This window comes from Micromonospora sp. NPDC050200, assembly GCF_040656135.1.
In the GTDB taxonomy this organism is placed as follows: Bacteria; Actinomycetota; Actinomycetes; order Mycobacteriales; family Micromonosporaceae; genus Micromonospora.
Window position 1 is genome coordinate 1 of the sequence record NZ_JBFALG010000040.1, and the last position, 57671, is coordinate 57671.

The following is a 57671-nucleotide window of genomic DNA, read 5'->3' on the forward strand; positions in this document are numbered from 1 at the left end:
GGGCGAGCCTGCGGCGGCATCCGGGTCCGCGGCGCCGGCCGAGCCTGCGGGGGTGGCCGCGACCCTCGACGGACCCGGGTCCCGGCTCGCCGGGGACGCCGGGGCCGGTGGCCGGCCGGGGGACGGCGGATGCGGCGGAGGCGGCGGACCGGTGGTGGATGCGGAGTTGGCCACTCCGGGGCCGGGCCGCTGAACAGGCCGCGGGGCACGGGGATACGGTCGGGTCATGGCTGAACGCGTGGCCCGCCCCCGGGTCGGACACATCCAGTTCCTCAACTGTCTGCCCATCTACTGGGGGCTGATGCGCTCCGGCGCGCTGCTCGACGTCGACCTGCACAAGGACTCGCCGGACCGGCTGAGCGCCGCGCTGGTCGCCGGTGACCTGGACATCGGGCCCATCTCGCACGTGGAGTACCTGCGGCACGCCGACGAGCTGCTGCTCCTGCCCGACCTGGCGGTGGGCAGCGACGGGCCGGTGCTCTCGGTCAACGTGGTCTCCACGAAGCCGCTGAGCGAGCTGGACGGCGGCCGGGTCGCCCTCGGCTCCACCTCGCGTACCGGCGTGCTCCTCGCGCAGCTCCTGCTCGGCGAGCGGTACGGCGTCCGGCCCGAGTACTTCCGCTGCCCGCCGGACCTGACCCAGATGCTGCTGGAGGCCGACGCGGGCGTGCTCATCGGCGACGTGGCGTTGCGCGCGCTCTACGAGGCGCCGCGCCGTGGGCTGGAGGTCACCGACCTCGGCCAGGCCTGGCGGGAGTGGACCGGGCTGCCGATGGTCTTCGCCGTCTGGGCGGTACGCCGCGACTTCGCCGCCGCCCACCCCGGCATGGTCAAGGAGGTGCACGAGGCGTTCCTGCGCTCCCGTGACCTCTGCCTGGCCGAGCTGGACCAGGTGGCCGAGGCGGCCGCCCGCTGGGAGCCGTTCGACGCGGCGACGCTCGCCACGTACTTCCGTACCCTCGACTTCTCCCTCGGGGGGCGGCAGGTGGCCGGGCTGCGGGAGTTCGCCCGGCGGGCCGCGGCGATCGGCGAGGCCCCGGCGCTGCCGGACGGCGGTCCCGAGTTCTTCGCCGGCTGACCGGCGGACGCCGCTCGGCTCAGTTGGCCGGGCGGAGCACCGCCTCGGTGATCTTCTGGCAGTTCTTCATGCCGTACTCGTAGCCCATGCCGATCGGGTAGCGGACCATCACGCCCATCGTCCAGTTGTCGCCGATGGCCAGGCAGTTGATGTGCATCTCCTGCTCCCTGGTCCGGTCGATCCAGCCGTTCTTGATGGCGATGGTCTTCTGCTCGGCGGCCGGGAACGCCTTGCGGATGCCGAAGTCGCCCGCGCCGCGCACCAGCCGCATCTCGTTGAGCAGCCACTTGGTCCACTTCGGGCCCGCCGCGCGACCGTCGGCGATGCACGCGCCGAGCCGGGCGGTGTCCCGGGGGGAGAGGTTGGTCCGGCTCCAGCCGCCGTCGGCGGCCGGGCTGCTGTCGGTGGTGTCGCAGATGGAGATCAGCCGCTTGATCGACGCGGACCGGCCGACGCTGTTGTAGAACTGCTCGGCTCGGGTGTTGTCGCTGTCCCGGATGATCCGGGTGGCGTCGGCGAGCTTGGTGTTGCTCGGCGTCTGCCCGGACTCGGCGGCCTTGCGCAGGTAGTCGGCGACGATCCAGGACTTGATCAGCGAGGCGGTGGTGCTGGTCTCGTCCATGTTCTCCGAGCCGATGATCTTCCCGGTCCGGGTGTCCAGGACGCTCCAGGCGTACCAGCCCTTGATGTCCAGGTCGATCTGCTTGTCCTGGAACGGCAGCGGCTCCAGCGACGGCGTCGGGGACGGGGACGGGGACGGCTTCGGGCGGCTGCTGCGGTCGGTGGGCTCGCCGGTGGAGCGGTCCGGCGTGGTCGGCTCGCCCCAGTGCAACGCGGCGGCCGACGCCAGCGGCGAGCCGGGCAGCAGCCGCAGCGACACCAGCACCAGGCCGATCAGGATGGCGGCGAAGGCGGCGAGCTTCAATGGCCCCGCGTCCCGCCGGTCTCCGCGGCGGTTGCCGGCCATCAGAGCTTCCCGACCGGCTGCTGCGGCACCTTCAGCGCCGCGCCGGGCTGCGGCGTGACCAACTGGGTGGCGACGCTGGCGCAGACCTTCGCGCCGTACTCCAGCTTGCTGCTCTGCGGGTAGCGCAGCATCACCGCGAGGCTCCACTTTTCGGTGACGGCGAGGCAGCTGACGTGCCAGTTGCCGTCGTAGTTGAGGGGGGTCCAGCCGTTCTTGATGCTGACCGGGCCCTGCGCCTTGATCTCGGCGGGCAGGCCGTCGACGATGCCCCACTTGCCGCCGCCGGACCTGGCCTGCTGGTCCTTCACGCTGCCGCGGACCTTGCTCATCTCGTCCAGCACCCACTTGGTCCACTTCGGGCCGGCCGCCTTGCCGTCGGCGATGCAGTCGCCGAGCCGGACGGCGTCCCGGGGGGACATCCGGGTGAAGCTCCACCAGCCCTCGTACGTGGGCACATTGCCGCGCTTGGTGTCGGTGAGGCCGCAGATGCTGATCGCCCGCTTGATCACGGGGCCCGGCTGACCGCCCGCCGGCACCTTGTAGGAGCCCCCCGCCGCGGCGTAGACCTGGTTCGCGGCGGTGTCGTTGCTGTCCCGGATCGCCAGGCTCGCGGCTTTCTTGAGGGCCGCCGACGGCTCCTTGTCGCCGAGCTGGCGCAGGTAGTCGGAGACGATCCAGGCCTTGAGCATCGACTCGGTCGAGCTGGTCGAGGCCATGTTCTTCGAGCCGGAGATGTCGCCGGTCTGCCGGTCCATCAGGGCCCAGCCGAAGAACTCGCCCTTGAAGTTCACCGAGACCGGCCCGGCGGCCAGCGTCGGCGGCGGGGGCGGGGTGGGCGCGGGGGCGGGGACCTGCTCCACCGCGCCGCCACCGATGCCGCCGAGCCCGCCGCCGTCGCCGGCGAACTTCGCGTACGCGGTGGGCACCAGCAGGCCGGCGCCGAGCAGGACCGCCAGGACGGCGAGCACCATGATCACGCGAGATCGCATGAGTGGGTGAGCTCCAGATGTCAGGGCCGGGGGGCCGGCTGTTTCCGCATGGGTCGGCTCGATCGCCGAGGCCGGGGGATGGCCGTCGTCTTGGTGGCGATCGTCAGCAGCCGATCGGTGTGACCGGGGGGAAGTCTACGTCCGGACCGGCGACTCGCCAGAACCCGACGCCCGGCAACTTGCCGTTAAGCCGGGATAAACAGCCGGTATGCCGCGCTTGGGAGGATTCATCTTTGCCGAGTGACGCAAGTCATAACCGCAGCCAGGTCCAGGTGTCGACCGGGAGCGGCTGTCCCGTGACGCGGAACCCTCTCGGAATCCTGTTACACCCACTGGTGCCGGCGGGGGCGAGCTGTAACACTTGGGCCATGTATGGCAACGACTTCGCCGCCGAGGGGGACGCTCCCGGTGGTGACCTGCTCGGTCAGGTCGAGGCGGCCGAGGCGGCGCTGCGCGAGGCGGCGGCGCGCGGTCGGCGCGGCGCCCCGGAGCCCGGTGCGGACCTGGCGGCCTACTTCGCCGAGGTCGTCGACGCGGACCAGAAGATCGAGCCACGCGACTGGATGCCCGAGGCGTACCGCAAGACGCTGATCCGGCAGATCGCCCAGCACGCGCACTCCGAGATCATCGGCATGCAGCCCGAGGGGAACTGGATCAGCCGGGCCCCGTCGCTCAAGCGCAAGGCGATCCTGCTGGCCAAGGTGCAGGACGAGGCCGGCCACGGCCTCTACCTGTACGCCGCCGCGGAGACCCTGGGCGTGAGCCGGGACGAGCTGGTCCAGCTCCTCCTCGACGGGCGGCAGAAGTACAGCTCGATCTTCAACTACCCCACGCTGACCTGGGCCGACGTCGGCGCCATCGGCTGGCTGGTGGACGGCGCCGCGATCGTCAACCAGGTCCCGCTCTGCCGCTGTTCGTACGGGCCCTACGCCCGGGCGATGATCCGGGTCTGCAAGGAGGAGTCGTTCCACCAGCGGCAGGGCTACGAGATCCTGCACATGCTGGCGCACGGCACCCCGGCGCAGAAGGCGATGGCCCAGGACGCCGTCGACCGCTGGTGGTACCCGTCACTGGCGATGTTCGGCCCGCCGGACGGAGACTCGACCCACTCCGCGCAGTCGATGGCCTGGAAGATCAAGCGCTTCTCCAACGACGACCTGCGCCAGCGTTTCGTGGACATGTGCGTGCAGCAGGCCGAGATCCTCGGCCTCACCCTGCCCGACCCGGACCTGCGCTGGAACGACGAGCGGCAGTCGTACGACTACACCCAGCCGGACTACGACGAGCTGATGCGGGTGATCAAGGGCGAGGGCCCGTGCAACCGGCAGCGGATGGAACACCGCCGCCGCGCCCACGACGAGGGCGCCTGGGTACGCGAGGCCGCCGCGGCGTACGCCGCCAAGCGGGCGCAGGAGAAGGAGAAGGTGGCCGCGTGAGCGAGCGCAGCGAGCGAACCGAGCAGCTCAGCGTCAAGGAGCCTTCGCCTCTGTGGGAGGTCTTCGTCCGGGCCCGGCGCGGGCTGTCGCACACCCACGTCGGCAGCCTGCACGCCCCCGACGCCGAGCTGGCCCTGCACAACGCCCGGGATCTCTACACCCGCCGCCAGGAGGGGGTGTCGATCTGGGTGGTGCCGGCGAGCGCCATCACCGCGTCCAGCCCCGACGAGAAGGACGCCTTCTTCGACCCGGCCGCCGACAAGGTCTACCGCCACCCCACCTTCTACGAGGTGCCGGACGGGGTGGCACACCTGTGAACGGCCCCTTCGACTTCGTCCTCGCGCTCGCCGACGACGCGCTGGTCGCCGCGCAGCGGCTCGGCGAGTGGGCCACCCGCGCGCCGGAGATGGAGGAGGACGTCGCGCTGGCCAACATCGCCCTCGACCAGCTCGGTGCGGCCCGTCTGCTGCTGTCGTACGCGGGCGAGCTGGAGGGCGCCGGCCGGGACGAGGACGCGCTGGCGTACCTGCGCGACGACCGCGAGTTCCGCAACTGCCTCCTGGTGGAGCTGCCCAACGGCGACTTCGCGGTGACCATGGTGAAGCTGCTGCTGCTCTCGGCGTACCAGCTGCCGCTCTACACCGCGCTGGCCGGTTGCGCCGACGAGCGGCTGGCCGCGATCGGCGCCAAGGCGCGCAAGGAGTCCGCGTACCACCTGGACCACAGCTCGCTCTGGGTGAAGCGGCTCGGCGACGGCACCGAGGAGTCGCACCGGCGGGCCCAGGCCGCGCTGGAGCAGGTCTGGCCGTACCACCACGAGCTGTTCGCGGCGGACCGGGCGGCGCCGGTCGACCCGGCCACCCTGCGGGCCGACTTCGACACGTGCGTCTCCGCCGTGCTCGACGAGGCGACGCTGACCCGGCCGCAGACCGGCTGGGCGCCGGCCGGCGGGCGCGACGGCGTGCACACCGAGGACCTGTCGTACCTGCTCGCCGAGATGCAGGTGCTGCACCGGGCCCACCCCGGGGCGACCTGGTGAGTCCAAGGGAGGCCGTGGCGGCGGTGGTGGATCCGGAGATCCGGGTCATCACCATCGACGAGCTCGGCATCCTGCGGGCGGTCGACGAGGATCCGGCCACCGGTCGGGTCGTCGTCACCATCACCCCCACCTACACCGGCTGCCCGGCGATGGACGTGATCCGGGCGGACATCCGCCGGGCCCTCGCCGCCGCCGGCCACGCCGATTCCGAGGTCCGCACGGTCTACAGCCCGGCCTGGAGCACCGACTGGATCTCCGAGCGCGGGCGGGCCAAGCTGGCCGCCGCCGGCATCGCCCCGCCCGTCCCGGCCCGGACCGCGACCGTGGTGCCGCTGACCCTCGCCGTCCGCTGCCCGCGCTGCGGCTCCCCGGAGACCGAGCAGGTCAGCCGGTTCGGCTCCACCGCGTGCAAGGCCCTCTGGCGCTGCCGCTCCTGCTCCGAACCCTTCGACCACCTGAAGGCGCTGTGACTGTCACCATCACCCGACCGGTCCGTCGCCGACCGTCCTTCCACCCGCTGGACGTCGCCGCCGTCGACCGGCTCACCGACGATTCCGTGGCGATCACCTTCGTCGTGCCCGAGGAGCTGCGGGAGACCTTCGTGTTCTCCGCCGGCCAGCATCTCACCGTGCGCCGGGTGGGTGCGGACGGCGCGGACGTGCGGCGGTCGTACTCGATCTGCTCCACCCCCGACGATCTGGCCCGGCACGGCCGGTTGCGGATCGGCGTGCGGGAGATCCCCGACGGCGCGTTCTCCGCGTTCGCCTGCGGCGCGCTGCGCCGCGGCGACACCGTCGAGGTGCTGCCCCCGCTGGGGCACTTCACCACGGCGTTCGCGCCAGACCGGGTCCGGCACTACGGCGCGGTGGTCGCCGGTTCCGGCATCACCCCGGTGCTCTCGCTGGTCGCGACCGCGCTGGCCGTCGAGCCGGCCAGCACCTTCACCCTGGTGTACGGCAACCGCACGGCCAACACGGTGATGTTCGCCGAGGAGCTGGCCGACCTGAAGGACCGCTACCCGACCCGGCTGCACCTGGTGCACGTGCTCTCCCGCGAGCTGGGCGAGTCGCCGCTGTTGTCGGGGCGGATCGACGCCGAGCGGCTGGGCCGGCTGCTGGAGAGCATCGTGCCGGGCGACACCATCGAGGAGTGGTTCCTCTGCGGCCCGTACGGCCTGGTGGTGGCCGCCCGCGAGCTGCTGACCGGCCGTGGCCTGCCGGAGTCGGCGGTGCACACCGAGCTGTTCCACGTCGACGCCCCGCCGGAGCCGGTGCGCCGTCCCGGTGACGAGCCCGGCGCGGGGGCGGAGGTGACGATCCTGCTGGACGGCCGGTCGTCCCGCTTCACGATGGGGCGCGACGAGCGGGTGCTGGACGCGGCGCTCAAGGTCCGCGGCGAGCTGCCGTACGCCTGCAAGGGCGGCGTCTGCTCGACCTGCAAGGCGAAGGTCGTCGACGGGGCGGTCACGATGGCCCGCAACTACGCCCTGGAGCCCGACGAGATCGCCGCCGGGTACGTCCTCACCTGCCAGTCCAGCCCGACCACCGACCAGCTCACCGTCGACTACGACGCGTGACGTGTAGAACGCTTCGTTCTACACTTGCCCGATGGAGCAGATCGCGGTTCGAGAGCTGAACCAGCACACCAGCAGGGTCCTGGCCCGGGTGCGTGCCGGCGAGACGGTCGAGGTGACCGACCGGGGGAAGCCGATCGCCCGCCTCGTTCCGGTCGTGGCCGGGGATGCGCTCCTCGGCCGGCTGGTCACCGAGGGCCGCGCGACCGCGCCGACCTCGACGGGGCCGCTGCCGCTGCCGCCGATCCTCGGTGACCCCACGGTCGACGTCGCGGCTGCCCTTGCCGCTTCGCGGGAGGAAGAGCGCTGGTGATCTACCTGGACTCGGCGGCGGTCATCAAGCTTCTCCGCCGGGAGCAGGAGACCGACGAGCTGGTCACCTGGCTCAACGACCGGTCGGGCGTGTCGCTGGTCTCGTCGGCGCTCGTCGAGGTGGAGGTGCCGCGAGCCCTTCGTCGCGCCGCGCCGCAGGCGCTGGTCGGCGTCCCCACGGTGCTGGCCCGGCTGTACCGCGTCGAGATCGACGGCGCCGTCCGGGCGGCCGCGGGTGCCTATCCCGATCCGTTGTTGCGCAGCCTGGATGCCATCCACCTCGCCACGGCGCAGATACTGGCTGCCCAGGCCGGCGCGGACTTCGCTGCGTTCGTCACCTACGACCGTCGCCTCTTGACCGCGGCGAAGAGTGCCGGCCTTCCTGTCGCGAGCCCGGGCATGGCCTGAACGCGGTCGTGGGGCGCGCGTCACCGGAGGCGGAGTGGCGTGCCGGGGTCGAGAGGGGCGACGTAGGCTCGGGGGCGTGACGGTGAGCCGGGAGATCGACGACATCCTGCAGCGCGGCGCGGACGGCGGGCGGATCTCGCCCGAGGAGGCCCTGCTGCTCTACACCGAGGCGCCCTTCCACGCGCTCGGCGAGGCGGCGGACGCGGTACGCCGACGGCGCTACCCGGACAACATCGTCACGTACCTGATCGACCGCAACATCAACTACACCAACGTCTGCGTGACGGCGTGCAAGTTCTGCGCGTTCTACCGGGCCCCCAAGCACAAGGAGGGCTGGACCCACCCGACCGAGGAGATCCTGCGCCGGTGCGGCGAGGCGGTCGAGTTGGGCGCCACCCAGGTGATGCTCCAGGGTGGCCACCACCCGGACTACGGCGTCGAGTACTACGAGGAGCTCTTCTCCTCGGTCAAGCAGGCGTACCCGCAGCTCGCCATCCACTCGATCGGGCCGAGCGAGATCCTGCACATGGCGAAGGTCTCCGGCGTGAGCCTGGACGAGGCCATCGCCCGGATCAAGGCGGCCGGGCTGGACTCGATCGCCGGCGCCGGCGCGGAGATGCTGCCCGAGCGGCCGCGCAAGGCGATCGCGCCGCTCAAGGAGTCCGGCGAGCGCTGGCTGGAGGTCATGGAGCTGGCCCATCGGCAGGGCGTCGAGTCGACCGCGACGATGATGATGGGCACCGGCGAGACCAACGCCGAGCGGATCGAGCACCTGCGGATGATCCGCGACGTGCAGGACCGCACCCAGGGCTTCCGGGCGTTCATCCCGTGGACGTACCAGCCGGAGAACAACCACCTCAAGGGCCGTACCCAGGCGACCACCCTGGAGTACCTGCGGCTGGTCGCGGTCTCCCGGCTCTTCTTCGAGACCGTGCCGCACCTGCAGGCGTCCTGGCTGACCACCGGCAAGGATGTCGGCCAGCTCGCGCTGCACATGGGCGTGGACGACCTGGGCTCGATCATGCTGGAGGAGAACGTCATCTCCTCGGCCGGCGCGCGGCACCGCTCCAACCTGCACGAGCTGATCGGCATGATCCGCTCGGCGGGCCGGATCCCCGCGCAGCGGGACACCCTCTACCACCGCCTCGCGGTGCACCACACCGCGGCGGACGACCCGACCGACGAGCGGGTGGTCTCGCACTTCTCGTCGATCGCCATGCCGGGTGGCGGTGCCGGGAAGTCACTGCCGCTGGTCGACGCCCGCTGATTCGGCGAGCAGGTCGCCGCCCGGTCGGCGGTCGTGGTGACCGTTCGGTGGAAGGTCGCCTCGCGGCGGTCGTGGCAAAGGTGTTCAACCCCGGCAATCCACACCTGTCGCTGGGAGGATGCCGCGCGGCGTGGGTCGGCGCGGGGTGGCAGAGGGCATCGACGGCCGCTAACGTGCGGCGGCGTACCCTTCCGCTCTTCCCACGGGGGCAGTCACTCATGATCTTCCGTAACCGACCGCTGGCGCGGCTCGGCGCCGCCGCGTTGCTGGCTTGAGGCGGGTGACCGTCCCACCCCACGCCGCGTGACCGGTCCCGCCGCGCGCGGTGACCGGCCGGAAGTCCTGCCCAGGGCGGTCGGAAGGGCATCCGTGGCGGCCGTTCGGACGAGGGTTCCGGCGGGCATCCGGTACAAGGCCGATGATCCGGACAATCGCCTGGTGGTGGCCGGGCACAGCTCGGAAACGATCGGCGTGCGGGGATGGCGGGTCACGTCGGCGACCGCTAACGTGCGGCCGACGCACCTGCTGTCTTCCGGGATTCCGGGCGGCGGGAAGTGGGCAGCCCGGGGGCACGTCCTCCATCGGCCCGGGAGGGCCGTTCACATATAACGCAGGGCAGTGGGGGCGGGATGGGTGACCATCCCGCCCCCACTGTTTCCACCCGGGGCGGGCCGACCCAGCGGCCGCCGGCCGGAGCCCGGCTGGCAGAGTGGAGGGGTGAGCCGTACCCCGCAGGGCCAGCGCGCCAGCCTGGACAAGCAGCCGCACGAGGTCGCCGCGATGTTCGACGGCGTGGCGGCCCGCTACGACCTGACCAACACCGTCCTCTCCTTCGGGCAGGACCGGTTCTGGCGGCAGGCGACCCGGGCCGCGCTCGACCTGCGGCCGGGGGAGCGGGTGCTGGACGTGGGCGCGGGCACCGGCGTCTCGACCGAGGAGCTGGCCCAGTCCGGGGCGTACGCGGTGGGCGCCGACCTGTCGCTGGGGATGCTGCACGCCGGCAAGCGGACCCGGCCAGGGGTGCCGCTGCTGGCCGGTGACGCGTTGAAGCTGCCCTTCGCCGACGCCAGCTTCGACGCGGTGACCATCTCCTTCGCGCTGCGCAACGTCAACGACACCGACGCCGCCCTGCGCGAGCTGGCCCGGGTGACGAAGCCGGGCGGCCGGCTGGTGGTGTGCGAGTTCAGCACCCCGGTCAACCCCGCCTTCCGTACGGTCTACCTGTCGTACCTGATGCGGTCGCTGCCGGCGGTGGCCCGCGCGGTGTCCAGCAATCCCGACGCGTACGTCTACCTCGCCGAGTCGATCCGGGCCTGGCCGGAGCAGGCGGCGCTCGCCGCACGGGTCGGCGCGGCCGGTTGGGGCCGGGTGGCCTGGCGCAACCTGACCGGCGGCGTGGTGGCGCTGCACCGGGCGATCCGCGACTGAGCCGGCGGGGTCGGGCGCGATACGGTTACCGCGCCTTGTTTCGTGAATGTCCGCCTTTGGTCCACTTTGCCCCGTAGGCTCGCCCCCATGACGGGACCAGACCAGGTGGGCGAGGCCACCGACGACGACGCCGCCGAACTCATCGCGCAGCTCAAGGAGTTGGCCGGCGCGGATCCCGCGGACGTCCGCCAGGTTGTCGCCGAGGTGCTCGCCGCGCTGGACCGCGCCGCCGGCGGGGCGCTGCGCGACCACCTGCCCGAGGCGATCCGGGTCGACGCCGGTCTGGACCACGCCGCGCCGGCCCGTCCCTGACCTCGGTGTGGACGCCGTCCGGCGGGTTTTCGGCAAGTTAGGTACCCCTCATCCGGCAGGGGGGTAACTCCGGTCATAGACTCCAACCCGATCGGCTTGTGAAGCATTTCACGAGCATGCGGGAGGAGGCGCAGATGACCGCGGTGGAGAACGACGCCGACGTGATCGTCGTGGGCGCCGGTCCCGGCGGATCGGCGACCGCGTACCACCTGGCGCGGCACGGCGTGCGCGTACTGCTGCTGGAGAAGACCGAGTTCCCCCGGGAGAAGGTCTGCGGCGACGGGCTCACCCCGCGCGCCGTTCGGCAGCTCATCCGGATGGGCGTGGACACCTCGCCCGAGGCCGGCTGGCTGCACAACAGGGGCCTGCGGGTGATCGGCGGCGGGGTACGCCTCGAACTGGACTGGCCCGACCTGGCCAGCTTCCCCAACTACGGCCTGGTCCGCACCCGGCTGGACTTCGACGACCTGCTCGCCCGGCGCGCGGTCGCCGCCGGCGCCAAGCTGCGCACCGGCGTGAACGTGGTCGGTCCGGTGCTCGACGCCGACGACCGGGTGACCGGCGTGCAGGCCGAGGTCGGCCCGGACAAGGAGCCGGCCACCTTCCACGCGCCGCTGGTGGTCGCCGCGGACGGCGTCTCGGGCCGCTTCCCGCTCGCCCTCGGACTGGCCAAGCGAGAGGACCGGCCGATCGGCGTGGCCGTCCGGCGCTACTACCGCTCCCCGGCCAAGCACGACGACAACTACCTGGAGTCGTGGCTGGAGCTGCGCAGCAAGGACAGCGGCGACAACCTGCTGCCCGGCTACGGCTGGATCTTCGGCCTCGGTGACGGCCGGGTCAACGTCGGCCTGGGCGTGCTCAACTCCTCCTCGGCCTTCGGCAAGACCAACTACCGCCGGCTGCTCACCGACTGGCTGGCCAACACCCCCGAGGACTGGGGGATGACCGACGAGGCGAACGCCGAGGGGCCGATCCTCGGCGCGGCGCTGCCGATGGGCTTCAACCGGGTCCCGCACTACACGCGGGGCGTGTTGCTGGTCGGCGACTCCGGCGGCATGGTCAACCCGTTCAACGGCGAGGGCATCGCGTACGCGATGGAGTCGGGCGAGCTGGCCGCGGAGGTCGCGGTCCAGGCGCTGGCCCGACCGGCCGGCCCGGAACGGGAGCGCGCGCTGGCGGCGTACCCGACGGAGCTGAAGGCGCGGTTCGGCGGCTACTACCGGCTCGGCGGGATCTTCGTGAAGCTGATCGGCCGCCCGGAGATCATGCGGATCGCCACCAGGCACGGCATGCCGCACCCGACGCTGATGCGCTTCGTGCTCAAGCTGCTGGCCAACCTGACCGACCCGCGCGGCGGGGACGCGATGGACCGGGTCATCAACGCGATGACGAAGGCGGCGCCAGCCGTCTAGACCACCCGTCCGGGCTGGTGACGGCCCTGGACGGGGAGCGAGACCGACCCCCGCTGGCGGACCCGGCGAGGGACGTGAATAGTGTGATTTCCGCCAAGCACCAGGGGCAGGGGAAGGACGAGCAGGAGAAAAGATGTCGCTCTCGCCTTACGCACCGATCATCGGGCTGTTCGCCCTCGCCGCGGGGTTCTCGCTGTTCTCCGTGGCCGCCGCCCGCTTCGCCGGTCCCCGGCGCTTCAACAAGGCCAAGCTCGAGGCGTACGAGTGCGGCATCGAGCCGAGCCCCCAGCCGGTCGGCGGCGGCCGGTTCCCGATCAAGTTCTACCTGACGGCGATGCTCTTCATCGTCTTCGACATCGAGATCATCTTCCTCTACCCCTGGGCGGTCTCGTTCGACGCCCTGCCGATCTTCGGCTTCGTGGAGATGGTCCTGTTCATCGTCGCGGTCTTCGTCGCGTACGCCTACGTGTGGCGGCGCGGTGGCCTGGACTGGGACTGAGGGAGGTACGTCAGATGGGCATCGAGGAGAAGCTCCCCGCCGGCGTCCTGCTCACCTCCGTGGAGAAGCTGGTCAACTGGTCGCGGAAGTCGTCCGTCTGGGGCGCCACCTTCGGCCTGGCCTGCTGCGCCATCGAGATGATGGCCGCCGGTGGCCCGCACTACGACATGGGCCGCTGGGGCATGGAGGTCTTCCGGGCCTCGCCGCGCCAGGCCGACCTGATGATCGTGGCCGGCCGGGTGAGCCAGAAGATGGCTCCGGTGCTGCGGCAGATCTACGACCAGATGGCGGAGCCCCGCTGGGTGCTCTCCATGGGCGTCTGCGCCAGCAGCGGCGGCATGTTCAACAACTACGCGATCGTCCAGGGCGTCGACCACGTCGTGCCGGTGGACATGTACCTCCCCGGCTGCCCGCCCCGGCCCGAGATGCTCATCGACGCGATCCTCAAGCTCCGCGAGAAGATCATGTACGAGCCGCTGGGCGCGAACGGCCGCAAGATGCTCCAGGCCCGCCAGGAGCGCGGTGACGTGCCCGTCGTGCCGTACGGCTCGATGCCCTCGTCGTACCGCAACGACAAGGCCCGGCGTGCCGAGTGGACGCAGGCCGTCCGCGAGGGGCGCGAGGAGCAGTTGCGGATCGAGAACTGGATGAACGCCCAGCACCACCTCCAGCCGCACGGGGGCCCCAAGTGACCGCACCTGACAACAAGGCGAACGGCGGCGTGCCGGTGCCGACCACCCCGGCTGGCGCCACCAGCGGCGCACCGGCCGAGCACCCGCCGTCCAGCCCCGCCGGCCGTGGCATGTTCGGCATCCACGGCAGCGGTGACGTCTCCGGCTTCGGCGGCCTGGTCCGCCCGCGCCCGCCGATCGAGGAGACCCCCCGGCCGTACGGGGGCTACTTCGACGAGGTCCGCGACGCGCTGGAGGAGGCGTACCCGGGCTTCGGCGAGGCGATCGAGAAGGTCGTCGTCGACCGCGGCGAGTTGACCCTGCACGTCCGCCCGGAGCGGATCGCCGAGGTCTGCCAGGTGATGCGGGACGACCTGGCGCTCCGCTTCGAGCTCTGCTCCTCGGTCTCCGGTGTGGACTACCTGGGCGCCGACGACCGGCGGCTGCACGTGGTCTACCAGCTCACCTCGATGACCTACCGGCGTCGGGTCCGGCTGGAGGCCGCGGTCTCCGCCGAGCAGCCGCACCTGCCGAGCGTCACCGCTGTCTACCCGACCGCCGACTGGCAGGAGCGGGAGGCGTACGACATGTTCGGCATCGTCTTCGACGGCCACCCCAACCTCACCCGGATCCTCATGCCGGACGACTGGGAGGGGCACCCGCAGCGCAAGGACTACCCGCTCGGCGGCGTGCCCGTCGAGTACAAGGGCGCGGAAATTCCACCGCCGGACCGCAGGAGGTCCTACCAGTGACCACGTCCAACTACGCGACCGAGCGCGAGACCACCGAGGGCAGGGTCTTCACCGTCACCGGTGGGGACTGGGACCAGGTCGTCTCCGGCACCGACCCGATCAACGACGAGCGGATCGTCGTCAACATGGGTCCGCAGCACCCGTCCACGCACGGCGTGCTCCGGTTGATCCTGGAGCTGGAGGGCGAGACGGTCCGCGAGGCCCGCTCGGTCGTCGGCTACCTGCACACCGGCATCGAGAAGAACCTCGAATACCGCAACTGGGTCCAGGGCTCGACCTTCGTGACCCGGATGGACTACCTCGCCCCGCTGTTCAACGAGACGGCGTACGCGCTGGCGGTGGAGAAGCTGCTCGGCATCACCGACGAGGTGACCGAGCGGGCCAACACCATCCGGGTCCTGATGATGGAGCTCAACCGGATCTCCTCGCACCTGGTCTGGCTGGCCACCACCGGCATGGAGCTGGGCGCGATCTCGATCATGCTGTACGGCTTCCGCGAGCGGGAGTACATCCTCGACATCTTCGAGACCATCACCGGCCTGCGGATGAACCACGCGTACGTCCGCCCGGGCGGCGTGGCGCAGGACGTGCCGGACGAGGCGGTCGCCAAGATCCGCGACTTCCTGAAGATGATGCCGAAGAAGCTCAAGGAGTACGAGGACCTCCTCTCCGGACAGCCGATCTGGATCGAGCGGACGAAGAACGTCGCGGTGCTGGACGTGACCGGCTGCCTCGCGCTCGGCGTGACCGGCCCGGTGCTCCGCTCCGCCGGGCTGGCCTGGGACCTGCGCAAGACCATGCCGTACTGCGGGTACGAGACGTACGAGTTCGACGTCCCGACCCACCCGGACGGCGACGTCTGGGGTCGCTACCAGGTCCGGCTCGCCGAGATCCGGGAGTCGCTCAAGCTGGTCGAGCAGGCGCTGGACCGGTTGAAGCCGGGCCCGGTGATGGTGGCCGACCGCAAGATCGCCTGGCCGGCGCAGCTGGCCATCGGCGTGGACGGCATGGGCAACTCGCTGGAGCACGTCGCCAAGATCATGGGTCAGTCGATGGAGTCGCTGATCCACCACTTCAAGCTCGTCACCGAGGGCTTCCGGGTCCCGCCGGGCCAGGTGTACGTCGGCATCGAGTCGCCCCGCGGCGAGCTGGGCGTGCACGCGGTCTCCGACGGCGGCACCCGGCCCTACCGGGTGCACTACCGGGAGCCGAGCTTCGTCAACCTCCAGGCCCTCCCGGCGATGGCCGAGGGCGGCCTGATCGCCGACGTGATCGCCGGTGGCGCCTCGCTGGACCCCGTCATGGGGGGGTGTGACAGGTGAGCGCGAGGAGTGAGCTTGCGAGTCCCACAGTCGCGAACGGAAGGCGGCTCTGATGAGTGTTTTCACTGACGCGACGCGCGAGCGGGCGCGGGAGATCATCGCCCGCTACCCGGCCGACCGGTCCCGGTCGGCGTTGCTGCCGCTGCTGCACCTGGTGCAGTCCGAGGAGGGCTACGTCTCCCCGGCCGGCGTCGAGTTCTGCGCCGAGGTGCTCGGGCTGAACAAGGCCCAGGTCGGCGCCGTGGCGACCTTCTACACCATGTACAAGCGCAAGCCGACCGGCGACTACCTGGTCAGCGTCTGCACCAACACGATGTGCAACGTGCTCGGTGGCCAGGAGGTCTACGACACCCTCGCCGAGCACCTGGGCGTCGGGCACGACGAGACCACCGCCGACGGGAAGATCACCCTGGAGCACGCCGAGTGCCTCGCGGCCTGCGACTACGGCCCGGTGATGACCGTCAACTACGACTTCTTCGACGGCGTCGACCCGCAGGGCGCGCTCGGGGTGGTCGAGGAGCTGCGCGCCGGCGGCCGGCCGATGCCGACCCGGGGCGCCCGGCTCTGCACCCTGAAGGAGATGGCGGTGCAGCTCGCCGGCTTCGCCGACGAGCGCGAGGGCGCGGTCGCCGACGGCGGGCCGGGCGAGCCGACCCTGCGCGGCCTGCGCCTGGCCGAGCAGCACGGCATCTCGGTGCCCGGCTTCGACCCGAACACCCCGATCAAGAGCAAGGCGGCGGCCGACCAGGCCGCGGAGCAGGCGAAGGCCGCGAAGTCGGAGCCCGCCCCGAACGGCAACGGCGCCAAGGTCCCGGCGGACACCACCGCCCCGGCGCCGCGCGACGCGCAGGAGGCGGAGGCCGCCGGCGCGGCGGCCAACCCGCCGGCCGGCGACGGCAAGCCCGCTGGCGACGAGGCCGGCGCGCAGCAGCGCAACCTCAAGGAAGCGTCGTCGGGCGCCGCTGGCGCGAGCCCGGCGATCGCGAGCGAAACGGGGGGCCAGAAGTGACCACGCCTCGGCCGGAGACGTTGGCCAAGCTCACGCCGGTGCTGACCAAGCGCTGGCTGTCGCCGGACGCCTGGCGGATCGGCACCTACGAGAAGCTCGACGGCTACGCGGCGCTGCGCAAGGCGCTCAGGGCGCACCCGGACGACCTGATCCAGCTGATCAAGGACTCCGGCCTGCGCGGTCGCGGCGGCGCCGGCTTCCCCACCGGTCTCAAGTGGGGGTTCATCCCGCAGGGCGACGGCAAGCCGCACTACCTGGTGGTCAACGCCGACGAGGGCGAGCCGGGCACCTGCAAGGACCTGCCGCTGATGACGCACGACCCGCACTCGCTGGTCGAGGGCGTGATCATCGCGTCGTACGCGATCCGGGCCAACCGGGCCTACATCTACATCCGGGGCGAGGCGGTGCACGCCGCGCGGCGGCTGCGCAACGCCGTGCAGGAGGCGTACGCCAAGGGCTACCTCGGCCGGAACATCCAGGGCAGCGGCTTCGACCTCGACCTGGTGGTGCACTCCGGCGCCGGGGCGTACATCTGCGGTGAGGAGACCGCGCTGCTGGACTCGCTGGAGGGCTTCCGGGGCCAGCCCCGGCTGCGCCCGCCGTTCCCGGCGACCCACGGCCTGTACGCCAGCCCGACCGTGGTCAACAACGTCGGCACCATCGCCAGTGTGCCGTACATCGTGCTGGGCGGCGCGGACTGGTGGAAGACCATGGGCACGGAGAAGTCCTCCGGCCCGATGATCTACTCGCTCTCCGGCCGGATCGCCAACCCGGGCCAGTTCGAGTGCTCGATGGGGATCACCCTGCGCGAGCTGATCGAGCTGGCCGGCGGCATGCAGCCCGGGCACAACCTGCGGTTCTGGACGCCGGGCGGCTCGTCGACGCCGCTGCTGGCCGCCGAGCACCTGGACGTGCCGCTGGACTTCGAGGGGGTGGCGGCGGCCGGCTCGATCCTGGGCACCACGGCCACCCAGATCTTCTCCGACCAGGACTGCCCGGTCTACGCGACCTACCGGTGGCTGGAGTTCTACCACCACGAGTCGTGCGGCAAGTGCACCCCGTGCCGGGAGGGCAACTACTGGATGGTCCGGGTCTACCGGCGGATCCTGGCCGGTCAGGGCACCCACGAGGACCTGGACACCCTGCTCGACACCTGCGACAACATCCTGGGCCGCTCGTTCTGCGGCCTGGGCGACGGTGCGACCAGCTCGGTGACCTCGTCACTGAAGTACTTCAAGCAGGACTACCTCGACTACATCGAGGGACGTACCGCGCCGAAGCTGTCGGACAAGCAGCTCGTGGGAGCCCACTGATGACGGACGTAGCCAAGCAGACCGAGACGGTCACGCTCACCATCGACGGCGTCGAGGTCACCGCCCCCAAGGGGGCCCTGCTGATCCGGGTCGCCGAGCAGCTGGGCACCGAGATCCCGCGCTTCTGCGACCACCCGCTGCTGGCCCCGGCCGGCGCCTGCCGGCAGTGCCTGGTCGAGGTGGAGGGGCAGCGCAAGCCGGTCGCCTCCTGCACCCAGACCGTCGCCGACGGCATGGTGGTACGCACTCAGCTCACCTCCCCGGTCGCCAAGAAGGCGCAGGAGGGGGTCATGGAGCTGCTGCTGCTCAACCACCCCCTCGACTGCCCGATGTGCGACAAGGGCGGCGAGTGCCCGCTGCAGAACCAGGCCATGTCGACCGGCCGCACCGACTCCCGGTTCCACGAGCACAAGCGGGAGTACGAGAAGCCGATGCCGATCAGCACCCAGGTGCTGCTCGACCGCGAGCGTTGCGTGCTCTGCCAGCGCTGCACCCGGTTCTCGGAGGAGATCGCCGGCGACAAGTTCATCGACCTGATGGGCCGGTCGTCCGCCGAGGAGATCAACATCTACCGGGACGACGCGTACGGCGAAGAGGGCGACGCCGGCGACGTACCGTTCAACTCCTACTTCTCCGGCAACACCGTGCAGATCTGCCCGGTGGGCGCGCTGACCGGCGCGCAGTACCGGTTCCGGGCCCGCCCCTTCGACCTGGTCTCCAGCCCCAGCGTCTGCGAGCACTGCTCGGCCGGCTGCGCCCAGCGCACCGACTGGCGGCGGGGCAAGGTGCTGCGCCGGCTGGCCGGCGACGACCCGGCGGTGAACGAGGAGTGGAACTGCGACAAGGGCCGGTGGGGCTTCCAGTACACCCGCGCCGTCGACCGGCTCACCACCCCGCTGGTCCGCGACGAGCACACCGGTGAGCTGCGCGAGGCGTCCTGGAGCGAGGCGCTGACCCGGGCCGCCGAGGGGCTGCGTGCCGCCCGGGACTCCGGCCAGGGCACCGCGGTGCTGACCGGCGGCCGGCTGACCGTCGAGGACGCCTACGCGTACGCGAAGTTCGCCCGGGTCGCGCTGAACACCAACGACATCGACTTCCGGGCCCGGCCGGTCTCCCGGGAGGAGGCCGACTTCCTGGCCAGCACGGTCGCCGGGGCCACCGAGGTGACCTACGCCGACGTGGAGCAGGCGTCGGCGGTGGTGCTGGTCGGCCTGGAGCCGGAGGAGGAGTGCCCGATCCTCTTCCTGCGGCTGCGCAAGGCGTACCTGAAGAAGAAGCTGACGGTCTACGCGATCGCCCCGTTCGCCACCCGTGGCCTGGAGAAGCTCGGCGCCAAGCTGGCCCGGGTGGTGCCGGGCGAGGAGGCGAGCGTGCTCGCCGAGCACGACACGGTGGCCGAGGCGCTCAGCGCCGAGGGGGCGATCCTCTTCGTCGGCGAGCGGCTGGCCGGCGTGCCGGGCGGGCTCTCCGCCGCCGCGGACGTGGCCCGGCGTACCGGCGCGAAGCTGGCCTGGGTGCCGCGGCGCGCGGGTGACCGCGGCGCGGTCGACGCGGGCTGCCTGCCCAACCTGCTTCCCGGTGGGCGTCCGGTCACCGAGCCGGCCGCCCGCGCCGAGCTCGGCGAGACCTGGGACATCCCGGCCGGGGTGATCCCCAGCCAGGCCGGGCGGGACACCGACCAGATCGTCGCGGCGGCCGCCAACGGCCAGCTCGGCGCCCTGGTGGTGGCCGGTGTGGACCCGGCCGACCTGGCCGACCCGCGCCTGGCCGAGCAGGCCCTGGACGCGGTGCCGTTCCTGGTCAGCCTGGAGCTGCGCAACTCGGCGGTGGCCCGCCGGGCGGACGTGGTCTTCCCGGTCGCCCCGGTGGTGGAGAAGGCCGGCAGCTTCCTGGACTGGGAGGGCCGGCTGCGCACCTTCGAGGCGGTGCTGCACACCGCCGCGATGACCGACGGCCGGGTGCTGGACGCGCTCGCCGCGCAGCTCGACGTCCGGCTGGGTACCGGTGACGTGCCGACCGTCCGCCGCGAGCTGGGCGGCCTGCCGGCGACCCGGGTGCAGCGTCCGGCCGCGCCGTCCGTCGCGCCGGCCGCGCTGCCGCAGCCCGGCGCCGGCGAGGCGGTGCTGGCCACCTGGCACCAGCTGATCGACCTGGGCAGCCTCACCGACGGCGACGAGCACCTCGCCGGCACCGCCCGCCCGCCCGTGGTCCGGCTGGGCAAGGGCACCGCGGAGGCGCTCGGCGTCGCCGACGGCGACCCGGTGACGGTGGGCACCGACCGGGGGGCGCTGACCCTGCCGGCGGAGATCACCGAGATGCCGGACGGCGTCGTCTGGCTGCCGACCAACTCACCCGGTTCGACCGTCCGGCGCAGCCTCGGCGCGACGTCCGGCACGGTGGTACGCGTCTCCGCGCCGGCCCCGGTCGCGGCGGACGCGGCGGACCGTCCGGCTCCCCTCCTCAACACCGCTGGGGGTAAAGGGTGAGCGCGAGGAGTGAACGAGCGCAGCGAGTGAGCCCCGCAGTCGCGAACGAAAGGTGGGCAGAGTGAACGCGCTCTACCTGGCGCAGGACCCGACGCTGGCCGACTTCGGCAAGGACCCGTGGTGGCTGGTTCTCGGCAAGATCGTCTTCGCGTTCGCCTTCGGCCTGCTCGCCACGCTGCTCGGCGTCTGGTTCGAGCGGCGGGTCGTCGGCTACATGCAGGTCCGGCCCGGCCCCAACCAGGTCGGCCCGTTCGGTCTGCTGCAGACCCTCGCCGACGGCCTGAAGATGGCCTTCAAGGAGGACATCCTCCCGCGGGCCGCCGACAAGGTCGTCTACTTCTTCGCGCCGACCATCTCGGTGATCTGCGCGGTCACCGCGCTGTCGGTGGTGCCGTTCGGCCCGATGGTCAGCATCTTCGGCCACTGGACGCCGCTGCAGGTCACCGACGTGCCGGTGGCGGTGCTGGTGCTGCTGGCCTGCTCCTCGATGGGCATCTACGGCATCGTGCTCGGCGGCTGGGCCTCCGGCTCGACGTACCCGCTGCTGGGCGGCCTGCGCTCCACCGCCCAGATGATCTCGTACGAGGTCGCGATGGGGCTGAGCATCGTGGCGGTGTTCATGACCGCCGGCACGATGTCGACCAGCGGGATCGTCGCCGCCCAGGGGCACGGCACCCGGCTGACCGTCTTCGGCGCCGAGATCCCGGCCCCCGGCTGGTACGCGATCCTGCTGCTGCCCAGCTTCATCATCTTCTTCATCGCCACCGTCGGTGAGACCAACCGGGCGCCGTTCGACCTGCCCGAGGCCGAGTCCGAGCTGGTCGCGGGCTTCATGACCGAGTACAGCTCGCTGAAGTTCGCGCTCTTCATGCTCTCCGAGTACGTCTCGATGGTGACCATGTCCGCGGTCACCACGACGCTCTTCCTCGGCGGCTGGCGGGCGCCCGCGCCGATCACCACCTTCTGGGCCGGCGCCAACTCCGGTTGGTGGCCCATGCTCTGGTTCTTCGGCAAGGTGCTGATCCTGGTCTTCGTGTTCGTCTGGCTCCGGGGCACGCTGCCCCGGCTCCGCTACGACCAGTTCATGCGCTTCGGCTGGAAGGTCCTGCTCCCGATCAACCTGGTCTGGATCCTGGTCCTGGCCGGGCTGCGCTCGATCGAGGACTGGCAGTCGCGGGACCGGCTGTTCGCCACCGCCATCGGCGCGGGCGTGCTGCTGCTGGTGACGCTCTTCTGGCCGAGTCGCCGGCCGGAGCCGAAGCCGACCGTGCAGGAACAGGTCAACAGTCGGCCGTACGGCAGCTTCCCGCTGCCCCCGATGGACCTTCAGGTACCACCGAGCCCGCGCACCAAGCGCGTGGTCGCCGAGCGGGAGCCGGCCAACATCGCCGGCTCGGACTCCAGGGAGGTGTGACGTGGGCGCGATCACCGGAACGTTCAAGGGCTTCGGGGTCACCTTCTCGCACATGTTCAGGAAGGTCGTCACCACCGACTATCCGTTCAAGCCGCCGGTGTCGGCGCCGCGCTACCACGGGCGGCACATCCTCAACCGGCATCCGGACGGCCTGGAGAAGTGCATCGGCTGCGAGCTGTGCGCCTGGGCCTGCCCGGCGGACGCGATCTACGTCGAGGGTGGCGACAACACCGACGAGCAGCGCTTCTCGCCGGGTGAGCGGTACGCCAGCGTCTACCAGATCAACTACGCCCGGTGCATCTTCTGCGGGCTCTGCATCGAGGCCTGCCCGACCCGTTCGCTCACCATGAGCAACGAGTACGAGCTGGCCCGGGACAACCGGCAGGACCTGATCTTCACCAAGGAGCAGCTGCTCGCGCCGCTGCTGCCGGGGATGGAGCAGCCGCCGCACCCGATGCGGCTGGGCGACAGCGAGAAGGACTACTACGTCGGCGCGCTGGAGAACCCGGGCACCTCGGCCGGCGCCGAGCACTCGGCCAACAACCCGGGCCGGTACCAGGTGGAGGAGCACCCCGGTGTGACCTTCCCCGGCGCCGAGCAGGCGGCCCAGCGGGCCGGGGCCAACGGGTCCGCGGCGGGCAAGGGAGCGGGAGCATGACCACGCAGACGGTGCTCGCCGCGGCGGGCCAGGTGTCCGGCGGCGAGGAGGTCACCTTCTGGATCCTCGCCCCGCTGGCGCTGATCGGCGCGATCGGCATGGTCTGGGCCCGCAACGCCGTGCACTCGGCGCTCTGGCTGGTGCTGACCATGCTCTGCCTGGGCGTGTTCTACGTGCTCCAGGCGGGCCCGTTCATCGGCATGGTGCAGATCATCGTCTACACCGGCGCGATCATGATGCTCTTCCTCTTCGTGCTGATGCTGGTCGGCCGGGACGCCACCGACTCGCTGATCGAGACGCTGCGCGGCCAGCGGGTCGCGGCGGTGCTGCTCGGCCTCGGCTTCGCCGGCCTGATCGGCACCGGTCTCTACCGGGCGCTCGACGGGGTCACCGCGGTCGGCCTGGAGCAGGCCAACGCCGAGGGCAACGTCCAGGGCATCGCCCGGCTGCTGTTCACCAAGTACGTCTTCGCCTTCGAGCTGACCTCCGCGCTGCTGATCACGGCGGCCGTCGGCGCGATGGTGCTGGCGCACATCGAGCGGCGCCGGGAGGACAAGATGGACCAGATCGCCACCATGAAGGCCCGGTTCCGCCCCGGCAACTACCCCGGCCCGAAGCCCGGGCCCGGCGTCTTCGCCACCTCCTCCTCGGTGGCCACCCCGGCCCGCCTGCCCGACGGCCGGCTGACCGACCGGAGCACCCCGGCGATCCTGCCGCAGCGCGAGCTGACCGCCGAGGAGACCACGCTGAAGGGGACAGACCAATGACGCCGGACTACTACCTGATCCTCGCCGCCGTGCTGTTCACCATCGGCGCCGTCGGCGTGCTCGTCCGGCGCAACGCGATCGTGCTGTTCATGTGCGTCGAGCTGATGCTCAACGCGGCCAACCTGACGCTGGTCACCTTCAGCCGGATCAACGGTGACCTCAACGGCCAGATCATGGCGTTCTTCGTGATGGTGGTGGCCGCGGCCGAGGTCGTGGTCGGGCTCGCGATCATCATGTCGATCTTCCGGACTCGGCGCTCCGCGAGCGTCGACGACGCCAACCTGCTCAAGTACTAGAGGGGCCCTCCGGTGGATGAGATTCTGACGTACGCCCAGGCAGAGCCGGCTGGCGCCGTCACCTACGCTTCGGCGAGTGGTCTGCTGGGCAGCGTCTGGCTGCTGGTGGCGATCCCGCTGGTCAGCGCGGCGATCCTGCTGCTGCTCGGCCGCCGGGCCGACCGCTGGGGGCACTGGCTCGGCGTGGCCGCCATCGGCGCCGCGTTCGTGCTCGGGCTCAGCTACTTCTTCCAGCTCCGCGGTCTGGACAACAAGTCCGTCGAGCTGAGCCTGTGGGACTTCATCACGGTGGGCAACCTGAAGGTGGACTTCGGTCTGCTCTTCGACCCGCTGGCCGCGGTCTTCGTCCTGCTGATCACCGGGGTGGGTTTCCTGATCCACCTCTACGCGGTCGAGTACATGGCGCACGACGAGGGCCGGCGGCGGTTCTTCGGCTACTTCAACCTCTTCGTCGCCGCGATGCTGCTGCTGGTGCTCGGCAACAACTACGTGATGCTCTACTTCGGCTGGGAGGGCGTCGGTCTGGCGTCGTACCTGCTGATCTCCTTCTGGTACGGGCGGCCGAGCGCGGCCACCGCCGGCAAGAAGGCGTTCCTGATGAACCGGGTCGGCGACGCCGGCCTGGCGATCGGCATCTTCATCATGTTCGCCACCCTCGGCACCACCCAGTACGACGAGGTCTTCACCGGCGTCGGCGCGTTGACCAGCGGCACCGTGCTGGCGCTGGGCCTGCTGCTGCTGCTCGGCGCGACCGGCAAGTCCGGCCAGTTCCCGCTGCAGGCGTGGCTGCCGGACGCGATGGAGGGCCCGACCCCGGTGTCGGCGCTCATCCACGCCGCCACCATGGTCACCGCGGGCGTCTACCTGATCGCCCGCTCCAACCCGATCTTCACGGCCAACTCGACGCTCCAGCTGGTCGTGGTGAGCGTCGGTGCGCTGACCCTGCTGATCGGCTGCGTCATCGGCGCCGCCAAGGACGACATCAAGCGGGTGCTGGCCTGGTCGACGGTGAGCCAGATCGGCTACATGTTCCTCGGTGTCGGTCTGGGCGGCGCGGCGTACGCACTGGCCATCGTGCACCTGCTGGCGCACGGCTTCTTCAAGGCCAACATGTTCCTCGGCGCCGGCTCGGTCATGCACGGCATGAACGACCAGGTGGACATCCGCCGCTTCGGTGGCCTGTCGAAGCACATGAAGATCACCTGGATCACCTTCATGATGGGCTGGCTCGCCATCATCGGCATGTTCCCGTTCTCCGGCTTCTACTCCAAGGAGCCGATCATCGTGGCCGCGTTCGCGCGGGAGGGCTGGACCGCCTGGCTCTTCGGCGGCGCGGCCCTGGTCGGTGCCGGGCTGACCGCGTTCTACATGACCCGACTGTTCGTGCTCACCTTCCACGGGCCGAAGCGGTGGACCGAGGACATCGAGCACCCGCACGAGTCGCCGAAGCTGATGACCATCCCGCTGATCCTGCTGGCGATCGGCTCGGTCGGCGCGGGCTTCCTGCTGGCCACCTCCGTACCGGACTGGCTGACCGCCACCGCCGGGCTGGGCGGCCAGGAGGCGGAGCACGCCGCGGTCCTGCCGCACTGGCTGCTCACCGCGCTGTCGCTGCTGGTGACGGTGCTCGGCGCCGGGCTCGCCTGGATGCTGTTCCGCAACGGCACGGCCACCGCGCCGCAGCCGGCCGGCGTGCTGGTCACCGCGGCCCGGCGCAACCTCTACACGGACGCCTTCAACGAGGCGGTCTTCGAGAAGCCGGGCATCTTCCTCACCCGGGCGCTGGTCTTCCTCGACAACCGGGGTGTCGACGGGCTGGTCAACGGCTTGGCCGCGGCGGTCGGCGGTGGCTCGGGCCGGCTCCGGCGGCTGCAGACCGGCTTCGTCCGGTCGTACGCGACGTCCATCCTCACCGGCGCGCTGCTCGTGGTGGCGGCGTTCCTGGCCGTGCAGGCGGGGTGGCTGGCGTGATCGACCTCTTCCCGGCCGCCCCCGCCGGCGGACCACGCAGTGACGACGGAGGTAAGGCCGAATAATGTCCAACTTCCCGTTCCTCTCGGTGCTGACCGTGGCACCGCTGGTTGGCGCCCTGGTGGTGGCCTTCCTGCCGCGCCGCCGGCCGGAGCTGGCCAAGCAGGTGGCGTTCGGCTGGTCGCTGCTGGTGCTGGCGCTCTCCGTGGTCATGTGGGTCTCGTTCCAGGCGGACGGCGACCGGCTCCAGTTCCGTGAGTCGTACGCGTGGATCCCGACCTGGGGCGTCAACTTCACCTTCGCCGCCGACGGCATCGCGCTGGTCATGCTGATGCTGATCGCGGTGCTGGTGCCGCTGGTGATCCTGGCGTCCTGGCACGACGCGGAGTCCTCGAAGCGCTCGGTGCCGGTCTACTTCGCCCTGCTGCTCGTCCTCGAGTGCACGATGATCGGCGTCTTCGCCGCCGCCGACGTGTTCCTGTTCTACGTGTTCTTCGAGGTCATGCTGGTGCCGATGTACTTCTTGATCGGCAGCTACGGCGGCCACCAGCGGCAGTACGCGGCGGTGAAGTTCTTCCTCTACTCGCTCGTCGGCGGTCTGTTCATGCTCGCCGCGGTGATCGGCCTCTGGGTGGTCGGCGGGAAGACCTTCGACTGGCAGGCGCTGACCCAGGTGGACATCTCCACCGGCACCGAGCGCTGGCTCTTCCTCGGCTTCTTCCTCGCCTTCGCGATCAAGGCGCCGTTCTTCCCGTTCCACACCTGGCTGCCGGACGCCGGTGGCGCCGCCCCGGCCGGAGCCGCCGCCCTGCTGGTCGGCGTGCTCGACAAGGTCGGCACCTTCGGCATCCTGCGCTACTGCCTGCCGCTCTTCCCCGAGGCGTCGAAGTGGTTCGCCCCGTGGGCGCTGGCGCTGGGCCTGATCGGCATCATCTACGCGGCCCTGCTCGCGGTCGGCCAGTCCGACCTGAAGCGGCTGGTGTCGTACACGTCGATCGCGCACTTCGGCTTCATCGGCGTCGGCATCTTCGCCTTCACCACCCAGGCCGGCACCGGCGCGGTGCTCTACATGCTCAACCACGGGCTCGCCACCGGCCTGCTGTTCCTGGTGGTGGGCATGCTGATCGCCCGCCGTGGCTCGTCCCTGATCAAGGACTTCGGCGGGGCGGGCAAGCTGGTGCCGCTGCTGGCCGGGGTGCTTTTCTTCGCCGGTCTGGCCTCGCTGGCGCTGCCCGGCACCGCGCCGTTCGTCTCCGAGTTCCTGGTGCTGATCGGCACCTTCACGGTGAACAAGCCGGTCGCGGTGATCGCCACGCTCGGCATCATCCTGGCCGCCGCGTACGTGCTCTGGATGGTGCAGCGCACCACGCAGGGCACGCTCAACCCGGAGCTGACCGAGGTCGAGGCCATGCGCCGTGACCTCAGCCTGCGCGAGAAGGTCGTGGTCGCACCGCTGATCGCCCTGATCGTGCTGCTCGGCTTCTATCCCAAGCCGGTCACCGACGTCATCAACCCCGCCGTCCAGGCGACGATGAACGACGTCGGCCGGACCGATCCCGCCCCGACGGTCGGCAGCGTCCAGGAGGCCGCGAAATGACCGAGCTGAAGTTGCCGTCGATCGACTACGCGGCGCTCGCTCCGATCCTGATCATGCTCGGCGTCGCCCTGCTCGGGGTGCTGGTGGAGGCCTTCGTGCCGCGCCGCCGCCGGCACGTCGTGCAGCTGTCGCTCGCTCTGCTGGCGGTGCTCGCCGCGCTGGTGATGGTGGTCCTCAACGCCGACGACCGGCTGCTCACCGCCGGCGGGGCGATCGCGGTGGACGGCCCCACGCTCTTCCTCCAGGGCGCCATTCTGGTGCTCGCCGCGATGGCGCTGCTGCTGATCGGCGACCGTACGGTGGAGCGCGGCGGGGCGTTCGTCGCCCAGGCCGCGGTCACCGCCGAGTCGGCCGACGACCGGCGGCAGGCCGAGGGGAGCAACGGCGCCACCGAGGTCTACCCGCTGACCACCTTCGCGATCGGCGGCATGCTGATCTTCGTGGCGGCGAACGACCTGCTGACCATGTTCATCGCGCTGGAGGTCTTCTCGCTGCCGCTCTACCTGCTCTGCGCGCTGGCCCGTCGCCGGCGGCTGCTCAGCCAGGAGGCGGCGATGAAGTACTTCCTGCTCGGGGCGTACGCGTCGGCGTTCTTCCTGTTCGGCGTGGCCCTGATCTACGGCTTCACCGCCGGAATGCCGGGCCGGTCGGCCGGCGTCGACTTCGCCACCGTGCACGCCGCGGTGCAGCAGTCGCCCGCCAGCGAGGTGCTGCTCTTCGCCGGCATGGCGCTGCTCGCCATCGGCCTGCTCTTCAAGGCCGCCGCGGCGCCGTTCCACGTCTGGACCCCGGACGTCTACCAGGGCGCCCCGACGCCGGTCACCGGCTTCATGGCGGCCTGCACCAAGGTGGCCGCGTTCGGCGCCCTGCTGCGGGTGTTCCACGTGGCGTTCCCCGACGCGGCCTGGGACTTCACCCCGGTCCTCGGCGTGGTCGCGGTGCTCACCATGCTGGTCGGCGCGGTGCTGGCGGTCACCCAGACCGACATCAAGCGGCTGCTGGCGTACTCCTCGATCGCCAACGCCGGCTACCTGCTGGTCGGCGTGCTCGCGCCGAGCGGCGCGGGCGTCTCCGGCACCATGTTCTACCTGGCCGCGTACGGCTTCTCGGTGCTCGCCGCGTTCGCCGTGGTGACCCTGGTCCGGGACGCGGACGGGGAGGCCACCCACCTGTCCCGCTGGGCCGGGCTGGGCCGCCGGTCGCCGTTCTACGCCGGGATCTTCACCTTCATCCTGCTGGCCTTCGCCGGTATCCCGCTGACCAGCGGCTTCACCAGCAAGTTCGCGGTCTTCGGCCCGGCGCTGGAGAGCGGCCACGCCTGGCTGGTGGTGGCCGGCGTGCTGACCAGCATGGTGCTGGCCTTCCCGTACCTGCGGGTCGTGGTGATGATGTGGCTCTCCGAGCCGGGCGAGAGCACCCCGACCGTCACCGTGCCGGGCGGGTTGACCGCGACCGCGCTGATGATCGGCGTGGTGGCCACCCTGGTTCTGGGCGTGGCGCCGGCTCCGCTGCTCGACCTGGCCACGGACGCCGCAGCGTTCGTACGTTGAGGCGATTCCCTGAGGACGCGGGGCCGGTGCGCTTTGCGCGCCGGCCCGCGTCTGTATCCCCGCCCCGGAGCAGGTCGAACGGGTGTGGCATGGTTGATGGCGTGGTGATTCCGGCTGGCGAGCGTTCACGCGCCGTCGGCTCCGGCGGTCGTCGGAGCCGGGCGGGCACGAGTCAGGTCGGCGCGCTCGGCGTGCACCTCGCCGACCCGCGCGTCGAGGCCTCCGTGCTGGGCCTGCTCGACGTCGTCGAGACCGATCTGCGGGCCAGTGTGGCCAGCGCCGACCCGTTCGTGACCGAGGCCGCCCGGCACCTCGTGGAGGCCGGCGGCAAGCGGTTCCGGCCGCTGCTGGTGGCGCTGGGCGCCCAGTTCGGCGACCCGGCGAACCCGCAGGTCGTCCCCGCCGCCGTGGTGATGGAGCTCACCCACCTGGCGACGCTCTACCACGACGACGTGATGGACGAGGCGGCCGTGCGGCGGGGCGCCCCGAGCGCCAACTCCCGCTGGACCAACTCGGTGGCCATCCTGGTCGGTGACTACCTCTTCGCCCGGGCCGCGGACCTCGCCGCCGACCTGGGCACCGAGGCCGTCCGTCTCCAGGCGCGCACCTTCGCCCGGCTGGTGCACGGGCAGATCGCCGAGACCGTCGGCCCCCGGGCCGGCGAGGACCCGATCGCCCACTACCTGCACGTGATCGCCGAGAAGACCGGCTCGCTGATCGCCACCTCGGCCCGCTTCGGCGGCATGTTCGGCGGCGCGTCCCAGGAGCACACCGAGGCCCTCGCGGGCTACGGCGAGACCATCGGGGTGGCCTTCCAGCTCTCCGACGACCTGCTCGACATCGCCAGCGAGTCGGTGCAGTCGGGCAAGACGCCCGGCACCGACCTGCGCGAGGGCGTGCCGACGCTGCCGGTGCTCTACGCCCGGGCGGCCGACGACTCCGACGCCGCCTCGGTGCGGCTGCGGGAGATCCTGGCCACCGGCCCGCTGGTCGACGACGCGCTGCACGCCGAGGCGCTCGGCCTGCTCCGCGAGTCCCCGGCGCTCAAGCGCGCGCGGGAGACCGTCCGCAGCTACGCCGAGGACGCCCGGTCGCAGCTCGCCCCGCTGCCGCAGGGTCCCGCCCGGGGCGCCCTCGAATCGCTCTGCGACTACATCGCCGACCGCACCAGCTGACCGGGGCACCGCTCCCCGAGCGTCCTCCAGCACGTGCCGTTCGGCGATCAGGCGGACGGGGATGCGCCGCCGGCCCACCTGGAGGGTGTCGCCGAAGATCCGCTGACAGAGGTAGATGCCGGCGGTGTGGTGGTACATCGAGCGGTGCCGGACGTCCCCGATGAGCTGCTTCGAGGAGTCGATGAACTGCTCGATCGGCAGGTAGTCCTCCGGGGTGCCGCCCCACTTCCGCGCCGCGGACTGGGCGTGGTGCCACGAATTCATGATCGGCAAGGTAGTCGGCGGCACCGACAGGTTCAGCCCTGGTGGGTGAGCATGCGGCTGCCGAGCAGCATGAAGGCGGCGGCGGCCAGCATCGCGACGGCGGCGGCCAGCCACATCGCCGGGTAGCCGAAGGCGCCGGCGGTGGCGCCGAGGGCGAGCGGGCCGAGGCAGCCGCCCGCGTACACCCCGGTCTGGGTGATCGAGGTGGCGGCGGCCGGGGCCTGCGGGTGCAGCCTGACCACGGCGAAGTTCATCAGCCCCGGCCAGGCCCAGCCCAGGCCGAAGCCGAGCACCACGCCGACCACCAGCGGCACCGCGCCGGTCAGGGCGAGCAGCCCCAGCCCGGCCGCGCCCACCACCAGCATCCCGGCGATCACGGCCACGTGCCCCTCGGCCCGCCGGTCGGCGAGCCAGCCCGCCCCGACCCGGGCGGTGACGCAGACCGCGCTGCCCAGGGTGAGGGTCAGCCCGGCCAGCCCCGGCGCGAGGCCGCGCGCCACCGACGAGTCCACCACGAAGGTGCCCAGCGCGTTGGCCGCCGCCGCGGCCAGGGTCGCGGCCACGCCGACCACCACCAGGGCCGTGGTCGCCCGCCCGCCGCGCGCCCCGGCGGCCTTCCCGGCCGGTCGGGCCTCCCCCGCGGGTACGGCGGGCAGAGCGGCCAGCGCGACCCCGGCGGCCGCCACGAACGCCCAGCGCCAGCCGGCGGTGAGCGCGATCGTGGGCACCGCCGCGCCGGCCAACAGGGTGGAGACCGGGATGGCCGCCTGCTTCACCCCGAACGACAGGCCCTGCCGCCGGGCCGGGACGTGCCGGGCCAGCGCCGCGTTGCTGGCGAGCTGCCCGAGCGCGTTCGCCGCGGCGCTCAACCCGAGCAGGGCCACCAGCACCGGGTACGACCGGGCGAACACCGCGATGGCGAGCAGGCAGCCGGCGGCCAGCAGGATGCCGGCGCGGGCCACCACCGTCGGGCCGTACCGCTCGACCAGCCGGCCCGACGGCACCGAGGCCAGCGCGCTGATGCCGAAGTACACCGAGACGGCCAGACCCAGCCCGGCCGGGGAGAAGTCGAGGTCGTCACCCATCTGCACGGCCAGGCCGCCGAGGAGGAAGACCGGCAGGACCGAGGCGATGGTGGTGGCGATGGCGCCGGCGCCGGCCCGCAGCGGGGGTACGGACGGCCGGCTCGGTGAGGGGGTGAGCGCGGTGTCGGTCATGGTCTGGCCAAACCTACGTGAGTCCAGTTCCCGACGACCCGGCGTGTCGGAGCGATACACGCCACGTGCGGCCTGATCTGGCATCCTCGATCCGAACGGGCGTTCCGTCCCTGGGCGGTTTTTCATATGGTGTAAGTCCCCGGCTGCGGAGGTGGTTGTGCGCGACCCCCTGGCGGAGCCTTCGGATCTCATCCGGAGCGTCTCCCGCGCGCTACGTGTGCTCGAGTCGGTCGGTCGCGCCCCCAAGGGGCTGACCGTCAAGCAGATCGCCCGGCGCTGCGAGCTGACCGTGGCCACCACCTACCACCTGGTCCGCACCCTCGCGTACGAGGGCTACGTGATCCGGCGCGAGGACGGCACGTACATCGTGGGGCTGGAGGTCGCCGACCGGTACCGGGAGCTGGTGACCGCGTTCCGGGGGCCGCCGGCGGTCGGGGAGACGCTGCGTCGGGCCGCCGCCGACACCGGCTGGAGCCACTACCTGGGCCGATTCGTCGGTGGCCAGGTGGCGCTCACGGCGGTCGCCGAGGGGCCCCGCTCGCCGTACCTGGAGGACCTGGTTCCCGGCTTCGACGAGGGGGCGCACGCCACCGCGCTCGGCAAGAGCCTGCTCGCCACCCTCACCGCCGAGCAGCGCTTCCGCTACCTGCGCGAGTACGGCATGCGGCCGTTCACCACGGCCACCCTGACCACCGTCGAGGCGTTCGAGGCGGACCTGGCCGCCGGGGACCGGCGCGGCATGCAGCTGCAGCTGGGGCAGTTCCGGCAGGGGGTGGCCTGCGCCTCGGTGCTGGTCACCCCGGACAAGGACATGGAACGCCGGGTCGTGCTGGCCTGCGCGCTGCCGGCCGGCGAGATGATGACCTCCGCCCGGGTGGTCCGGGCCAAGCTGCTCGCCGTCGCGCGCGCCGTCGCCGACGGCATCGCCGCCGACGTCTGACCCCTCCGGCCCCGACGACGGCGGGCCCCTCCCGTACAGGAGGGGCCCGCCGTGGGCGGCCCAGCGCCGGACCGGCCGGGTGCGGTCAGCTGCCGATCGGGCCGCCGTCCAGCCGCCAGGTGACCACCACGCCCGGCTTGGCGTAGTCGCCGTCCGGCCAGGTGGACGCCGGCTTCTCCACCGAGGCGCCGGTGATCTCACCGGGGTGCTGCACGGCCACGAAGACCGAGCGGTTGTCGTCGGTGATGAACGGGCCGCAGGTCTCGGCGCCGAGCGGCACGGTGAGGAACTGCTTCAGGTGCCCCCGCTCCGGACCCTCGACGGCGGTGGCGAAGAGGCCGTCGTTGCTGCCCAGCGCGTTGCCGTCGGTGGAGATCCAGAGGTTGCCGGCGGTGTCGAAGGCGACGTTGTCCGGGCAGGAGATCGGCGAGACCTTGGTCTTGTCGTACCCGGCGAAGTAGGTCGACGGGTCGGTCGGGTCGCCGGCGACGATCGGCAGCGACCAGGCGAAGGTCTCCGCCGTGTTGTCGCCCCGGTCCTCGACCAGCTCCAGGATCTGGCCGTGCTTGTTGAGGTTGCGCGGGTTGGCCTCGTCGGCCGGCGCCTTGCCCGGCTTGCCCCGGTCGGTGTTGTTGGTCAGCGCCACGTACACCTTGCCGGTGAGCAGGCTCGGCTCGACGTCCTCCGGCCGGTCCATCTTGGTCGCGCCGACCTTGTCGCCGGCGAGCCGGGTGAAGGTGAGCACGTCCGCGGCGGTCATCCCGTCGACGTACGAGCGGTTGCCGCTGACCAGCTTGATCCACTGGCCCCGGCCGTTGAACGCGCCGTCGGCGGGGAGCTTGCCCGAGCCGTCGATCTCGGCGGCGCTGGTCTGCTCGAACTGCGCCACGTAGAGCGTGCCGGACTCCAGCAGGGTCAGGTTGTGCTTGCGGGCCACCCACGAGTCGCCCGGCAGGTACTTCTTGTCCGAGACGAACTTGTAGAGGTAGTCGAAGCGCTCGTCGTCGCCCATGTACGCGACCACGTGCCCGCTCTTGGCCACGATGACGTTGGCGCCCTCGTGCTTGAACCGGCCCAGCGCGGTGTGCTTGCGCGGGCGGCTCTCCGGGTCGAACGGGTCGATCTCCACGATCCAGCCGAACCGGTTCGCCTCGTTGGGGTGCTTCGCCAGGTCGAAGCGCTCGTCGGCCCGCTCCCACTTGCGGCTGCCGCTGGGGTAGCGGGCGGTGGTGGTGATGCCGTAGCGGGCCAGCTTCGCCTTCTCCGCCTCGGAGACGCCGTCACCGCCGACGAAGTACTGGTTGAAGTTCTCCTCGCCGGAGAGCACGGTGCCCCACGGGGTGACCCCGCCGGCGCAGTTGTTCAGCGTGCCGACCACCGTACGACCCTTCGGGTCCGCGGCGGTCTGCAGCCAGGCCGAGCCGGCGGCCGGGCCGGTCAGGTCGAACTTCGTGCCCAGCGCGGTGACCCGCCGGTTGTACGGCCGGCGGCCGTCCGCGACCGGACGCCACTGCCCGGTGCCGTCGACCCGCTCCAGCTCCACCACGGACATGCCGTGCGCGGCCATCGCGGTGCGCAGCTGCTCCACGGTCAGCGCGTCGAGACCGGTGAAGCCGGGGAACATCAGGTCCTCGTTGGTGTACTCGTGGTTGACCACGAGCAGCGCCCGGCTGCCCCGCCGGTCCAGCGGCAGCACCCCGACGAAGTCGTTGTTGTAGCCGAACTGCTTCGCCTGCGCGGCGGCGGTCTGCCCGTGCAGGTCGAACTCCGGGGCGCCGGGGACCACCGGGTCGCCCCAGCGGATGACCACGGAGTGGTCGTACCCGTTGGGGACGACCAGGGTGTCGAGCCGGTTCGGCGGGATCGGCTTGAAGGTCAGCGCGCCGGAGCCGGTGGACGGCTGCGGGCGGCCGAAGTCGGTCACCTCGGGCACGACCGGCGTACCGGGGGCGGCGGCGGCCGGGGCGGCCCCGGCGAGGGCGCCGGCGGCAGCGCCGCCGAAGCCGAGCACCAGCGCGCCGACGGCCCCGGCCCGCACCACGCCGCGCCGGGTAACCTCGGCCTCGACCAGGTTACCGAAGTACGCGTTGTCGGAGGAGTTGGGCACCGGGTGGTCGCAGGCGTTGCCGCACCGGTAGAGACAGGTCATGGCATCGCGGCTGCCGTGGCGGGTGGCGCCCAGCAACGGGAGCAGCCGGGGACGGTCGCTCATGGAGGAGCCTCCTGGAAGCAGGTCGGTGGCACGCCGGATCACCCGACCGACGTGCGTACGGGCCGGAGGCTGCCAGGGCACGGTGAGCGGTCGCCGGACTCGACGTGAACCGCATGTGAACACCGTTCGCAGCTGAACCGATCGACGTGACCGCGCGTATCCACGGGCGAACGCATTCGCCGCATTCGCCGCGGAGAGCGAGGGGATCACCATCAGCGACCACGACGCCCAACTGCTGCGCGCGCTGCACGACGAGCACGCGGAGGCGCTGTTCGCGCACGCGCTCCGGCTGGTCAACGGCGACCGGACGCGGGCCGAGGACCTGGTGCAGGAGACCCTGCTGCGGGCCTGGCGCCACCCCGAGTCGCTCGACCCGCGGCGCGGCTCCGTCCGCGCCTGGCTCTTCACCACGGCGCGGAACCTGGCGATCGACGCCTGGCGGCGCCGGTCCACCCGGGTCGGCGAGGTGTTCACCGACGACCTGCCCGAGCCGCCGGAGGCGGTCGACGAAGCGGAGCGCGCGGTGGAGGCGTGGACCGTCGCCGAGGCCCTGAACCGGCTCAGCCCCAGCCACCGGGAGGTGCTGGTCGAGTGCTTCTACCAGGGCCGCTCGGTGGCCGAGGCCGCCGCCCGGCTGGGCGTGCCGCCGGGCACGGTCAAGTCCCGCACGCACTACGCGCTGCGCTCACTACGGTTGGTCCTGGCCGAGATGGGGGTGACCGGATGACCCGCTGCGAGTTCGCGCACGACGACGGCGCGTACGTGCTGGGCGCCCTCGCTCCCGCCGACCGCGCCGCGTACGAGCGGCACCTGGCCGGCTGCGCGGCCTGCCGGGAGGCGGTCGCCGAGATCGCCGTGCTGCCCGGGCTGCTGGGTCGGCTCGACCCGGCCGCGCTGGACGAGTTCCTGCCCCCGCCGCCCGAGCCGAACCGGGTGCCCGCGCTGGTCGCCGCCGCGCGGGAGCACCGGCGCCGCGAGCGGTCCGGCGCGCGCCGACGGTACGCGCTGACCGCCCTCGCCGCCGCCGCGCTCGCCCTGGTCGTGGGTGCCGGCGGTGCGGCCGTGCTGCGCCCCGCCACGCCGCCCGAGCCGACCGTCCAGGCGGTGCGGATGGTCGCCATGCAGCCGGTGGCGGCGAAGGTGCCGGTGCACGCCGAGATCGGGCTGACCGGCACCGGCTGGGGCACCGAGGTCACCATGCGCTGCGGGTACGACGAGACCGCCGGCTACCGCAAGGCGTACCCGTTCCGGCTGGTGGCACACGGCCCGGACGGCGCGACGGAGCAGATCGGCTCCTGGCTGGCCGCGCCCGGTGACGACGTGCGCCTCACCGGCGCGACCCGCTTCACCGACGCGGAGCTGGTCCGGCTGGAGCTGGTCCGCGCCGACGGCACCGCCGTCCTCGGCTACGACGTGCGCTGATCCCCGGTCACCGCGTGGCGGCGGTGACCGGGACCGGGGTGCGGGCGGCGGCCCGGGTCCGGCGGGAGTGCCGCACCGCGTCCACGGTGAAGACGATCAGCGCGACCCAGACCAGGGTGAAGCCGGCCAGCCGGGCCGGTGGCATCGGCTCGTGGAAGATCAGCACCCCGCAGCCGAGCTGGAGGATCGGGGCGAGGTACTGCAACATGCCCAGGCCGGAGAGCGGGAGCCGGTTGGCCGCGCCGGCGAAGAGCAGCAGCGGGACCGCGGTGGCCGCGCCGGCCAGCACCAGCAGCAGGGTGTGCCCGACCGAGACGTGCCCGAAGGCCGACTCTCCGCGCTGCGTCAGCCACCCCAGGTACGCCACGGCGGGCAGCGCCAGCACCGCCGACTCGACGAAGAGCCCTTCCGCGGCGGGCAGCCCGAGCCGCTTCTTGACCAGGCCGTAGCCGGCGAAGCTGAACGCCAGCGTCAGCGCCAGGTACGGCGGCCGGCCGTAGTCGACGGTGAGCACGGCGACGGCCGCCGCGCCGACGCCGAGCGCCGCCCACTGCGCCGGGCGCAGCCGCTCGCGCAGCAGGAAGACGCCGAACAGCACCACGACGAGCGGGTTGATGAAGTATCCGAGCGCGGTCTCCACCACCCGGTCGGAGTTGACCCCGTAGATGTAGGTGCCCCAGTTGACCGCGATCAGCGCCGCCGCGACGGCGATCCCGGCCAGCGTCCGTGGCCGGCGGGCCAGCGCGCGCAGGAAGCCGATGTTGCGCATCGCGGCCAGCACCAGCGCGACGAAGACCACCGACCAGACGATCCGGTGGGCCAGGATCTCCATCGGCCCGGCCGGGCGCAGCAGCTTCAGATAGATCGGGAGGAAGCCCCAGAGCAGGTACGCGCCGAAGCCGTACAGGTAGCCGAGCCGGACTGCGTTCACCCCTCCACAGTAAGGGGTGCGGCGGGGGCTTGTTCCTTTCCGGTGACCGGGTTCGCCGGACGGTGGTCCAGCTCCATCCAGCGGCCCGGCTCGACCGGGGTGAAGCCCACCTTCGCGTACACCCCGTGGGCGTCGTGGGTGGCCAGCAGGATCCGCCGCACACCCAGCCCGGCCAGGTGGTCGCGGACGGCGGTGGCCAGCCAGGTGCCCAGCCCGCGACCGCGCTCCTCCGGCGTCACGTAGACGTCGCAGAGCCAGGCGAAGGTGGCCCCGTCCGTGACGACCCGGCCGACCGCCACCTGTCCGCCGTCGCGGTAGACGCCGTAGGGGACCGAGCCGGCGAAGGCGCGCGCCACCGTCTCCCGGCTTCGCCCGAGCGCCCAGTACGCGTCGGTGGAGAGCCAGCGGTGCACCCGGTCCAGGTCGATCCGGTCCGGGTCGGTGCTGAGCAGGTAGCCGTCGTCGCGGGTCAGGGTGAACACGCCGGCCACGCTAGCCGGGACGAGCCCGGCCCGCGCGGGCCAATTCCCGCTCGCTGGCCGCCGTCGCGCCCGGGCGGCGCGCCGACGCGTCGCGCCCGGGCGTCGCCGAAGGTCAGTCGCGGTCGAGGATGGCGCCGAGGATCCAGGTCACGATGCCGACGAAGAGCGCGCCGAGCACCGCCTCGGGCCAGAAGCCGTCGACGTGGAAGGGCAGCCCGGCCTGGTCGGCGATCCAGCTCGTCAGCAGGAAGAGCAGGCCGTTGACCACCAGCGCGATCAGCCCGAGGGTCAGCAGGTAGAAGCCGCAGCCGACGGTCTTGATGATCGGCTGCAGCACCGCGTTGACCACGCCGAAGATCGCCGCCACCAGCAGCAGCGTGGTGACCGCCTCGACGGCCGAGTCGGTGTTCAGGGTGATGCCCGGGATGAGCAGCGTGGCCAGCCAGAAGGCGACCGCCGTGGAGCCCAGCCGGATGAGAAGGCCCTTCATGAAACTCATGGCGGGGATCGTGCCACGCGGGATCAACCCGGGGAACCCTCCGCGCGCCCCCGGCTTCAGCGGCGGGCCGGCCAGCCGATCAGCTGGGACTCGATCGGGGTCGGGGAGAGCAGCGCCCAGCGCAGCGCCCGGCGGTTGACCACCGCCACCATGTCGTCCCGGATCCGGGTCAGCCACTCCGCCGATCCGCCGAGCCCGAGAGCCGCCCCGGCCAGCATGGCCTCCCGCTGGTCCAGCGGCTGCAGCACCGCCAGGTCCGCCCGGCCCAGGGTGTCCGCGTCGGCCGGGGTCAGTTCGTCCCGGACCACCAGGGCGGCCTGCCAGGCCGGTCCGGGCCCGGGGGCGTCGGCCACCGCGCCCGCGTCGACCACCACCAGCAGGGGACACCTCGGCGAACCCGGTGCCGCCCCCACCGGTCGGCCCGGCGGGACCACCGCGATGCCACCACCGGTGCTGCCGACGCCCCGCACGAAGGGCTCCCAGACCCGGGGCCGGCCGGTGCGCACCACCACCCGGGCGCCCAGCGCCATCGCCCGCAGCACCAGCAACTGCGCCGCGCGGACCCCGCCGACGAGCACCAGCCGGGTGCCCTCGGCGCGGAACAGCCGCACCGTCACCGCGCCGCCGTGCCGGTTGGCGCCCACCATCAGCCCGGCGTCGCCGAGGGACAGCTCCAGCGGCTCGGGATCCGGGCCGGACGGGACCGGAGCGCCGGCCACCGCCAGCGGCAGCGTGGCGGCCAGGCCGTCGAGATGCTCGCCGTCGAGCCGGCGTACCTCACCGCCGGCGTCGGCGACGAGCCGGTGCAGCGCCTGGCCGGCCAGGGCGAGCTCGTCGGGCGTCCGGGCGGTCAGGCGTACCGTCAGCTCGGCCGGCACCGGCGCGGCGTCGGCGCCGACGCGCGGGCCGGCGCAGAGCGACACGCTGGTCGCCGTGGCCGGCAACGCCAGCAGCCGGCGCACCAGCCGCCGGCCCAGCTCGGTGCGCGGGTCCGGCCAGCGGGCCAGCCGGAAGCCGGCCTGGAGCAGGTCGCCCGAGCGCACCGCCGGCCACGTCTCCCGGGTCGGCCGGCCGCCCTCGTGGTGGGCCAGTTCGCCGAGTACGCGCAGCGCCGCGTGCTCGCCGAGCGGCCGGGCGCCGACCGGCCCGAGCCGACGGACGATCCGGCGTACGGTGCCGGAGAGAGCCCGGCGCAGCTCCTCGTCCGACCAGCCGTCCACCCGCAGCGCCCGGACGGCGAGCAGGGCCCGCTCCTGGCCGGGCAGCCGCCCCTCGGTCAGCTGCCGGTACGACGTCCCCACCGTCCCGCCCGCCGCGCCGGGCGCGGGCGCCGGGGCGGCGTGCAACAGGAGCTGGACCCGCACCGGCGGGTGCTCGGTCGCGGCGGGCGGCAGCAGCGCGGCGGGCCCGGGCAGCGCGCGGGGGCCGTCGCCGAGCAGGTCGCCGGGGTCGCCCAGCTCGATCAGAGCGGCCAGCCCGGTGGCGTCGTCGACCACGGCGGCGGGGCCGCCGGCCAGCTCCACCGACCGCACCGCGGCGCCGGGAAGCACCAGGTCCAGCAGCGCGGCCGGGCCGGCGGCCGGGGCGAGCAGCCGCCGGCGGGTGGCGTACCCCAGACCGGTCCCCAGCCACTCGAACAGCCACCGCCCCCGCCGGCGCACCCAGGTCGCGGTGAGCAGCAGCCCGGCGGCGAGCAGGGCGAGCGCGGTCGCCGCCGGGCCCCGGCCGAGGACCGCGACCGGCAGGGCCACCGCGACCTGCGCGGCGACGACCTGACCGGCGCGGACGGCCGTCGACGGTCGGGGGGCGACCGTGATCCACTGTGGCGGGAGGGGCTGGCGGTGGGCCGCCGCCCGGGCCGGCCGTCCCGTCGTGCTCGCCGTCACCGCGTCTCCTCCGCTCGACGTGTCGCACCGCCACGGGCCGCCACACTTCGGCACCGTACCGCGATGGCGACGTGACCCATGGTAAGGGGCCGCTCCGGCGACGGTTGTCCACAGGGGAGGGCGAGGGGGTAGCACAACCGCGATCGGGCCGCTACCGTCAGCGACGAGTTCGGCTGACCGTCGCCGCCGTGGGCCCCGTCCCGAGGCGTTCATGGATCGTCCGACGGCAGCCACGACCGAGAGACGAGGTGACGTCCGGGTGGCCCAGACCCAGGCAGAAGCCGCGGTGATGCAGCAGACCGCCGCGAAGTTCGAGCAGGTGGACCAGTCGCTGCAGAGCATGCTCAGCGGCCTGATGGCCGAGCTGGAGGTGTTGCAGCAGGCCTGGCGCGGTGCCGGTGGCCGCTCGTTCGAGCAGGTCAAGCAGCAGTGGTCGCAGGACCAGGCGGCGTTGCAGCGGGCCCTGCGGGAGACCGCTTCGGCGATCCGCACCGCCGGCCAGCAGTACGACGTCTCCGACGACGAGGCGGCCAGCCGGGTCTCCGGCACCAACCGCGGCATCCAGTTGCCGCTGTAACCACACCCAGGGGGAGGAGCACCCGATGGACCATGGTGTCCTGGTCGTCAACTTCGCCGCGCTGCAGCAGGCCGGCGCGGACATCCAGAAGGCGTTGAACACGCTCGACTCGCAGCTCGGCCAGCTGGAGCGCGACGCCGCCCCGCTGGTGGCCGGCTGGGCCGGCGAGGCGCAGCAGGCGTACGAGCAGCGGCAGGCCCGGTGGCGGTCCGCCTCGCAGGACCTCCAGGCCATGCTGCGCGACATCAAGCTCGCGGTGGACGACTCCGCCACCGACTACCTCGACACGGAGAAGAAGAACGTCGGCCTGTTCCAGTGAACCCGGCCGCGCGGCGGCGCCCGACCGATCCGTCGGCGCCGCCGTCGCCGTGCCGACCACCCGCCCCCGGCTCAGGCCGGTCCGGCCGGCCGCCAGCCGCGCCCGGTGCCGCGCGGCAGCACCAGGGCCAGCAGCACCGCCGCCGCCACGGCCGCACCGGTGACCCCGGCGACCAGCAGGGCCCGGTCCCGCGCCGCCGCGCGTCGCGCCCGCTGGGCCAGCAGCGCCGGGTCGGGTCGGTCCGCCGACAGGGCGGCGGCCCGCGTCCCGGCCGTCGCGGCGGCCCCGGTGTCGGTGACCGCCCGGTACGGGTTGAGCACGCCCGCGCCGTACCCGCCCCGGACGTCGCCCGGCGCCGGGTCGGTGGTGCCGACGATCCGCCGGGCCACCTGCGCCGCGGTCAGGTCGGGCCGGTACTGCCGGACCAGCGCCGCGGTGGCGGCCACGAAGGGCGTGGCGTAGCTGGTGCCCTCGGCCCGGTGGTGCCCCTGCTCCGGCGCGGCCATCAGCACGTCGCTGCCGGGCGCCACCAGGTCGACGTAGGAGCCGGCCTGGGAGAAGGCGGCGCGGGTGCCGTCCGGGGAGATGGCGCCCACCCCCAGCACCCCGTCGTACGAGGCCGGGTACGGGCGGGGGTCACCGCTGTCGTGCAGGTTGCCGGCGGCGGCCACCACCACCACGTTCCGGCGCACCGCGTAGGCCACCGCCTCCCGCACGGCCGGGTTGTCGGCGTACAGCACGACGGAGAGGTTCAACACGTCGGCGTCGTGGTCCACCGCCCACCGGATGGCCCGGGCGAAGTCCGCCGCGCTGACCGTGCGCCCCGACTCGCGCCCCTGGACCACCTGCTGCTCGCTCACCCGGACCGGCAGGATGCGGGCCCGGGGTGCCAGCCCGTGGAAGGCGACGCCGTCGGCGGACGCGGCCGCGATGATGCTGGCCACCCCGGTGCCGTGACCGGCGCAGTCGCGGGTGCCGTCGCCGCCCGGGTCGAGGAAGTCGGTGCCGTCGAGCACCCGGCCGCGCAGTTGCGGGTGCCGCCGGTCGACCCCCGAGTCGATCACCGCGACGGTCACGCCCGCGCCGGTGGCCAGCGGGGCCAGCCGTTCCGGGGCGTACCGGCGCTGGGTCCAGGGCGCGGTGGCCACGGACCGGGCCGGGGCGAGTGGGGCGGAGCAGGCCGGCGCGGCGGCCCGGGCGGGAGTGGCCGACGACACGGCGAGCGCCGGCAGGCCGGTCAGCAGGACCGCCGCCAGACCGGCGAGGGTCGGTCGCGCGCTGGGCCGGTACATCGACCGCCTCCGTATCGTGTCGACTCCGGAACGCGATGTTATCGCCTCGCGCGCCGCCTTCGGCCAGCCCATTGTGATCTTGTTCGTACCTTGTAGGTTGTACGCGATGCCTGTGGCCTGTTAGCGGGAAGAGAGGTGGCCGTGACCGACTGGGAGCCGGCTACCGAGGCCGAGACGGCCCTGCGCGACGCGCTGCACGCCAACGACCAAGAGCTCTACTTCCGCATCCTGGCCGGCACCGAGCTGCTCCTGCCGGTCTCCGCGCAGGCGCTCGCCGGCGAGATCCCGATGGGCTGGGGCACCTGGACCACGGGTGGCCGGACGCACGTGCTGGCCTTCACCTCCTCCGCCGCGCTGCGCGCCTGCCTGGGCGCCACCGCCGGCCCCAGCCGCCGCGTCCGGTACCCCGACCTCGCCGCCACCTGGCCCAACCACGAGTGGTGGCTGGCCGTCAACCCGGGACTGGCCATCGAGGGCTACCTGCCGGCGTGGTTCGTCTCGCAACTCTCCCGGGGAGACGTCCGCCTGCCCGGTCGCACGATGGGCGCCCGCGCCCGGCTGGAACGGGCGGAGTCGCTCGCCCGCAGCCGGGCCGACGGCACCAGCGACGAGGCGGCGACGAACGCGGATGAACCCTCCACCGCCATTCGGTCGCAGCCGCGCCCGGTGTCGCCGCCGAACCCGACGCCCGCCATCGGTGCGGGCCCGGACGCCTCGACCGCCCGCCCCGGCTTCCCCGGGCCGGCCTCGGGGCGGGTGCCGCACCCGGCCCGCCCGTCGGCCACGCCGTACCGGGACGGGCCGCGCCCGGAGCCGGTCGTGCCGGCTGCCGCCTCGTACCCGGAAGCCGTGCCCGCCGACGGCGGGACGCGGCCGGGCGGCGGCCCCCGACCTGCGGCGGACCCGGTCCACGGCCGGCCGGCGGCCGCGTCGCCGTCCGATCCCGACGGTCCGGCCCGGCAGCCTGGCGCACCCGGGCCGGCCACGTCCCGGCGTCGGCTCCTCGGGGAGGCAATGGGCACCCGTCCCTCCGGGGACGGCGGCCCGCCCAACGGCCGGAGCTCCTTCTTCGAGCCGGCCTCGGAGCGCGGTGCCACGGCCCGGGCGTTGCGGGACCCGTCGCGCGCCGGCGAGCGCGCCGCACCGCCGCCGCGGCCCGGGCTCGGCGGCCAGGCGTTCCCCCGCCGCCGCCCGGCGACCGGCCAGTCCGGGGAGGAGCCGACCAGGGCGTTCCAGTTCGACGGTTCCGGTGAGCAGGCGACGCAACCCATCCCCGCCCCCGCGGACCGCCGTCCCGACCCGTTGGCCGCGGAGCCCACCCGGGCGTTCCGGGTGGCGGCGGCACCCGACGCCGAGGCCACCCAGGCGCTGCCGCGGCCGCATCCCACGCCTGCGACGCCGCCGGCGGAGGAGCAGACCCAGCGCCTGCCCGATCAGTCCGCACGGCCCGCGCCGCCGCCGGCGGAGGAGCTGCCGGTGTCGATCGCCGAGCCGGTCTCCTCGCCGCCAGCCCCGCGTCGCGGCTTCTCGCCCATCGTCATCGAGGGCACCGTCATCGAGTCCCGGGACCTGCCCGTCACCCCCGAGCCGGGCCGGGCCTCGCCGGCCACCGGCCTGGACAACAGCGCCAGCATGAACAGCTCCGCCGGTGGCGGGCAGTTCGCCGCCTCCGGCGTGCCGGGGACGACCCTCCCCTCCCCGGCCTTCGCCGCCGGACCGTCCACCCCGTTCGCCGGCGACCGCACCGAGCCGATCCTCCCCGCCCCCGGGCCGGTCTTCCCGGCCCCTGAGCAGCGCACCGAGCCGTTCGCCGCGGTGGCCGGCGGAGCAACGGCGGGGGCCGCCCCGGGCGCGGAGAAACCCACCGAGCCGCTCGCCCCGGTCTCCGACGACCGGGCGGAGTCGCTCTTCGCGGCCCCGGCCGCGCCCGCCGCGCCCGTCTCGCCGGCTTTCGGCGGCTCGGTGGCGGGGACGCCACCGTCCGAGCCCGAGCAGCCCGCGCCGACCCTCACCGGCCCTTCCGTCGTCGACCGCACCCCGTCGGGCGAGACCTTCCCGTCGGCGGGCAGCGCCGACCCGGTGGCTCGGGCCGACGCGCCGGCCGAGGCGGCCGAGGCGTTCCAGCCCGCCAACGCGGTCGAGGAGGACCTGCTGGGCGCGGCCGGCTCCGGCAGCACCGACACCTTCCTCTCCACCCTGCTGCTGGCCCGGGTGCTCCTTCCGGTGGCACCGGACTCGGCGCCCGGCAGTCGTCCCGGCGATCCCGGTTTCGTCTGGCGTACCGAGGAACTCGACGGCGAGCCGTACGTGGTGGTGCACACCTCGCCCGAGCGGTTGTCCGACCACTGCCCGGAGCCGGTGGAGACGGTCGAGGTCCGGTTCGTGCAGCTGATCCGGCGCTGGCCGGACGAGGTGTGGTCCTTCGCGGTCAACCCGGGCAGCCCGGTCGGGGCGAAGCTGCCGGGCGAGCAGATCGTCGGCCTGGCCAACTGGGCGGCCGAGGTGGGGCTCGGGGACGACGCGGAGGCCGAGCCGGCGACGGTCGTGGCCGACGAACCGGCCGAGCGGGTCCGCTACGCCCCGCAGGTCACCGACCCGTCCCGGCCGGTGACCATGCAGAAGGCGGTGGCCCCGACCCAGCTCGCCTACTACCTGGAGCGCGGGTACGACCGGGTGTCCGGTTTCGTCCACCGGGCCAACGAGCTGGCGCACCTCAACACCCCGGCCCAGTTGCACGACGCGCTCGGTCTCGGCTACCCGAACTCGCCCTTCGTCCGGGACGCCGACCGGATCTACGTGCTGCGCTGGCCGGCCTACCGGCCGAGCCTCTACCGCATCCCGTACGGCGGGCAGAACGAGGCCGCCATGCGGGCGATGGAGGGCTGGGTCATCGAACGCCCGCCGTTCCGGGGCAACGGCTTCGCCCCCGGCGACAGCACCGAGGTGGTGGCCGAGTTCAAGGTGGACAGCGCCCGGCTGCCGCACGGCGCGCAGCTCTGGCGGGTCGGCGCGGACGGCACCGAGCGGGTGATCGCCCTCCTCGACACCGACGCGCTGCTCTGGCGACAGGTGGGTGAGCCGTGATGCGGGACGGTTACGTGGCCCGGTGGCGCGGGCGGGAGTACCAGGCCAGCCCGGACGGCGACGACATCCGTATCTACCAGCCCGAACCGGATGACGGCTTCGAGGAGGTACGCCCCGGCCGGCACGTCCGGGTGGTCCCGGCCGGCGAGGTCGAGGACCTGGCGTACGTGCGGACCACCTGCACCTGGCAGGGGCAGCCGTTCGTCGTGCTCGGCGAGCACGACGGCTGGCTGCGGGTGGAGTACACCGGCGGGCGCTGGCCGGTGGCCGAGGCGATGGGCCTGGAGGTCTTCGACTTCGGCGTCTACCAGGGCTGGGCGCCCGCCACCGAGGTGGCCGACCTGCGCGAGCAGCGGGTCTGACGGGCCGAGGTCAGGTCTTCGACCAGGGCAGGATTTCGCCGAGCACCGTCTCGGGGGCCTCGACGTGCGGGAAGTGCCCCACCCCGTCGAGCAGCCGCCACTCGTAGGGGGCGGTGACGTACCGGCCGGACCCCTGGGCGGTACGCGGCAGTGAGGCGGTGTCCAGCGCCCCGTGCAGTTGCAGCGTCGGGGTCACCAGCGGCTTCTGCATCAGCCGGACGAACCGGTAACCGTGCAGCCGCAGCACCGACCGGAACGCCCAGCGGTAGCCCTCCAGCGCGCAGAAGGCGGCCTGCGGGATCTGGATGGCCTCCCGGCAGCGCCGCACGTACGCGTCGAAGTCCGGCCCTCGTACCCAGTGCGGCCCGCCCCAGCGGCGCAGCATCTCCTCCACGGCGGCGCCGCCGTCGCGGGCCAGCACGTGCTCGTAGCGGGGCAGCTGGAACTTCAGGGTGGGTGTGGAGGCGGCGAACTGCCCGCGCGGGTCGGCGAAGATGGCGGCGCGCAGCCGCAGCGGGTGCGGTGCGCCGAGCACCACCAGCCGGCGGACCAGGGTCGGGTGGAACGAGGCGGCCGTCCAGCCGATCAGACCGCCCGCGCCGCTGCCGACCACGGTCGCGGAGCGCTCGCCGAGCGCCCGGATCAGCCCGGCCACGTCGGCGGCGAGGGTGTAGCCGTCGTACCCGCGGGGTGGTTTGTCGCTGGCGCCGTAGCCGCGCAGGTCGACGGCGACCGCCCGGAAGCCGGCGTCGGCGACGGCCGGCAGCACCTGGTGCCAGGCCCACCAGTACTCGGGGAAGCCGTGCAGGAACAGCACCATCGGGCCGGTCCCGGCCTCGACGACGTGGAACCGGCTGCCGTTCGCGCCGACGAAGCGGTGCGTCCACGGACCCTCGGTCAGGACGCACGACTCGTCGACGGGTCCGCCACGCTGCTCGGTCATGTGCCCCAGCCTAGGACCCCGGCGCAGGCGGACCGTCCCGCCGGCCCGGTGGGTGGCCGGGACCGCCCGGTCGGTCAGCCGACCGGGCTGATTTTCACGATGCTCGCGGGGTGACCGGTCCGAGTCGTGCGCCGGATCGGTTTCCCGCGTTCGTGGTGGTGTTCCGCGACGAATGCCGGTGGTCGGCGTGGGGCGGCGTGGCACCGGAGTGTAATGACAGATCTCGATGACCGGGAGTGCGGAAGGGGCCGGTGGCGTCGCCGCCACCGGCCCCTTCGGACTTGCCGGTTACCCGATCAGTTGGTGACCTTCACGACCATGTCGCTGGTCGGGGTGGTGCCCTGCTGCAGGATCTCGATGGTGGTGCCGGTGCCGGCGACCTTCACCGAGTTCCACGCGTTGCCCGAGTTCCAGTACTTGCCGATCCCCTTGTCGCTGAAGATCGGGTTCGGCTCCAGCTCCGGCACGGTGACCGCCACGCCGTTCTTGTGGAAGGTCTGCGCCGGCTTGGCGTACAGGCTGAACGTCGAGTCGTAGCCGCCGCGGCGGTTGGTGATGACGCCCTGGCCGCCGACGTTGATCTTGTCCGGACGGACGTCGACCGGGAGGTTCAGGCCGTACCCCGGGTGCTGCGAGGTGTTGTTGTCGCCGTACGCGTAGTTCACGTACCAGACCAGCATGCCGGGCTGGTTCGAGAACCGCTCCACGAAGTCCGGCCGGGTGTTGGCCCAGCCGAAGTTGTACCCACCGGTCCGCAGGGCGTCGTCGTAGCCGACGTAGGTCCGGTTCTCCGCGATGTAGAAGCGGGGGTACACGTCGGTGACCGAGCCGGCCATCCGGGTGAAGCCCTTCGCGGTCCACGCCGCGTCCAGCGTCTCCGCGTCGTCGGTCCAGACGGCGGAGCCGTTCTTGACCAGCGACACGTTGTCCAGGAACGCGCCGGCGAGGTGCACGCCGCCGTCGGTCTGGTAGCGGTAACGGAACTGCACGGTCTGCCCGGCGTACGCGGACAGGTCGTAGGTCAGGTCGACCCAGTTGCCGCTGCTGGAGCCGTCGACACCGGTCTCACCGGAGTCGATCAGCGAGTTGCTGAGCGGGGCCCAGCTGGCGCCACCGTTGGTGGACACCTCGGCGTAGAGGTAGTCGTAGTCCTCTTCGATGTCGTACCAGGCCTTCGCGGTGATCGACGCGGACGTCGCCCCGGTCAGGTCCAGCTGACGGGTCAGCGTGGTGTTCAGGTCGTCCGCGCTGCCGCCCCACCACTCGTTCGCACCCGCGAACGGGGTGTTGTACGAGGTGGTCTGGCTCTGCCCGGGCAGGTTGACCACGACCGCCTGGGCCTTCGGCCCGTCGCTGTCGCCGGCCGGCCCGAGCGTCACCTGGGTGCTGCCCTTGCCGTACTCCACCGTCGAGTGGTTCAGCCAGCCGAGGAACAGCTTCGACCACGGGTCCATGTAGCCCGGGGTCGACCCGATGTCGTCGGTGCCGTGGCTCAACCAGGAACCGGAGGACATCAGGCTCCAGAAACCGACGCCGTTGTCGCCGCCGGCGGTGTCGTACAGGTCCGGCAGACCGAGGTCGTGGCCGTACTCGTGGGCGAACACGCCCAGACCGCCGTTCTCCGGCTCGGTGGTGTAGTCCCGAATCCACATGCCGGTGTCACCGATCTGCACACCACCGGAGAGGTTGCCCGCCGGACCCGCGGAGCCCGCGAGGTTCGGGAAGGCGGCCCACCGGTGCGACCAGATGGCGTCCTCGCCCTGGGCGCCGCCACCGGCCTCCTCGCCCTCACCGGCGTGCACCGCCTGGAAGTGGTCGATGTAGCCGTCGGGCTCGTTGAAGTTGCCGTCGCCGTCGAAGTCGTACCGGTCCCAGACGTCGAACTGCTTCAGGTAGTCCTTGATCTGCTGCGGCGTCTTGCCGGCCTTGACCTGGGCGTCGTACCAGGACGTGGCGCTGTCCCGGACGAAGTTCCAGGAACCGTCGGCGTCGGAGATGTTGTTGCTGCCGTACCGCGCCTCGTTGTACGGCACGGTGATCCAGTCGCTGACGTCGCCGCCGACCGTGTACCGGCCACCGGACTGCTGCAGGTAGAAGTCCCGGAACGACTCGCCCGCACCGTAGAACATGTCCATGTAGTGCTGCCGGTTGAAGTCGGAGCGCCACAGGGTGCTGTTGTTGTCGGTGGGGTTGCCGTCCCAGTTGCGGTCCGGCTCCGGGATCTGGTTGACCTGCGGGCCGGCAGCTCCACCGGTCCGGGGGTCGGTCTTGTCGCCGAAGTTGACCAACATCGTGAAGATCGGGTCGGTCTTCGGCGCCTGCTGGTACTCGACGAACAGGTCGTCCTTGACCTGGATGACCTTCGAGCCGTTGCGCGTCTGAAGCTTGGCCTTGCCCTGGAGCAGGTCGGCGATGGCCTGCTTGCGGACCTCCCGCTGCTGATCCGCCTTCGGATCCGGGAGGTTGTCCTTGCCGTGCTTCGCCTTGTCGGCGCCGGGGGTGGGCTCCGCCGCCGGGGCGGCGGACGCCGGCGCCGTGACGACACCGGCCGCCAGCAGCGCGGCCGCGGCCGAAGCCAGACCGGCTGTGACTCGTCTCCTCAAAGGTCCTCCTCCTTTGTGGAACTGTTACATGACGGGGACAGCCATGACCGTCTCTGTCATGTCATGCGTCACTCACAATGACAGAGGTTCGGACGGTTGTCACGGGTCAATCGCGCCGGGACGTGCCCGGCATTCCGGGGTCAAATCAGCAGCAATCGGCCCGCGAATCAACCAACGGTTCACGTTATGGTTCAGCCACGATCGCTTGGAGTGACGGCGATTGTGAAGTCCCCACGATAGAGCGTTGCCGCCCACGAAATTGTCACACCGTTGGCCAGGGAAATGTGGATGGCGTAAGAGGGCGGGGCCTGCCCAGAGCAGACTGCTCTGGACAGGCCCCGCCAGGTGTCCCGTCGGACGAATCCGGACGGATCAGTTCGTCGCCGGCGTCACGTAGACCGTGGCGTACGAGTTGTCCGCCGCGGTCCGCTTGATGGTGATCGAGACGCCGTAGCTGACGCCCTGGTCACCCGGATTGCCGGTGCCCAGCACGATCGCCCCGCCGCCCAGGGTGCCGCCGTAGTACGCGGTCGCCGGAGTGCCGTCCGGGTTCACCACCCGGGTGGTGTACTTCGCGTTGTTCCTCGACGGCACGACCACCGAGGCGTCGTTGTCCCGGGCGTACGCCGCGCCGTTGCGGATCTCGATGCCCGGGTACCAGCCCCTGGCGTCGGTGAACGCCGGCGCCGCGGCCTGGGCCCCGAAGCTCGTGCAGTACTCGCTGTAGAACTCGTCCGCCGCCTCCAGGCACTCCTTGAAGGGGTACGTCGGCGTCAGCGAGAAGGCCGCGTTGGCCGACTGCGGACGGCTGGGCAGGTTGTCCAGCACCGACGGGTCCTTCGCGGCCGCCTCGCCCTGCCGGCGGTACGGGTCGAAGTGCGAGTCCACGATCAGCAGGCCGCCCTTGGCGCCGTAGCTCGGCAGCGCGGTCATCTGCGCGGTGACGTGGTTGACGTCGCCCAACACGGTGTCCCGGTACCAGACCAGCATGCCCGGGGCGTTGTACGAGATCCGGTCGACCTTCCACGCCTCGTGCGAGTACACCGTGTCGTAGGCGTACTTCAGGCCCTTGTCGAAGCCGTCGAAGTTGCGCCACTCGGCCAGGTAGTACTGCGCCTTCACCTGGGTGCCGCCGTCGATGCGCCAGCCCGGGCCGGTGGTGTCGGTGAAGGTGCCGCCGGTGAGGGTCCAGCCGTTGGTGCCGCTCTCGACGTCGTCGCTCCAGGTGGTGGCGCCGCCGCCGGTGACCGACAGGTCGTCGGCGAACCAGCCCCGCTCCACGAACGCCGCGTCGGTGGCGTAGCGGAGTCGGACCTGCACCGTCCGGCCGGCGTACGCCGACAGGTCGACGTAGTCGTGGCGCCAGCCGTGGGTGTCGCCGCTCAGGCCGTACTTCTTGTTGCCGTAGTCGGCCATCCGGCCGTTCGGGTCGGCGTAGCCGTCATTGGTCGACACCAGCTTGCCGGCGGCGTCGTAGACCTTCTGCTCCGCCCAGCTGGCGCCGCCGTCGGTGGAGACCTCGACGAAGCCGAAGTCCCAGTCCGCCTCGATGACGAAGTTGTTCCACATCCAGAACTTCGCGTCGGCGGCGGCCGGGACGGCCACCTCCCGGCTCAGCTTGACATCGGCCCAGTCCTGGTCGGCGCCGCTGTACCACATGCCGGTGCCGCTGTGCGGCTGGGCCAGCGTGATCACCTTGTTCGGCAGGTTGATCTTGATGCCGTCCTTGGTGCCGACCGGCGTACGCGAGGTCTGCCCGAGCTGCACGCTCTGCGGGTCCGCGCCCGGCGAGAGGGTCAGCGGGTCGGCCCAGCCGAGCACCCACTTGTCCCAGAGGCCCATGTGGGTCGGCAGCGCCTGGAAGATCTCACCGGAGTGTGAGCCCGAGGCCATCAGGTCCCAGAAGTCGACGTCCGAGTCGGCGTTGCCCGAGGTGTCGTAGAGGTCCGGCAGGCCCAGGTCGTGGCCGAACTCGTGGGAGAAGACGCCGACCCCGGCGTCCTCCGGCTGCACGATGTAGTTCGACACCCGCAGCTGGGTGCCGGGAATGGTGTAGCCGCCCGCCACCGCGGAGGAGTGCGCCCAGACGGCGTACACCCCCTGGTCACCGCCACCGCGGGACTTGCCCTGGCCGGCGTGCACCAGCACCAGGTGGTCGATTACGCCGTCCGGCTCGTTGAAGTTGCCGTCGCCGTCCCGGTCGCCCTGGTCCTCGATGTCGTAGTCGGCCCACGGGAAGTTCGGGTCCATCGCGGCCAGCGCGTCGATCGCGTCGGTGGCCAGCCGGCCGGCGCCCAGCGGGTTGTCCGGGTGGCCGTTCATCGACTGCTGGCGCCCGGCGACCCAGTTGCCGTTCTCGTCCCGGACGCAGCGCGAGGCCGCGTACCAGCCCTCCGAGTGCGGCACGGTGATCCACGGGCTGGCCTGCCCGTCCACCGTGTACGCGCCCTTGGACATCTCCAGGTACATGTTGTGCATGGTGCGTCCGGCGATGTCGATGCCCGGTTTGCCGTCCGGCCCGGTCAGGTCCTTGCGGACCCGCTCGGTGATTCCGTCCTTCGTGTAGAGCATCTTGTCGAAGTGCTCGGGGGAGAAGTCCGGCACCCACATCGAGTTGTTGTCCTCGTGCGGCAGGGTCCCCGGGTCGGGGAGGTTGTTGTGCTTCGGTCCGTTCTGCACGGTGCCGGGGACACAGCTCCGGTCCTCGAAGACCGTCCTGGGGACCATCACGTTGGTGAAGTCGTCGTTGGCCTGGTCGTTGAACTCCACCAGCAGGGTCAGCAGCTTCGCCGTCTGGGTGCCGTTGGCCTGCTTGATCTGACGCGGGTTCTGCCTGGTCTTGATCGCCTTGGCCTCCAGCTTCGCCAGCTCCCGCGCGGCCACCGGGTTCCCGCCGGCGAACTTGCGGTCGTAGGTCCGGGCCTCGTCCGCCGCCGGGGTGTGGATGCCGTCCTTGCCCTTGACCTCCTTGCCGGCGGTGTCCGGCTGCACCTCGGGCTCGGCGTAGTTGATGTAGTGCTCGTCCGCGCCGATCACCGCCGGCGCGGGACCGGACGTCTGGGCCGCCGCACTGCCGGTCACGGCCAGTGACGTGGCGGCTAGGGCGATGGCGGGCAGCGCGACGAGTAGGCGTCGGCGCGACCCGGATTGCGGAAATGTGTTCATGCCGCTCCGTTTCTCGGGCATGGGGGGGGAGGAGTCGACCGGCGCACTTCGTCGATGTGATGTCCATCGAACCGGCTCGACTCGCGTGAACCTAAATCAGAAAGAGAACGAACGACAGGGGTCGACGTTTCCTGTAGCCGTTCAGCTCTTCGAGCCTCCCCCGACCGACCGATGTGACGCCGGCCACGGATTCCGGGGCGTACCCGTCAGAAACGACGGTGGGTGACGGTCCGCGCGGACCGTCACCCACCGATCTGGGGTACGCCTGCCGTCAGTCCTCGTCGGACTTGCCGCCGCCGAGCCCGGAGGAGATCAGCTCCATCACCGAGGAGTCCTGGAGCGTGGTGACGTCGCCCAGCGACCGGTTCTCCGCCACGTCCCGCAGCAGCCGGCGCATGATCTTGCCGGAGCGGGTCTTCGGCAGCTCCGGCACCAGCATGATCTGCCGGGGCTTGGCGATCGGGCCGAGCGTCTTCGCCACGTGGTTGCGCAGCTCGGCGATCAGCTTCTCACCCGCCTCGCCGGTGGTGTCCACGGTGCCGCGCGGGATGGCGAACGCGACGATCGCCTGGCCGGTGGTCGGATCGGTGGCGCCGACGACCGCCGCCTCGGCCACCGACGGGTGCGACACCAGCGCCGACTCCACCTCGGTGGTGGAGATGTTGTGCCCGGACACCAGCATCACGTCGTCGACCCGGCCGAGCAGCCAGATGTGCCCGTCGTCGTCCTTCTTCGCCCCGTCACCGGCGAAGTACATGCCCTCGAACCGGCTCCAGTACGTCTCGATGAAGCGGTTGTCGTCGCCCCAGATGGTGCGCAGCATCGACGGCCACGGCTCGCGCAGCACCAGGTAACCGCCGCCGCCGTTCGGCACCGACCGGCCCTGGTCGTCGACCACGTCGGCGCTGATGCCCGGCAGCGAAGCCATCGCGGAGCCCGGCTTGGTCTCGGTGACGCCGGGCAGCGGCGAGATCATGATCGCGCCGGTCTCGGTCTGCCACCAGGTGTCCACGATCGGCAGCTCGCCCCGGCCGACGTGCTGCCTGTACCACATCCAGGCCTCGGGGTTGATCGGCTCGCCGACGCTGCCGAGCAGGCGCAGCGACGACAGGTCGAAGCCGGCGGGGATGTCCTCGCCCCACTTCATCATGGTGCGGATCAGCGTCGGCGCGGTGTACAGGATGGTGACCTGATACTTGTCGACGATCTCCCAGAACCGGCCCTTGTGCGGGGTGTCCGGGGTGCCCTCGTACATGACCTGGGTGGCGCCGTTGGCCAGCGGGCCGTACACGATGTAGGAGTGTCCGGTGACCCAGCCGATGTCGGCGGTGCACCAGTAGACGTCCGTCTCCGGCTTCAGGTCGAACACGGCGTGCGCCGTCCAGGCCACCTGGGTCAGGTAGCCGCCGGTGGTGTGCAGGATGCCCTTCGGCCGGGCCGTGGTGCCGCTGGTGTAGAGGATGAACAGCGGGTGCTCGGCGTCGAACGCCTGCGCGGTGTGCTCGGCCGGGGCGGTCTCCACCGTCTCGTGCCACCAGCGGTCCTTCGCCGACCAGGCGACGTCCTCGCCGGTGCGGCGGACCACCAGCACGTGCTCGATCGACGGGCAGTTCGCCACCGCCTCGTCCACCGTCGGCTTCAGCGCCGACGGCTTGCCCCGCCGATAGCCGCCGTCCGCGGTGATCACCACCTTGGCGCTGGCGTCCTGGATCCGGTTGGTCAGCGCGTCGGCGGAGAAGCCGCCGAAGACCACGCTGTGCGTGGCGCCGATCCGGGCGCAGGCCAGCATCGCGACCGCGGCCTCCGGGATCATCGGCAGATAGATCGCCACCCGGTCGCCGGCGGTCACGCCCAGCTCGGTCAGCGCGTTCGCCGCCTGGCAGGTCAGCCTGTGCAGGTCGGCGTAGGTGAGGGTGCGGGTGTCGCCCGGCTCGCCCTCCCAGTGGATCGCCACCTTGTCACCGCGACCGGCCTCCACGTGCCGGTCCAGGCAGTTGTACGCCACGTTGAGCCGGCCGCCGACGAACCACTTCGCGAACGGCGGATTCGACCAGTCGAGCACCTGGTCCCACGGCTTCGCCCAGGCCAGCCGCCCGGCCTGCCGCTCCCAGAAAGCCAGCCGATCCTCGGCGGCCTCCGCGTACGCGTCGGCGGTGACGTTGGCCTCCGCGGCGAGTGCGGCCGGCGGCGGGAACTGGCGCGTCTCGTTCAGCAGGTTGGCCAATGCCTCGCTCATGCGGTGACTCCTTCGTCGGGTGACCTGCGTCTCCTATCCGGGTGAGGGTAGTCGTGGCGCTGGACGGCCGCGACAACTCCGTCGACCGGTACGCGCCGAGCGGCCGGCACCGCGCGCCCGACGGCGCCGCGCCGGCCCCGCCCCGGCGCCGCGTCGGCAGGCGGGGCGGTGGCGCGGGTCGCCTTCCCGGCGGGTGGCGGCCACCGGGGGCGGCCGGGTCGCTAGCGTGGCGGGGTGACCACGGACCCGCTCGCCCCGCTGCTCGCGCTGGCCGACATCGCCCCTGCCGTTGAGCAGGCCCGCGAGCGGGTCGACGAGGCGATGCGGCACCGCGCGCTGCGCCGGCACGGTGGCCAGGTCGCGGCCGAGGTCAGCCTCCGGTCCGCGGTGGCCAGCGCCGCCCTCGAGGGGTACGTCCACGAGCGCGAGACGGTCCGCGCCGGTACCGTCACCGAGCCGGTGCTCCAGGGCGCGCTGCGGGTGGCCGGGGCGCTGCCCGGGCTGACCGAGCTCTGGCCGAAGGCCCCCCGGCAGGCGCTCGCCAAGCTGCACGTGCTCGCCGCCCGCAACGTGGTCACCGAGGACGAACTGGGCCGCCCGGTGGCCGACCCGGTGGTCGGCGCGCGGCTGGACGGCCTCGCCGGGCTGATCGCCGGCGGCACCAACGTCCCCCCGCTGGTGCTGGCCGCCGTCGTACACGGCGAGCTGCTGAACCTGCGCCCGTTCGCCGGCCCGTCCGGCGTGGTGGCCCGCGCCGCCGCCCGGCTGGTGCTGATGTCCAGCGGCTTCGACCCGCGGGGCCTGGTCGCCGTCGACGTCGGGCACCGGGAGCGGGAGCCGGAGTACGTCGGCTCGGCCGGCGCCTTCGCCACCGGCACCCCGGACGGACTGCGCTCCTGGCTGCGGCACTACATGTCGGCCGTCGAGGTGGGCGCCGACCAGCTCAGCGTCATCGGCGACGAGGTCCTCGCCGCCTCCTGACCCGTCCGGGCTGAAGGGGTGGGCCTGGCGGGGGTCAGGCGACCGGGGTGACCTTGGCGCGGCGGTACCGGCCGTACCAGGCGATGCCGATGGCCACCCCGACGCCGACGCCGAGCGCCGCCGCGGCCACCGGCACGGCCGGGCGTTCCCGCAGCCGCCGGCCCAGCGGGATCGGGTGCCGGAACTCCAGTACCGGCCAGGCGTTCTCCACCGCGAGCTTGCGCAGCGCCCGGTCCGGGTTGACCACGGTGGGATGGCCGACGCACTCCAGCAGCGGCCGGTCGCTGTACGAGTCGGAGTAGGCGTACGAGTCGGCGAGGTCGTACCCGCGGGTGGTGGCCAGCTCGCTGACCGCGTCGACCTTGCTCGGGCCGGCGGCGTAGAACTCCACCTCGCCGCTGTAGCGGCCGTCCTCGACCGTCATCCGGGTGGCGATCACGTCGGTCACGCCCAGCAGCTTGCCGATCGGGCGGACCATCTCCTCGCCGGAGGCGGAGACCAGCACGACGTCCCGGCCGGCGGTCTGGTGCTCCTCGATCAGGGCGGCGGCTTCGGCGTACACGTAGGGGTTGATCAGCTCGTGCAGCGTCTCCGCGACGATCTGGCGGACCTGCTCCACCTGCCAGCCCTTGCAGAGCGTGGCGAGGTAGTCCCGGGTCCGGGCCATGGTCTGCTCGTCGGTGCCGCCCAGCCGGAACATCAGCTGCGCGTACGCCGACTTGACGACGTCACGCCGAGTGATCAGCCCGTCCCGGTAGAACGGCCGACCGAACGCCAGGGCGCTCGACTTGGCGATGACGGTCTTGTCCAGATCGAAGAAAGCGGCACTTCGGCCCACGGCGCGAAAGTCTAGCCCGATGGTCTATGGTCGGCGGGTGCCCGGGGTCACCAGCCCCTCCGACCTGCGGGCTAGCCGTTGCAACCCCTGCTCAACGTGACGGCTGTCACACGCTGTGGTCGCATTTTCGCCCTGAGTGGGGTCGACACCACTCGACGTGAACAGTCTGCTCGGGCATGCTTGTCCTCAAGACGAGTATTCATATCTCGGACAACTCGCAGGCTCTCGGCGGTTGCACCCCCCGTGACCGCTGAGTGGTTCGGCTCAGCCCCCCCGGAGCCGAACCTCCCGACGACCCCCGTCTCCCCCCGACGGGGGTCGTCCCTTTCCGGCGTGAGCACTCCGATGCAGGTCACAGTTCGTCTCCGTCCTCGTCGAAGGCGCTCTCCGGCGGCGTTTCTCCGGCCGGAGGCAGCAGAGAGGCAGCAGAGCTGTCGAAGGCCGCCAGGACCCCGGCGGCGTAGTCGTCCGGGGTGTGGGTGTAACGGTTGAGCGTGGTCGACGCCTGCTCGTGGCCCATGACCCGCTGCACCAGGTTGACCGGGACGCCGTTCGTGACCAGCCAGGTGGCGTGCGTGCCGCAGATCGTGGAACCGCATCCCGCCGACTGCTCTGGCCGCCACGCACGCGATCGCTTCTCGCTCGGTGGTGAACTCGGCAGTCCATTCGACGCCCGCCCGGTCCGGCCAGACGGCGCGGTATCGGTGCGGGCCTGTGTTGACGACCTGGCCGAGCAGACCGGCGCGGACCAGCGAGGGTAGCCAGATCCGCCAGCGGAAGTTGGACGGGCGCAGGGGATGCCCCACCCGGTCGAGGAAGACCAGTGTGCGCGGGTCGGGATTGTCGGCTGCCGTGTGCAGTTCGCGCAGCGGGGCCACCAGGAAGCCCGGCAGTGGCACGGTCCGGACCCCGGCGCGACTCCTCGAATACGGACGGAGCAGGACCCCGGCGTGGGTCTCCTCGGCGATCTGGACCACGCGCAACAGGGCGCGATCGAGGTCGACCGACGACCAGGACGGCCCCGCGCACTGCCCCAGCGCAGGCTCGCGCCGGCAGCGGCGGAGACGATCGAAAGATCGAATGGTCAGAGGCTGGCGGAAAGGGTGAGCCTGCTCGAAGTGGGCGGCCGAGATGCCGGCCGAGAGGGAAGCAGACGGCCGCGCGACAACCTGCCTCAACAGCTGGCCGCTGAAGGGGCCAGCCGGACGGCACGCATGCTGAGCGGTGGGCTGAGGCGTGCGGCTGGGACTTGCTCAGGAAGCTGCGGCAGGCCCCATCCCCGGAACGCCCTGAGTCACGCCCCAAGGCGGGCAGTGGGTGAGGAGGCTGTGGCGGGCTTTTTGGTGGGATCGGCCGAGGTGGCGCCGTGAGTGGGGCGGCGGGTCAGGACCTGGGGGCCGGAAGCCGTGACGGCGATTGTGTGTTCGGAGTGGGCGGTGCGGGAGCCGTCGGCGGAGCGGATCGTCCAGCCGTCGTTGTCGAACTTGATTTTGTCGGTGGAGCGGCAGAACCAGGGCTCGATGGCGATGGTGAGGCCGGGGTCGAGTTTCATGCCGCGGCGGGCGCGGCCGTTGTTGGAGACGTGCGGGGCCTCGTGCATGGTGCGGCCGATGCCGTGGCCGCCGAACTCGGCGTTGACGCCGTAGCCGTAGGAGTGGGCGACCTCGCCGATCGCGGCGGAGATGTCGCCGAGGCGGCCGCCGGGCTGGGCGGCGGT

At 72.2% G+C, this 57671-nt stretch carries 52 protein-coding genes and 1 pseudogene (1 of these 53 running past the window's edge); 37 read left to right on the top strand and 16 right to left on the bottom strand.

Features of this window, described 5'->3' with window-relative positions:
* Positions 1–193, top strand: a pseudogene (locus AB0I41_RS23755) (hypothetical protein); the annotation flags it as partial.
* Positions 194–226: 33 nt separating this feature from the next.
* Positions 227–1078 (top strand): menaquinone biosynthesis protein, encoded by an 852-nt coding sequence (locus AB0I41_RS23760; protein WP_357111421.1) that lies wholly within the window; start codon positions 227–229, stop codon positions 1076–1078.
* Between the two features lie 19 nt (positions 1079–1097).
* On the opposite strand, the gene AB0I41_RS23765 is transcribed toward AB0I41_RS23760, so the two are convergent.
* Both AB0I41_RS23765 and AB0I41_RS23770 read right to left on the bottom strand, forming a co-directional pair.
* A complete protein-coding gene (locus tag AB0I41_RS23765) occupies positions 1098–2045 on the bottom strand; it encodes a hypothetical protein (RefSeq protein ID WP_357111423.1) in 948 nt (315 codons plus the stop codon).
* The gene (locus tag AB0I41_RS23770) at positions 2045–3034 is read right to left on the bottom strand and encodes a hypothetical protein (RefSeq protein WP_357111426.1); all 990 of its coding nucleotides are present in this window, start codon (positions 3032–3034) and stop codon (positions 2045–2047) included. The genes AB0I41_RS23765 and AB0I41_RS23770 overlap by 1 nt, the downstream gene beginning before the upstream one ends.
* 368 nt (positions 3035–3402) lie before the next feature.
* On the opposite strand from AB0I41_RS23770, the gene paaA reads away from it, so the two are divergent.
* The 26 genes from paaA (at position 3403) to AB0I41_RS23900 (ending at position 29701) form a co-directional block, all read left to right on the top strand.
* Positions 3403–4470, top strand: coding sequence for a 1,2-phenylacetyl-CoA epoxidase subunit PaaA (gene paaA, locus AB0I41_RS23775; RefSeq protein ID WP_357111428.1), 1068 nt, complete (start codon positions 3403–3405; stop codon positions 4468–4470).
* On the top strand, positions 4467–4787 hold the full coding sequence (gene paaB / locus AB0I41_RS23780; RefSeq protein ID WP_357111430.1) for a 1,2-phenylacetyl-CoA epoxidase subunit PaaB: 321 nt from the start codon (positions 4467–4469) through the stop codon (positions 4785–4787). Before paaA ends, paaB begins: the two co-directional genes overlap by 4 nt.
* Positions 4784–5509, top strand: a complete 726-nt coding sequence (gene paaC / locus AB0I41_RS23785; RefSeq protein WP_357111433.1) for a 1,2-phenylacetyl-CoA epoxidase subunit PaaC — start codon at positions 4784–4786, stop codon at positions 5507–5509. Before paaB ends, paaC begins: the two co-directional genes overlap by 4 nt.
* Positions 5503–5979 (top strand): 1,2-phenylacetyl-CoA epoxidase subunit PaaD, encoded by a 477-nt coding sequence (gene paaD / locus AB0I41_RS23790; protein ID WP_357111563.1) that lies wholly within the window; start codon positions 5503–5505, stop codon positions 5977–5979. Before paaC ends, paaD begins: the two co-directional genes overlap by 7 nt.
* Complete coding sequence (gene paaE / locus AB0I41_RS23795; protein WP_357111436.1) at positions 5976–7085, top strand: 1,2-phenylacetyl-CoA epoxidase subunit PaaE; 1110 nt, start codon at positions 5976–5978, stop codon at positions 7083–7085. The genes paaD and paaE overlap by 4 nt, the downstream gene beginning before the upstream one ends.
* Positions 7086–7116: 31 nt before the next feature.
* A complete protein-coding gene (locus tag AB0I41_RS23800; RefSeq protein ID WP_357111439.1) occupies positions 7117–7395 on the top strand; it encodes a type II toxin-antitoxin system prevent-host-death family antitoxin in 279 nt (92 codons plus the stop codon).
* Positions 7392–7802, top strand: a complete 411-nt coding sequence (locus AB0I41_RS23805; protein WP_357111442.1) for a type II toxin-antitoxin system VapC family toxin — start codon at positions 7392–7394, stop codon at positions 7800–7802. The genes AB0I41_RS23800 and AB0I41_RS23805 overlap by 4 nt, the downstream gene beginning before the upstream one ends.
* A 76-nt stretch (positions 7803–7878) precedes the next feature.
* Positions 7879–9069, top strand: coding sequence for a cyclic dehypoxanthinyl futalosine synthase (gene mqnC / locus AB0I41_RS23810; protein WP_357111445.1), 1191 nt, complete (start codon positions 7879–7881; stop codon positions 9067–9069).
* Between the two features lie 717 nt (positions 9070–9786).
* Positions 9787–10497, top strand: a complete 711-nt coding sequence (locus tag AB0I41_RS23815) for a demethylmenaquinone methyltransferase (RefSeq protein WP_357111448.1) — start codon at positions 9787–9789, stop codon at positions 10495–10497.
* A gap of 87 nt (positions 10498–10584) precedes the next feature.
* Entirely contained in the window at positions 10585–10809 is a 225-nt protein-coding gene (locus AB0I41_RS23820; RefSeq protein ID WP_357111451.1) for a hypothetical protein, read from the top strand.
* A 134-nt stretch (positions 10810–10943) separates the two neighbouring features.
* A complete protein-coding gene (locus tag AB0I41_RS23825) occupies positions 10944–12221 on the top strand; it encodes a geranylgeranyl reductase family protein (RefSeq protein WP_357111454.1) in 1278 nt (425 codons plus the stop codon).
* Positions 12222–12354: 133 nt separating this feature from the next.
* Positions 12355–12720: an NADH-quinone oxidoreductase subunit A gene (locus AB0I41_RS23830; protein WP_088977004.1), complete on the top strand. Its 366-nt coding sequence runs from the start codon at positions 12355–12357 to the stop codon at positions 12718–12720.
* A gap of 14 nt (positions 12721–12734) precedes the next feature.
* Positions 12735–13412 (top strand): NADH-quinone oxidoreductase subunit B family protein, encoded by a 678-nt coding sequence (locus AB0I41_RS23835; protein ID WP_357111457.1) that lies wholly within the window; start codon positions 12735–12737, stop codon positions 13410–13412.
* The gene (locus AB0I41_RS23840; protein WP_357111460.1) at positions 13409–14143 is read left to right on the top strand and encodes an NADH-quinone oxidoreductase subunit C; all 735 of its coding nucleotides are present in this window, start codon (positions 13409–13411) and stop codon (positions 14141–14143) included. The genes AB0I41_RS23835 and AB0I41_RS23840 overlap by 4 nt, the downstream gene beginning before the upstream one ends.
* Complete coding sequence (locus tag AB0I41_RS23845; protein ID WP_357111463.1) at positions 14140–15465, top strand: NADH-quinone oxidoreductase subunit D; 1326 nt, start codon at positions 14140–14142, stop codon at positions 15463–15465. The genes AB0I41_RS23840 and AB0I41_RS23845 overlap by 4 nt, the downstream gene beginning before the upstream one ends.
* A gap of 52 nt (positions 15466–15517) precedes the next feature.
* Positions 15518–16474: an NADH-quinone oxidoreductase subunit NuoE gene (gene nuoE / locus AB0I41_RS23850; RefSeq protein ID WP_357111466.1), complete on the top strand. Its 957-nt coding sequence runs from the start codon at positions 15518–15520 to the stop codon at positions 16472–16474.
* On the top strand, positions 16471–17787 hold the full coding sequence (gene nuoF / locus AB0I41_RS23855; RefSeq protein WP_357111469.1) for an NADH-quinone oxidoreductase subunit NuoF: 1317 nt from the start codon (positions 16471–16473) through the stop codon (positions 17785–17787). Before nuoE ends, nuoF begins: the two co-directional genes overlap by 4 nt.
* Entirely contained in the window at positions 17787–20273 is a 2487-nt protein-coding gene (locus AB0I41_RS23860; protein WP_357111471.1) for an NADH-quinone oxidoreductase subunit G, read from the top strand. The genes nuoF and AB0I41_RS23860 overlap by 1 nt, the downstream gene beginning before the upstream one ends.
* Before the next feature lie 61 nt (positions 20274–20334).
* Positions 20335–21687 carry an NADH-quinone oxidoreductase subunit NuoH gene (gene nuoH / locus AB0I41_RS23865; RefSeq protein ID WP_357111472.1) on the top strand — a complete coding sequence of 451 codons (1353 nt, stop codon included), beginning with the start codon at positions 20335–20337 and terminating at the stop codon, positions 21685–21687.
* Position 21688: 1 nt separating this feature from the next.
* Positions 21689–22345 (top strand): NADH-quinone oxidoreductase subunit NuoI, encoded by a 657-nt coding sequence (gene nuoI / locus AB0I41_RS23870; RefSeq protein WP_357111475.1) that lies wholly within the window; start codon positions 21689–21691, stop codon positions 22343–22345.
* Positions 22342–23112: an NADH-quinone oxidoreductase subunit J gene (locus tag AB0I41_RS23875; RefSeq protein WP_357111478.1), complete on the top strand. Its 771-nt coding sequence runs from the start codon at positions 22342–22344 to the stop codon at positions 23110–23112. Before nuoI ends, AB0I41_RS23875 begins: the two co-directional genes overlap by 4 nt.
* Positions 23109–23408 (top strand): NADH-quinone oxidoreductase subunit NuoK, encoded by a 300-nt coding sequence (gene nuoK / locus AB0I41_RS23880; RefSeq protein ID WP_088959269.1) that lies wholly within the window; start codon positions 23109–23111, stop codon positions 23406–23408. Before AB0I41_RS23875 ends, nuoK begins: the two co-directional genes overlap by 4 nt.
* 12 nt (positions 23409–23420) lie before the next feature.
* A complete protein-coding gene (gene nuoL, locus AB0I41_RS23885) occupies positions 23421–25379 on the top strand; it encodes an NADH-quinone oxidoreductase subunit L (protein ID WP_357111481.1) in 1959 nt (652 codons plus the stop codon).
* A 64-nt stretch (positions 25380–25443) separates the two neighbouring features.
* A complete protein-coding gene (locus AB0I41_RS23890; RefSeq protein WP_357111483.1) occupies positions 25444–26976 on the top strand; it encodes an NADH-quinone oxidoreductase subunit M in 1533 nt (510 codons plus the stop codon).
* Complete coding sequence (gene nuoN, locus AB0I41_RS23895) at positions 26973–28526, top strand: NADH-quinone oxidoreductase subunit NuoN (protein ID WP_357111486.1); 1554 nt, start codon at positions 26973–26975, stop codon at positions 28524–28526. Before AB0I41_RS23890 ends, nuoN begins: the two co-directional genes overlap by 4 nt.
* An 89-nt stretch (positions 28527–28615) precedes the next feature.
* Positions 28616–29701, top strand: a complete 1086-nt coding sequence (locus tag AB0I41_RS23900) for a polyprenyl synthetase family protein (RefSeq protein ID WP_357111489.1) — start codon at positions 28616–28618, stop codon at positions 29699–29701.
* A 296-nt stretch (positions 29702–29997) separates the two neighbouring features.
* Here the strand turns inward: AB0I41_RS23900 and AB0I41_RS23905 are convergent, their stop codons facing one another.
* The gene (locus AB0I41_RS23905) at positions 29998–31182 is read right to left on the bottom strand and encodes an MFS transporter (RefSeq protein ID WP_357111492.1); all 1185 of its coding nucleotides are present in this window, start codon (positions 31180–31182) and stop codon (positions 29998–30000) included.
* Positions 31183–31339: 157 nt separating this feature from the next.
* Here AB0I41_RS23905 and AB0I41_RS23910 point away from each other — a divergent pair, with 157 nt between their 5' ends.
* A complete protein-coding gene (locus tag AB0I41_RS23910; protein WP_357111495.1) occupies positions 31340–32122 on the top strand; it encodes a helix-turn-helix domain-containing protein in 783 nt (260 codons plus the stop codon).
* Positions 32123–32207: 85 nt separating this feature from the next.
* Here the strand turns inward: AB0I41_RS23910 and AB0I41_RS23915 are convergent, their stop codons facing one another.
* Complete coding sequence (locus tag AB0I41_RS23915) at positions 32208–34334, bottom strand: PhoX family phosphatase (protein WP_357111498.1); 2127 nt, start codon at positions 34332–34334, stop codon at positions 32208–32210.
* Between the two features lie 232 nt (positions 34335–34566).
* On the opposite strand from AB0I41_RS23915, the gene AB0I41_RS23920 reads away from it, so the two are divergent.
* Together AB0I41_RS23920 and AB0I41_RS23925 are read left to right on the top strand one after the other, a co-directional pair.
* A complete protein-coding gene (locus tag AB0I41_RS23920; protein WP_357111566.1) occupies positions 34567–35061 on the top strand; it encodes a sigma-70 family RNA polymerase sigma factor in 495 nt (164 codons plus the stop codon).
* Positions 35058–35756, top strand: coding sequence for a zf-HC2 domain-containing protein (locus tag AB0I41_RS23925; protein ID WP_357111500.1), 699 nt, complete (start codon positions 35058–35060; stop codon positions 35754–35756). Before AB0I41_RS23920 ends, AB0I41_RS23925 begins: the two co-directional genes overlap by 4 nt.
* Positions 35757–35763: 7 nt before the next feature.
* On the opposite strand, the gene rarD is transcribed toward AB0I41_RS23925, so the two are convergent.
* The 4 genes from rarD to eccE all read right to left on the bottom strand — a co-directional run bounded on the left by rarD (position 35764) and on the right by eccE (position 39485).
* Positions 35764–36687 carry an EamA family transporter RarD gene (gene rarD / locus AB0I41_RS23930; protein ID WP_357111503.1) on the bottom strand — a complete coding sequence of 308 codons (924 nt, stop codon included), beginning with the start codon at positions 36685–36687 and terminating at the stop codon, positions 35764–35766.
* Positions 36684–37169, bottom strand: a complete 486-nt coding sequence (locus AB0I41_RS23935) for a GNAT family N-acetyltransferase (protein ID WP_357111506.1) — start codon at positions 37167–37169, stop codon at positions 36684–36686. The genes rarD and AB0I41_RS23935 overlap by 4 nt, the downstream gene beginning before the upstream one ends.
* A gap of 112 nt (positions 37170–37281) precedes the next feature.
* Complete coding sequence (locus tag AB0I41_RS23940; RefSeq protein ID WP_357111509.1) at positions 37282–37668, bottom strand: phage holin family protein; 387 nt, start codon at positions 37666–37668, stop codon at positions 37282–37284.
* A 56-nt stretch (positions 37669–37724) separates the two neighbouring features.
* A complete protein-coding gene (gene eccE / locus AB0I41_RS23945) occupies positions 37725–39485 on the bottom strand; it encodes a type VII secretion protein EccE (RefSeq protein WP_357111569.1) in 1761 nt (586 codons plus the stop codon).
* A gap of 328 nt (positions 39486–39813) precedes the next feature.
* Here eccE and AB0I41_RS23950 point away from each other — a divergent pair, with 328 nt between their 5' ends.
* Complete coding sequence (locus AB0I41_RS23950; protein ID WP_357111511.1) at positions 39814–40131, top strand: WXG100 family type VII secretion target; 318 nt, start codon at positions 39814–39816, stop codon at positions 40129–40131.
* Between the two features lie 25 nt (positions 40132–40156).
* Entirely contained in the window at positions 40157–40450 is a 294-nt protein-coding gene (locus AB0I41_RS23955) for a WXG100 family type VII secretion target (RefSeq protein WP_357111514.1), read from the top strand.
* Between the two features lie 71 nt (positions 40451–40521).
* Here AB0I41_RS23955 and mycP read toward each other — a convergent pair whose 3' ends face one another.
* Positions 40522–41742, bottom strand: coding sequence for a type VII secretion-associated serine protease mycosin (gene mycP / locus AB0I41_RS23960; RefSeq protein WP_357111517.1), 1221 nt, complete (start codon positions 41740–41742; stop codon positions 40522–40524).
* A gap of 141 nt (positions 41743–41883) precedes the next feature.
* Here mycP and AB0I41_RS23965 point away from each other — a divergent pair, with 141 nt between their 5' ends.
* Both AB0I41_RS23965 and AB0I41_RS23970 read left to right on the top strand, forming a co-directional pair.
* Positions 41884–44826 carry an SseB family protein gene (locus tag AB0I41_RS23965; protein ID WP_357111520.1) on the top strand — a complete coding sequence of 981 codons (2943 nt, stop codon included), beginning with the start codon at positions 41884–41886 and terminating at the stop codon, positions 44824–44826.
* Positions 44823–45188: a hypothetical protein gene (locus AB0I41_RS23970; protein ID WP_357111523.1), complete on the top strand. Its 366-nt coding sequence runs from the start codon at positions 44823–44825 to the stop codon at positions 45186–45188. The genes AB0I41_RS23965 and AB0I41_RS23970 overlap by 4 nt, the downstream gene beginning before the upstream one ends.
* Before the next feature lie 10 nt (positions 45189–45198).
* On the opposite strand, the gene AB0I41_RS23975 is transcribed toward AB0I41_RS23970, so the two are convergent.
* From AB0I41_RS23975 to acs, 4 genes are all read right to left on the bottom strand, one after another.
* Positions 45199–46131 carry an alpha/beta hydrolase gene (locus tag AB0I41_RS23975; RefSeq protein WP_357111525.1) on the bottom strand — a complete coding sequence of 311 codons (933 nt, stop codon included), beginning with the start codon at positions 46129–46131 and terminating at the stop codon, positions 45199–45201.
* A 296-nt stretch (positions 46132–46427) separates the two neighbouring features.
* Positions 46428–48734, bottom strand: a complete 2307-nt coding sequence (locus tag AB0I41_RS23980) for an immune inhibitor A domain-containing protein (RefSeq protein WP_357111528.1) — start codon at positions 48732–48734, stop codon at positions 46428–46430.
* A gap of 372 nt (positions 48735–49106) precedes the next feature.
* Positions 49107–51899, bottom strand: coding sequence for an immune inhibitor A domain-containing protein (locus AB0I41_RS23985; protein ID WP_357111531.1), 2793 nt, complete (start codon positions 51897–51899; stop codon positions 49107–49109).
* Positions 51900–52170: 271 nt separating this feature from the next.
* The gene (acs, locus tag AB0I41_RS23990; RefSeq protein ID WP_357111534.1) at positions 52171–54135 is read right to left on the bottom strand and encodes an acetate--CoA ligase; all 1965 of its coding nucleotides are present in this window, start codon (positions 54133–54135) and stop codon (positions 52171–52173) included.
* A 234-nt stretch (positions 54136–54369) separates the two neighbouring features.
* Between acs and AB0I41_RS23995 the strand changes: the two genes are divergently transcribed.
* The gene (locus tag AB0I41_RS23995; RefSeq protein ID WP_357111537.1) at positions 54370–55116 is read left to right on the top strand and encodes an oxidoreductase; all 747 of its coding nucleotides are present in this window, start codon (positions 54370–54372) and stop codon (positions 55114–55116) included.
* Between the two features lie 34 nt (positions 55117–55150).
* On the opposite strand, the gene AB0I41_RS24000 is transcribed toward AB0I41_RS23995, so the two are convergent.
* Both AB0I41_RS24000 and AB0I41_RS24005 read right to left on the bottom strand, forming a co-directional pair.
* Complete coding sequence (locus AB0I41_RS24000; RefSeq protein ID WP_357111539.1) at positions 55151–55954, bottom strand: HAD-IB family hydrolase; 804 nt, start codon at positions 55952–55954, stop codon at positions 55151–55153.
* A 352-nt stretch (positions 55955–56306) separates the two neighbouring features.
* Positions 56307–56486, bottom strand: coding sequence for a hypothetical protein (locus AB0I41_RS24005; protein WP_357111541.1), 180 nt, complete (start codon positions 56484–56486; stop codon positions 56307–56309).
* Positions 56487–56508: 22 nt separating this feature from the next.
* Between AB0I41_RS24005 and AB0I41_RS24010 the strand changes: the two genes are divergently transcribed.
* Positions 56509–56715 carry a hypothetical protein gene (locus AB0I41_RS24010; protein WP_357111544.1) on the top strand — a complete coding sequence of 69 codons (207 nt, stop codon included), beginning with the start codon at positions 56509–56511 and terminating at the stop codon, positions 56713–56715.
* A 533-nt stretch (positions 56716–57248) separates the two neighbouring features.
* Here the strand turns inward: AB0I41_RS24010 and map are convergent.
* Positions 57249–57671, bottom strand: the 3' portion of a protein-coding gene (gene map, locus AB0I41_RS24015) for a type I methionyl aminopeptidase (RefSeq protein ID WP_357111546.1). It continues 420 nt past the right edge of the window; only the last 423 of its 843 coding nucleotides appear in the window; its start codon lies off the right edge, out of view — the gene reads right to left on this strand; it ends in the stop codon at positions 57249–57251.

Bases quoted from the DNA above. Each gene is read 5' to 3' on its own strand.
- AB0I41_RS23760 (WP_357111421.1), top strand. From the start codon at position 227: ATGGCTGAACGCGTGGCCCGCCCCCGGGTCGGACACATCCAGTTCCTC.
- AB0I41_RS23765 (WP_357111423.1), bottom strand. From the start codon at position 2,045: ATGGCCGGCAACCGCCGCGGAGACCGGCGGGACGCGGGGCCATTGAAG.
- AB0I41_RS23770 (WP_357111426.1), bottom strand. From the start codon at position 3,034: ATGCGATCTCGCGTGATCATGGTGCTCGCCGTCCTGGCGGTCCTGCTC.
- paaA (WP_357111428.1), top strand. From the start codon at position 3,403: ATGTATGGCAACGACTTCGCCGCCGAGGGGGACGCTCCCGGTGGTGAC.
- AB0I41_RS23800 (WP_357111439.1), top strand. From the start codon at position 7,117: ATGGAGCAGATCGCGGTTCGAGAGCTGAACCAGCACACCAGCAGGGTC.
- AB0I41_RS23820 (WP_357111451.1), top strand. From the start codon at position 10,585: ATGACGGGACCAGACCAGGTGGGCGAGGCCACCGACGACGACGCCGCC.
- AB0I41_RS23825 (WP_357111454.1), top strand. From the start codon at position 10,944: ATGACCGCGGTGGAGAACGACGCCGACGTGATCGTCGTGGGCGCCGGT.
- AB0I41_RS23830 (WP_088977004.1), top strand. From the start codon at position 12,355: ATGTCGCTCTCGCCTTACGCACCGATCATCGGGCTGTTCGCCCTCGCC.
- AB0I41_RS23835 (WP_357111457.1), top strand. From the start codon at position 12,735: ATGGGCATCGAGGAGAAGCTCCCCGCCGGCGTCCTGCTCACCTCCGTG.
- nuoE (WP_357111466.1), top strand. From the start codon at position 15,518: ATGAGTGTTTTCACTGACGCGACGCGCGAGCGGGCGCGGGAGATCATC.
- AB0I41_RS23860 (WP_357111471.1), top strand. From the start codon at position 17,787: ATGACGGACGTAGCCAAGCAGACCGAGACGGTCACGCTCACCATCGAC.
- AB0I41_RS23875 (WP_357111478.1), top strand. From the start codon at position 22,342: ATGACCACGCAGACGGTGCTCGCCGCGGCGGGCCAGGTGTCCGGCGGC.
- nuoK (WP_088959269.1), top strand. From the start codon at position 23,109: ATGACGCCGGACTACTACCTGATCCTCGCCGCCGTGCTGTTCACCATC.
- AB0I41_RS23890 (WP_357111483.1), top strand. From the start codon at position 25,444: ATGTCCAACTTCCCGTTCCTCTCGGTGCTGACCGTGGCACCGCTGGTT.
- nuoN (WP_357111486.1), top strand. From the start codon at position 26,973: ATGACCGAGCTGAAGTTGCCGTCGATCGACTACGCGGCGCTCGCTCCG.
- AB0I41_RS23900 (WP_357111489.1), top strand. From the start codon at position 28,616: ATGGTTGATGGCGTGGTGATTCCGGCTGGCGAGCGTTCACGCGCCGTC.
- AB0I41_RS23905 (WP_357111492.1), bottom strand. From the start codon at position 31,182: ATGACCGACACCGCGCTCACCCCCTCACCGAGCCGGCCGTCCGTACCC.
- AB0I41_RS23915 (WP_357111498.1), bottom strand. From the start codon at position 34,334: ATGAGCGACCGTCCCCGGCTGCTCCCGTTGCTGGGCGCCACCCGCCAC.
- AB0I41_RS23925 (WP_357111500.1), top strand. From the start codon at position 35,058: ATGACCCGCTGCGAGTTCGCGCACGACGACGGCGCGTACGTGCTGGGC.
- AB0I41_RS23940 (WP_357111509.1), bottom strand. From the start codon at position 37,668: ATGAGTTTCATGAAGGGCCTTCTCATCCGGCTGGGCTCCACGGCGGTC.
- AB0I41_RS23955 (WP_357111514.1), top strand. From the start codon at position 40,157: ATGGACCATGGTGTCCTGGTCGTCAACTTCGCCGCGCTGCAGCAGGCC.
- mycP (WP_357111517.1), bottom strand. From the start codon at position 41,742: ATGTACCGGCCCAGCGCGCGACCGACCCTCGCCGGTCTGGCGGCGGTC.
- AB0I41_RS23975 (WP_357111525.1), bottom strand. From the start codon at position 46,131: ATGACCGAGCAGCGTGGCGGACCCGTCGACGAGTCGTGCGTCCTGACC.
- AB0I41_RS23985 (WP_357111531.1), bottom strand. From the start codon at position 51,899: ATGAACACATTTCCGCAATCCGGGTCGCGCCGACGCCTACTCGTCGCG.
- acs (WP_357111534.1), bottom strand. From the start codon at position 54,135: ATGAGCGAGGCATTGGCCAACCTGCTGAACGAGACGCGCCAGTTCCCG.